This is a genomic window from Mesorhizobium argentiipisi (SeqCode), from assembly GCF_037179585.1.
GTDB lineage: Bacteria > Pseudomonadota > Alphaproteobacteria > Rhizobiales > Rhizobiaceae > Mesorhizobium > Mesorhizobium argentiipisi.
The window spans coordinates 1-57,148 of the sequence record NZ_JAPYKO010000036.1; the positions used below are offsets into that span (position 1 = coordinate 1).

Below are 57,148 nucleotides of genomic sequence, written 5' to 3' on the forward strand. Positions count from 1 at the left end.
CGCCTGGTGCTCCTTCAAAATGCCGATGATCTGTTCGTCGGAAAATCTCGATCGCTTCATTGCCCTGTCTCCTCATCCGGATGACAGGCTATCCTCAAAGCGAGGACATTTCAGGGGAGCACGTCAAACTCCCCAAATGATTTCGCGTCGACAGGCGCTGCGTGACCGTTACGATCTTCAAAGAACAGCATGCCAGTATCGCCATGCCCACTGAAATGTAGCACTTGCGGCTTCTCATTGAAAAGGCCGTCTTGAATCTGGTCCACGCGAACAGCCCACTCGTTAACGACTACAACATCGACCACTGCATTCTGAACCACCCTCAACTTGTCCTTGAGATCGCGAACTTCTTCGTCGAGCCGCAGGCGATCGGCGTCCTTCGGCGCTGCCAACAGCATGAGCGCTTTCACGGTCTGCCTCACCGGCTTGGTCTTCTTGAATGACTGCATGAAATCGTCCTCCTCGCCGAAGAGATCGGCCGTGCCCATGCGTAGGTCCTGCAGAAGCAATTTCTTGTAGAGGGGTTGGCCTTCTGCTCCAAGCCGAAGATGGTCGCGCAGTTCGGGGTTCGCATCAAATAGCTTGAGGGCTTCTTCCTCGTACATCACACATACGTTGGAGAACCGAGCGAAATGCTGGGCAAGCAGCTTGCGAACGTATTCGACAGACTCCTGCTTGGACCAGTCAAGCATGATGCCTTCAAGCCCCTCGTAGTAGACCGAGAGCAGGCCCTTCGCCATCCCTTCACGCGCGTCGGCGTTGGGTAGGTACGGTCCGTCAAGCATCAGAGCATGTCGCTTGTCATGATCGCTCTCGCGCATTGCGACAAGCTGCATGATCTTCGCCTGAACGTTTGATGGCAGTGCATCCACTAGGTGTGTGCTCACGCCCAAATCGTGCATCCCAAGCTTCTGATTCTCGATGATTGCCCAGACCGAGTACTGCACCACGATGTCGTCGGGGTAGGTTCCAAGCGCTTTGATAATCTGTCCGTTGCTGTGCTTCGGGTGGAAGAGGTTATCGACACCCCGGTTCAGCCCTACGGTTATCAGGGCCAGCTTCAAAATTTCCTTGTCTGCTTTGTCAATGTCGATGCGCACCTTGGAAAGATCGAGGAACTTTGGATCGGTGTTTTGGAGTGCCGCGAGTGTACGCAAGCACGGATCGCAGTTCTGAAATAGATCAATCTCCTCTATCCGACCGCCATGCATGCTCGACAAAGCAGCAATACCAGCCGCAGTAATTTCTGGATCACCATCATAGTGCTTCAGAGCGAGCCTAACTGGGTTGTCGGACTTCGTCCTTCGACCCAATTGACCCAATGCGTTGAGGCTCCAGCGCACGACCTTCCGGTCTTGGTTGCTTTGAAGCAAAAGACCGTCAATGGTGGTCTCAACGGCCTCCAAGCTCTCGGCGTTGAAGCGCGCTCCACCACGGTACATGCGGGAAACGTCTTGCAGCGCCTTCTTCTTGCGACGTGTGTCGCCGTGGTCCAGTTCGAACCTGAGAAACGCCGTCTGTTGAGTGGTGATGACCGGTGAGAGCGCCATTCATTACTGCTGTTAACGGATACAGTCCAACGCAGCGCGAGACCAAGGTTCGAAGTCGTCGATATTGTTCGCCCGCGATGACATATCGAACCAACATACATCATTCAGTGATAGACGCCGAGTGGTAGGCTCGAACCATTCAGGGCACTTCCACTGCATTATCAGCAGTATTGTCGGTTTATCGCCCGAGTAATCCAGCTTCACGATGTCTGTTGACGCGGGAAGGTCGACCTGTCCCTCGCTCGTGAAGGAGCGCAAAGAGAGATCAAGGTCGGTCAGCAATGCCTCAAGCGCACCTTCGGCCGCACCGTAGTCGCCCTCCGAGAACAACGTATTGTCGGTAAAGCCAACGATCCCAGGAAACCCGATCGTGCGACGGTTGGCAAACTGGTCGCGGTCATCCCGATATCGTCCTACGCGATAGGAGAGGACGCACTGGGCGCGCCGCACGAGCGAGAACGACCAGATCATGATGAAGTCGGATGAGGTGTGTTTCGGATCGACATACTTGACTGCGTCGTGGCGTTCGGCGTCCGCGACGAGGTCATGCCACCTATGAAATTTCGAGAACCGGTCCGACATGACGTATTTCGTCGCCAACGCGAGACTCGGCTCGTTCAATAGGTCGCGAGTTCTGCGCCGCGCCGGGAACGCGGTCTTGAATTTCTGCGGGATCGACGGATCGGACATCAACTCGGTGAGAAAGAATACGCCTGGCTCGGTTCGATAAAACAGCGTGTGACGACGGTTGTAGAGGATCTCCTCGCTGAGTCTTGCCTGCAAAGTCTTGAATTGCGTCTTGCCGTACAAATGATCGGGCACGATCCCAGCCCGATACGCCGCGCTTATAATGGCGCGCGCGCTCATCGGCCTCTTTGAAGCTCTTAGCACCCGTTCTGCGATGTCGAGATAGGAGTCCATCTGCCACCAATTTTACTGGCTCTTTCTACGATAGCAGAGCGACGGCAAAGACGCGATTCCGGAGTGACGATCGGACGCCCAATTGACCTATTGTGCCTCATGGTCTCCGAAGTGCGGCGCCGGCCCATTCCCTGATGTCGCCGTTAAACAAATCCTGGCCCGAGATGATTTGGCCTCTTGCGTTGCGCCATTCTTGGTAGGGCTTTACCTGTGGCGGCAACAGCGCCGGCTTCTCGCCATTGCTCTCCCGGAGCATCTCTAGGAGGCGATCACCATCCACCAAATCCAGATGAAGCTTATGTTTTGCGCCAGCGGCTTTTGCAGGCATCGCTTGCGCTACTCGTGTGAAATGGGACGCCGTTGTCACGAAGACACCATGGTCTACCCGTTCGAGGACCATGGCACCTACGAAGTTCCTGACCTCCTTGACAGATTCGGCTTGTGGCGTGATACGGCGCTTCACTTGGACGGCTCGTCGGATCGCTCCGCCCTCCGCCACAAGATAGAGGTCGATCCCACCGTCTGCACTGTTGGCGTTCGCCGAGACCCTGATGACCTGGCAGCCGTGGTGTTCCTGCAGGAGGGAAGCGACCAAGTCTTCCGCCTGCCGTGCCGACAACAGGGTCCTGTCCTCCCAGCGCTTCACCAGATGTCGCTGAAGCGTTTCAATGGGAAGCGTCGTCTCCCCGAGATCGATCTCCGATTGGAGAGCGTGGGTCAGTTCCCACCACGTGGCTCGGGACACCTTGCCCGGATAGTCGGGGAGTGACACTTCGCTATCTTGGCGAAAGTGCCACCATCCACACGATGGGCAAATCTCTACCGTGAGCCATCGAAATTGTATGTGTCCGGGTTCGAGTGGCTGGGTGGGCAGTTCGTGCTCGAACGCGAGTAGGCCAATCGAGCAGCAGGGGCAGATCCGCTCCCGTAGCGCGTTTGAGAAAAACATCGCTCCAGCGTCGAGATCCACGTGGTCATAGTTGAGGATGCCGGTGTGGACGTTTCGCTTGTACTTAGTCACCACGCACCTTCCACTATTGCTAACACAAACACCCGACCATAATCACGTTTTCACACCTGGAAAAGAGCAATGATCCGTATTTGATGGGGATCTCTATATAGATTTTTCATGAAGCGCTCTCCGATTTTGAAGCGCTATAAAGATATATATTACCAGCGCAACTACGAAACTCTTCATCACCGAGAGTGAGTGTTCTTCCGGTATCGCTGGCTTAGCTCTGGATCGATATACCGGACCCGCCCAGATTGCACTCCAACCCTCGCGCCTGGAGTTGGGGGTGGACTGACGCACTCATTTGCTGAGCCCGACAAAAAGGGCAGCTTGCGGGATTTCGCTATCCACCCGTGAATGGCCGTAATGGGGGCGTTGGCCGAATGTCAGCCTTCTCAGTGAGCCAGCCAGAACTGGACAGTCAGCAGACGGCCCCTTCCGGTCATTCACAAGCCGAAGTGAGCCAGTGCTGTTGACGTCGAAAACACATAGGCCGCCACCACATGTTCGCCTTTTGTGCTTCGAAAGTCGCATACAGGGCAGACTGGAGTTCATGCGCGAACGAACGCTAGCCGCGTGGAAAGGCGATCCGGAGAAAAGCCAAGAGGTCCTATCTTCGACGATCTCTGGAACGCTTCGTGCAACGATCAATAAGCGCAGCGGACAAAAGGCCGGGTCACGCCGTTTTGCCACTGGGACAATTGCGCAGTCACGATAAGTATTGCACTCGAACAGTCCGAAGTTTGCTTTAAACCGCTCGGTCAATGGATATGTCTCGGCCCTAGAGACAGGGCGGCTGTCCGTGGTTTGACAGGGCCGAACAACTAAAGAAGGTCGAGGCGCAGCCTGTCGCGCGCTATCTGCCAGGCGGATTCAACATGCCGCCGCGCCGCCGCTTCGGCTTCGTCGGGCTTGCGCGATCTGACGGCATCCATGATTTCGGTCATCTCGGCAATCGCCGGTCCACGGCGGTTGGCCGACAGAATGGTCATGGAACGCAGCTGGTTGATGCGCACATTGAGCCCGATCACGATCTCCCAGGCGACGCGCTTGTCGGCGGCCTCGAAAAGCACTTCGTAGAACTTTGTCGTGGCCCGCATCACCTCGGCCGGCTTGCCGGATGCCCAAGCTTCGACAAGGTTGGCCAGCGCGCTGTCGAGCAGGGCCAGTTGCGCATTCGTTGCGGACATGGCGCAGGCGCGCGCGGCTATGCCTTCGAGCAGCGCCCTGAGTTCGTAAATCTCGTCGGTGCGGCCAAGGTCCGGCTTGGCCACGGCCGGACCGTGCCCCGGTATCATCTGCACCAGGCCTTCGGCCTCCAGCTGGCGCAAGACCTCGCGCACGACCGAACGGCTGACGCCGAGCTGGTCGCAAAGCGGCCGCTCGACCAGCCTTTCGCCGGGCTGGAAATGGAAATCCATGATCGCCTCGCGCATGCGCTCCAGCGCCAGTGTTCTCAAGGTCTTGGCACTGCGGTCGATGCGAAGCGTGTCGTCTGACATGGGCGGTCTCCTGCCTCGCCACGAAAACAGATTCCATGGCCGGTTGACAAGTTTCTTGGCGCTCCATAGCATGGTATACCATAAGATGATATGGCACCGACGACCGAGGACTTCATGCAGCCCGTCATTCGCAAGATCGTCACCTACACCGAGAACACGCTGATTGAGGGCGGCAAGGCAGCGCCTCGGCCGCTGCGCCTGATCGGCGTCGCGGCGGTGCTTACCAATCCGTGGGCCGGACGCGGCTTCACCGACGATCTGTCACCCGAAATCCGCGCCTGTGCGCCAGTGCTGGGAGAGACGCTGACCCGGGAAATCATCGCCATCGCCGGTTCGGGCGACGCCATTGAGGGCTACGGCAAGGCCGCGATCTGCGGCACGTCGGGCGAGATCGAACACGCTTCGGCACTGATCCACACGCTGCATTTCGGCAATTACTACCGCCGTGCCGTGGGCGCCAAGACCTATCTCGCCTTCACCAATCTGCGCGGCGGCCCGAACACACCGATCATGATCCCGCTGATGGACAAGAACGACGAGGGTCGGCGCTCACACTACCTGACGGTGCATTTCCAGATCGGCGACGCGCCGGCGCCGGACGAGTTGGTGGTGGCGCTCGGCGCCTCGATCGGCGGCCGGCCGCACCATCGTATCGGCGACCGCTACCAGGACCTCAAGGAAGTGGGCGACCTGCATGGCTGACGCACCCGCATCGGCATGGGCTCGACAGGGTACGGCGCCTGATGGCACCGGCTTCATCCGAGCCGGCTCGGGCGCGCCGGTGCTGTTCATCCACGGCGTTGGCATGAATGCCGCGATCTGGCAGCCGCAGATCGAACGAATGGCCGGCAATTGGGATGTGATCGCCATCGATATGCTCGGCCATGGCCGGTCGCCGCTGCCGCCGCCGAGCCCGGAACTGGCCGACTATGCCGATCAGGCCATTCGCTTGCTCGATCATCTCGGCCTCGACAAGGTGTCGGTCGTCGGCCACTCGATGGGCGCGCTCGTCGCCCAGGAGCTTGCATTGCGGGCACCCCAGCGCGTTCGCGGCATCGTATCGCTGAATGCCGTCTTCCGGCGCCCACCCGAATTGGCCGAGGCCGTCCGCCAGCGCGCGGCCGCCCTCACCGGCCAGGGCGACGCGGCTGGCACGGCACAGACCATTGCCCGCTGGTTCGGGGATCCGGTGCCGGCCGAACTCGAGGCGGCGGCGGGCAAGACGGCGGCGGCGCTCAGCGCGGTCGACCCGGAAGGCTACGCCCGCACCTATCGGCTGTTCGCCCGTGCCGACGGCGACCACGCTGAGCGCCTGCAGACGCTTGCCGTGCCGGCCCTGTTCATGACCGGGTCCGAGGACAGGAACTCCTCGCCGGCAATGTCGGCCGCTCTGGCACGGTTGGCGCCGCACGGCCGCTGCATTGTGCTTGCCGGCGAACGGCACATGATGGCGGTGGCCGCACCGGACCTCACCACACGCCGCATCGTCGGCTTCCTCGAAGCGGCGGAGCAAGGGGACGGGACGGTGACTTCCGGTTTCGACAGCGGCGACTTCCGCCGTGCGCTCGGCTCCTTCCTTACCGGCGTCACCATCGTCACCACGATCGGGCCCGAAGGCGAGCCGCGCGGCTTCACAGCCAACTCCTTCACCTCGGTGTCGCTCGATCCGCCGCTGGTACTCGTCTGCATTGCCCATAAGGCCTTGGGCCATCCCGTCTTCGCCACCTCGAAGAGCTTCGCCATCAACATCCTCAACGAGGATCAGAAAGCGGCGTCCGGCATCTTCGCCTCGAAAGCGGCCGACAAATTCGCCTCCGTGGCCTGGCGTCCAGGACAGACCGGCAGCCCGTTGCTGGACGGCTCGGTCGCGTCCTTCGACTGCGACATGGAGCGGCTGGTCGACGCGGGCGACCATTCGATCCTTATCGGACGCGTGCGCGATTTCGAGCACAACTCCTCGCAGCCTCTCGGCTACTGCCGCGGCGCCTATGTCGCACCCGGCCTCAGCCAGGAGGCACTTGCCGCCGCCCAGCCCGGCACCGATGTCGGCGCCATCCTCGAAAATGGCGGCAGGGTCCTGTTCCTGGAAACAGCGGACGGCTTCGAACTGCCGCGCGGCCGGGGACTGGGCTCGGCCAGCGATGGCAAAAGCCTCCGTGGGCTGCTTACCGCGAAGGCTGTCGAGGCCCAGCTCGGCTTCCTCTTCGCCGTCTGGGACGACGCTGGCAATTCGGCGCGCACGCATGTTTATTATCGCGGCACGTTCGACGTGCCCGCCTCCAGCGATCGTGGCATCCGGCTGGTCGACATCGACGTGATCGGCGACTTGAAGATCGTCGATCCGGCGGTCCGCTCGATGCTTGCCCGCTATGTCAGGGAATGCACGCAGGACGCCTTTGGCGTCTATGTCGGCAATGAAATGGAAGGCGAAGTCAGGCCGCTAGGCAAAGCGCCCGTGTCCGCTGCCTCCTATACAGGTGACCACAGATGAAGTTCTCGCTCTTCGTGCATATGGAACGCTCGGATCTCGCCAAGCCGCATTCGGAGCTTGTCAGCGAGCTTGAGGAGCTTGTCCTGCAGGCTGAACAGGCCGGCTTCGAGACCGCCTGGATAGGCGAGCATCACGGCATGGAATTCACCATCTCGCCGAACCCGTTCATCAACATCGCTTATCTGGCGGCCAAAACGAGCCGGATCCGTCTTGGCACGGGCACGATCGTTGCGCCCTTCTGGCACCCGATCAAGCTTGCCGGCGAAGCGGCGATGGCTGACGTCATCAGCGGCGGCCGGCTCGACATCGGCATCGCGCGCGGCGCCTACAGCTACGAGTATCAGCGTCTCTTCCCCGGTCTCGACGCCTGGGGCGCCGGCCAGCGCATGCGCGAAATGGTGCCGGCGATCCGCGGTCTGTGGGACGGCGATTTCGAACTTTCCGGCGAGTTCTGGACATTCCCGCCGACCACCTCCTCCCCCAAGCCCCTGCAGAAACCCTATCCGCCGATCTGGGTGGCGGCCCGCGACCCGAACTCGCATGACTTTGCCGTCGCCAACCACTGCAAGGTCCAGGTAACGCCGCTGGCTTCAGGCGACGGCGAGGTGGCGAGCCTGATGCAGCGCTTCAACGCCGCTTGCGCCGCGCATCCCGAGATTGAGCGCCCGGAAATCATGCTCTTGATGCACACATTCGTCGCCGAGGACGCGGCCGATGCCGACCGACTCACCCGGGACCTGTCGACTTTCTATTGCCAGTTCGGCGCCTGGTTCCAGAACAAGAAGCCGGTGCATCAGGGTGTGCTGGGGTCGCTGACCCCAGACGAGATCGCGGCGATGCCGCAATACGCGCCGGACAAGATCAGGCAGAACCTGGTGATCGGCGAAGCCGACGAAGTCATTGCCCGGCTGAAGGCCTATGAGGCGCTCGGCTACGACCAGTACTCGATCTGGATCGACAGCGGGCTCTCGCACGAACGCAAGAAGAAATCGCTGCAACTGTTCATCGACCGGGTGATGCCGGCCTTCCTCTGATAGCGAGCCCATGACCGACGCTCTTTTCAGGAACTTCATCGACGGCCGCTTCGACGAGCCGTCCGCGACCTTCGACAGCATCGATCCGTCGACCGGCGCGCCATGGGCCAGGATGCCGGCGGCCAGCGAAGCCGATGTCGACCGGGCCGTCGAGGCGGCGCACCGGGCGCTGCGTTCGGGTCCGTGGACGGCGATGACCGCCACCGCGCGCGGCAAACTGCTGGTCAAGCTTGGCGACCTCGTCGCCGCCAATGCCGGGCGTCTTGCCAAACTCGAGACGCGCGACACCGGCAAGATCATCCGCGAGACCCGCGCCCAGATCGCCTATGTCGGCGACTACTACCGCTACTATGGCGGCCTCGCCGACAAGCATGAAGGCGCGCATGTGCCGATCGACAAGGCGGATCTCGACGTCACCATCCGCCGCGAGCCGATCGGCGTCGTTGCGGCCGTGGTGCCGTGGAATTCGCAGCTCTTCCTCTCCGCCGTCAAGCTCGGCCCGGCACTTGCCGCCGGCTGCACGGTCGTGCTCAAGGCCTCAGAAGATGGCCCGGCGCCGCTGCTCGCCTTCGCCGAACTCGTCCAGCAGGCCGGCTTTCCCGAAGGCACCGTCAACATTCTTACCGGCTTCGGCCAGGATTGCGGCCGCCGCCTGACCAGTCATCCTCTGGTCTCGCGCGTTGCCTTCACCGGCGGCCCGTCCACGGCCCGTGCGATCGTCAGGAACACGGCCGAGAACCTTGCCTATACGACGCTGGAACTCGGCGGCAAAAGCCCCGTGGTCGTCTTCGCCGATGCCGATCTCGACAGTGCCGCCAACGCGGTCGTCGCCGGCATTTTCGCCGCGACTGGCCAGAGCTGCGTCGCCGGCTCGCGGCTGCTGGTCGAACGTTCGGTGAAGGACGAATTCCTCGCCCGGCTGAAGCGCAAGGCCGAGGCGATCAGGATTGGCGATCCGCTGGACCCCGCCACCGAAATGGGTCCGCTCGCCACGCAACGCCAGCGCGACTGGATCGAGAAGATCGTCGCGGAAAGCCTCGCCAAGGGCGGCAAGCTGATCACCGGCGGAACCCGGCCCGCTATCGGCGCTGGCTTCTACTACTCGCCGACCATCATCGATGCCGGCGACAGCAATCTGCCCTGCGTGCGCGAGGAATTGTTTGGACCGGTGCTCAGCGTGCTCGCTTTCGACACCGAGGCTCAAGCGCTGACGCTCGCCAACGACACGCCCTTCGGCCTGGCTTCCGGCGTGTTCACCAGCAATCTCGGCAAGGCGCATCGCATGGCGCGCGACATCCACGCCGGCGTCGTCTGGGTCAACACCTATCGCGCCGTGTCGCCGCTAGTGCCGTTCGGCGGTTACGGCCAGTCGGGACTCGGCCGCGAGGGCGGGCTCGACGCCATCAGAGACTACACGCGCTCGAAATCCGTCTGGATCAAGACCTCGGACGAGCCGATCCCCGATCCCTTCGTCATGCGCTGAGGCGCGCAGGACAAAGGTGCACTGAGAAAAACAAGAACAGACCAACAGAGGAGAATGACATGAAACTGATCCTGACCGGCCTGCTGGCCGGGCTCCTGGCGGCGACCGCCGCCAAGGCCGACGAAATGGCGTTCACCAGCTGGGGTGGCACAACGCAGGAAGCACAGACCAAATCCTGGGCAGCGCCCTTCGAAGCCAGCTCCGGCATCAAAGTCCTTCAGGACGGGCCGACCGACTATGGCAAGCTCAAGGCCATGGTCGATGCCGGCAACGTCACCTGGGACGTGGTCGACGTGGAAATGGACTTCGCCATCAAGGCCGCCAAGGATGGTCTGCTGGAGCCTATCGATTATGCGATCGTGCCCAAGGCCGACCTCGACCCGCGCTTCAGCAATGAGCATGCCGTCGGCAGCTTTTATTATTCCTTCGTGCTGGCCTGGAACAAGGGCGCCGTCTCCGGTGAACCGGCGAGCTGGGCCGACATGTTCGACACCAAGAAGTTTCCCGGCAAGCGGACCTTCTACAAATGGTCGGCGCCGGGCGTCATTGAGATCGCGCTGCTCGCCGACGGCGTGCCGGCGGACAAGCTCTATCCGCTCGACCTCGACCGCGCCTTCAAGAAGCTCGACACCATTAAGTCGGATATCGTCTGGTGGAGCGGCGGTGCCGAATCGCAGCAGCTGATCGCTTCCGGCGAAGCTGCTTTCGGCCAATTGTGGAACGGCCGCGTCTTCGCGCTCCAGCAGGACGGAACCGATGTCGGCGTCTCCTGGAACCAGAACCTCACCGCCGCCGACGTCCTTGTCGTGCCGAAAGGGGCGAAGAACAAGGACAGCGCCATGAAATTCCTGGCTGCGGCCACCAGCCCGGCCGGCCAGGCGAAATTCGCCGAGGCCAGCGGCTATGCGCCCATCAATACCAAGGCCAAGGCCGAAATGCCGGCCGATGCGGTCAAGGCCTTGCCCGATGCCCATGTCGACGGCCAGATCAACCTCGACATGAACTACTGGGCCGAGCATCGCGACGAGATCGCCACGCGCTGGTACGCCTGGCAGACCAAGTAGCGCCATGAAAACCGGCGGGGCGCGGACCGCGCCCCGTTCGGATAACAGGAATCGGCCGATGCACGGAAACTCTCTCAGAAGCGGCTCGATTGCCGGCCTGCCGGCCGACAGCGGCGGCGCCTTGCCGGCCCTGGTCCTGGTCGGCCTGTTCTTCGTCGTGCCGGTCGTCGCTCTTTTGCTGCGCAGCGTCACCGATCCCGAGCCTGGCCTGCAGAATTATGCCGCGCTGTTCGGCAGCGGCACCTATGTGCGGGTGTTTCTGAACACCTTCCTGGTCGCCGCCGTCGTCACCGCCGTCACCATCGTGGTGGCGTTTCCGGTCGCCTGGATGCTGGCGATCATGCCGCCGGCCCTCGGCTCCATCGTCTTCGGCATCATCATCCTGTCGATGTGGACCAACCTTCTCACCCGCACCTATGCCTGGATGGTGTTGCTGCAGCGTACGGGGGTAATCAACAGGACGCTGATGGGACTGGGCATCATCCAGGAGCCCCTGCCGCTGATCAACAATCTCACCGGCGTCACCATCGGCATGGTCTACATCATGCTGCCCTTCATGATCCTGCCGCTGGTCGGCACGCTGCGCGCCATTGATCCGATGACGCTGCGCGCCGCCGCCCTTTGCGGGGCAACCCCGTTCCAGGCCTTCCGCCGCATCCTGTTGCCGCTGTCGCTTCCCGGCATCGCCGCCGGCGGGCTGATGGTCTTCGTCATGTCGCTTGGCTACTTCGTCACGCCTGCCCTGCTCGGCGGCACGTCCAACATGATGCTGGCCGAGATGATCGCCCAGACGGTGCAGTCGCTGCTCAACTGGGGACTCGGCAGTGCCGCCGCCTTCGTCCTGCTCATCGTCACCATGGCGCTCTACGCGCTCCAGCTTCGTCTGATCAGCGCCAAGCGCCCCGCCGGAGGGCTCTGATATGCTGCTCGACTATGACAGGCTCGGATGGCTGCGTGTGGCGCTGGCCGGCTTTACCGCGATGGTCGCGGCTTTCCTGCTGCTGCCGGTGGTCTTCATCGTGCTACTGTCGTTCGGCTCTTCACGCTGGCTGGCCTTTCCGCCGCCCGGCTGGACGCTCAAGTGGTACGAACAGCTGTTGGCCGACCAGACCTGGATCGATGCCGCGCTGACCAGCGCGAAAATCGCCGCCATGGCCGCCATCCTCGCCGTCGTCATCGGCCTGTTCGCGTCCTTCGCTTTGGTCCGGGGTGAATTTCGCGGACGGCAGATCCTGCGCGGGCTGCTGCTGACGCCCATGGTGCTGCCGGTGGTCGTGTTCGCCATCGCCGTCTACGCTTTCTTCCTGCGCATCGGCCTGGCCGGCACCACGATCGGCTTTGTCATCGCGCACACCGTCCTGGCATTGCCCTTCGCCATCATTCCGATCACCGCTGCGCTCGAGGGTTTCGACAAATCCATCGAGGATGCGGCCATCGTCTGCGGCGCCAGCCCGCTGCAGGCGCGGCTGCGGATCACATTACCGTCGATCAAGATCGGCATCTTCTCGGCCGCGATCTTTGCCTTCCTTGCCTCATGGGACGAGATCGTGGTGGCAATCTTCATGGCGAGCCCGACCTTGCAGACCTTGCCGGTGAAGATCTGGGGCAGCTTGCGCGCCGACCTCAGCCCGGTTGTCGCTGCCGCCTCCAGCCTGCTCGTCGGCCTGACCTTGTGCCTGATGATCGTGACCGCACTCCTTCGCAGAAAATTATCGAGATGACCCGGTCCTTCCTGTCCATCCGCGCGGTGAGAAAGACGTTCGGCGCCTTCGTCGCCGTCCATGACGTCACCATCGATGTGCCCAAGGGCGAGTTCCTGACGTTCCTCGGCCCGTCGGGCTCCGGCAAGTCGACGACGCTCTACGCCATCGCCGGCTTCCAGGATCCGAGTTCCGGTGACGTGTTGCTGGAGGAAAAATCGCTGCTGTCGGTGCCATCGCACAAGCGCAACATCGGCATGGTGTTCCAGCGCTACACGCTGTTTCCGCATCTGAGTGTCGCCGAGAATGTCGCCTTTCCGCTGCGCGTGCGCCGCCGGCCCGACGGCGAGGTCAGGCGCAAGGTCGCCGACATGCTGGCGCTGGTGCGCCTCGAGAACTTCGCCGACCGCTATCCGGGCGCCCTGTCTGGTGGCCAGCAGCAACGCGTGGCGCTTGCCCGCGCACTCGCCTACGACCCGCCGATCCTGTTGATGGACGAGCCGCTGTCGGCGCTCGACAAAAAGCTGCGCCAGGAAATCCAGGCCGAGATCCGCCGCATCCATCGCGAGACCGGCGTCACCATTCTCTATGTCACCCACGATCAGGAAGAGGCGCTGCATCTCTCGGACCGCATAGCCCTGTTCAAGGAAGGACGCATCGAACAGATCGGCACCGGCGAGGACCTTTACCTAAGACCAGCCAGCGAGTTCGTCGCCGGCTTCATCGGCAATTCGAATTTCCTGCCCGCCGAGCATCTGGAAAGCGCGGCCGGCACGGCGACGGTGCGGCTTGCCGATGGTTCGGTCGTGGCCGGCGTGAAGACGACGCAGGCCTTCGATCGCGGCCAGAAGGCGCGGCTGATGGTGCGCCCCGAGGCCTTCCGGCTCACGCCCGGACCCGCATGGGCGGCACTTGCCGTCGAGATCGTCGATACCGCTTTCTTCGGCGACCGCAAGCGCGTCGTGGCGCGAACCGCCGCCGGCGATGAGATCGATGTCAGGCCGACTTCGGACGCGGCGGAGCCGGATAGCGCAGATGTAGCGTTACGCGGGCGAGTTTTCTTCGATCCCGCTTCGGCATTCTTGTTCCCGGCTTGAAGCAAGATTGATAAGATAAGTCCGTTTCTCTGCGAAAAATTTGGGCGCTCAACGCGGAGCCGTCATCCCCGGCGAGAAATAAAATTCGATGGTTATCGATTACAGCTGAAGCGGCGGGGTTCCCGTGTCAAAGCGATTTAGAGACGCGACATCGCCACCAAGTTAGAAATGCGACAGTGACGCTCTTCCCTGGCTCCAGCATGAGCGCCCAATCGGGCGTCAGCTGGTCGGGGTTGCGCAGCCCGATCGGGGGTGAACCTGCCGGCATCGCCAAAGTTGCGAACGGATTCAATGGATCGGAGTGGCGCGGTGTCAGAGCCGTTTCGGCATCCAGGCTATGCATTGTTCCAGGCGTTCCAACGTCGCTCTTTGAAACTGACGTCGAGTTTTGGCTCGATCACAGGCGCGACGACCGTCTTCGCGAGGTTGTGGGCACCCGGTCCTTTCCGACCGTATCAAGCGTCAACGAGTTCGAGCGAATTGGCCAGCAGATGCCGGGTGTAGTCGGCCCTTGGGGCGAGCATCACCTGATCGGAGTTGCCAAGTTCCACTAATCGACCAGCGTTCATGACCGCCACATCATCCGCGATGCTCCTGACTACGCCAAGGTCATGCGTGACGAAAATGAGGCTGAGACCGTCCCTCATCAGCCCGCGCAAAAGCTCGATTATGGTTGCCTGCACCGAAACGTCGAGGGCCGACGTGATTTCGTCGCAGACCACTATTTGTGGACTGCAAATGAGCGCTCGCGCAATGGCGCAGCGTTGCTTTTCACCACCCGAAAGCTCGTTGGGGAAACGATCGAAATAGCTGCTCGGTATCCCAACCCGTCCCAACGTTTCCTTAACCCGCCGTTGGGCGTTGTTGCCGTGCACTCCGAAGAAGTGACTATAGACACTCACAATGCTGTCGCCGATGGTACGTCGCGGATTGAGAGATCCGTAGGGGTTTTGGAAAACATATTGGATGCTCTGCTGACTTCCCCGATCACGCCTGCGGCAATTAGGCTCCAGTCGCCGGCCCTGAAGTTCTATTTTTCCGTCCCACTGGCTGTGCAGTCCAACGATGGATCGAGACAGCGTCGACTTTCCGCTCCCGGATTCACCAACTACGGCAAAACACCGGCCAGGGTGAAGATCGAGATTCACATCGTGAAGCACCGCATGCCGCCCATATGAGGCATTAAGCCCGACGATCTGAAGCAGGGGTTGGGCAGCCGCTGCATCCTCGCGCTCTATCACCGAAAGCAGGCGCTCGAGCGGACCTTGAATGGGCCAATGACAGCGGACCAAATGGTCAGCTGGCCCAGATTCAGACAAGTCCGGCTCGATTTCACATTTGGCTCTTGCGAATAGACATCTGGCTCGGAAAACGCATCCTCCGGTCATTCGGTTCGCTTCCACCGTCCCCGGAATGGACCTCAATTCGCGCCGCTCTCGGATCGAGGGGATCGCCTGAAGCAACGCGCGAGTGTAAGGATGCGAGGGTCTCGCAAAGAGATCCCTGCATTCCGCATATTCGACGACGCGTCCGGTATAGAGTACCAACACATGGTGCGCGACGTGAGAGACCACTGCCAAGTCGTGCGAGACGTAGATGGCCGATATTTGGTATTGGGTACACAGGCGGCTAACCATCCGCAGCACATCATTCTGCACCGAAACATCAAGCCCGGTTGTCGGCTCATCAAGTACGATAAGCCGCGGGTGTGCAGCGATAGCCATCGCAATCGCGATGCGCTGCAACTGACCACCGGAAACTTGCGTCGGATAGCGCTCCAGAAACTCCCGCGTAGATGGAAGTCCCACTTCTGCCAACAAGGATGAGACCCGCTCGAGAGCTTCTGCCCGATTCATCTTGTTTCGGCCAGTGACGAGTCCTTCAACTAGCTGCTCGCGCAGCGTCAGAGCGGGATTGAGTGAGGCATTCGGATCCTGGGGAACATAGGAGACCAGCTTGCCGCGCATACTGCGGATTTCGGTCGCCGTCTGCGACAGAATGTCCTTGCCATCGATCTCGACCCGACTTCCTTTGGAAATGCAGGTGCCATTGCGAGCGTAACCCAACATCGCCAAGGCAACCGTCGTTTTGCCGGATCCGGATTCTCCGACAATCCCAAGCACCTTGCCTGGCTTGATTTCGAACGAAACACCTTTGACGATAGGCTTTCCAGAGCCGGCGAGCTCGATTCCGAGATTGTCAACGAACACACTCATTGGGCTTCTTCCTTGTCGGTCCGGCCCACGACCCGCGCTATGCCTTCGGCGAAGATGTTTCCACCGATCGTGAAGATCGCGATAGCCGCGACCGGCGCCAAAACTGCCCACGGCTGAATGGAAAGGGCGTTGCGATTTTCATTGATCATCAAGCCCCAGTCTGCTTCGGGCGATTGGATGCCGTAGCCAAGGAAATTAAGACCAGCTAGCGCCGAAATCGCCCACATCAGGCGGAGTCCGACTTCGACTAAGAGGGGTGAGGTAATGTTCGGGAGCACGTCGCGCAGGAGGATGCGATAGCTCGGGACCCCAATCGCTTGCGCATGTTGTACAAACTCCCGTCCGACCACGGATAGGGCTGCACCGCGTACGACCCGCGCGCCTGTGGGCGCCAGTGAGATGCCGACCAGCAACACCAGCAGCAACTTGCCCGAACCGAACATAGTTACGAACAGGAGGGCCACGACAATGCTGGGAAAGGCCAGTTTCAGGTCGATCAAGCGCATAATCGCGTCATCCACGCGTCCCTTGAAATAAGCTGCGCTCATTCCGAGCGTGGTTGCCAACGTCAACGCAATCGCTGTTGCGGCGAGAGACATCCAGACCAAGCTGCGACCTCCCCAAAGAAAACGCGACAGAACGTCCCTGCCAAGGGTATCTGTGCCGAGCAGGAAATCTCGTTGGGGTATGTCGAAAGGGACCCCGACGAGCTCGGTCGGCCCATATGGCGCGAAGAACGGGCCGGCGATCGCAAGGGCGACTACCGCTAGCATAAGCATGAAGCCAATGCGCACGCGCGTAGAGCCAACGAGGCGCAGCACGAGCGAGCTGGCATGCTTTTCGGGCAACATCGTCATCGTAAGCTGCCTCTCTGTCATTGACCTTCTCCACGTCCGGGCGGGGTCAGCAACGCGGTCACCATATCGGCAACGATGTTGGATACGATAAATGTGGTTGCGATCAGCAGCACGATAAACTGGACGACAGCGAGGTCTCGGTTGCCAACTGCGTCGGTGAGCGCCGTTCCTATCCCGGGGAATGCAAATACATACTCAATTACGACAACGCCGCCGACGCAGACCGCAAACACGGTAGCCGCGGCCTGCAGGGCCGGAACCGCCGCGTTCGGGAGAGCATGACGGAACAGGATGCGGCGCAACGACAAGCCTTTTAGCTCAGCAAACTGAATGTATTCGGTGGAAAGGACGTCAATGACGGCAGATCTAATCAGTCTATACAGATATGTGATTTGCAACAGGAATAGAGTTAAGCAGGGAAGAACGAGAGAAGGCAATTGCGAGGTTATTGCTAATCCCGGAGACAATATCGAAAGAGCCGGAAGAATATGTAAAACATTAGTGCTGAACAGTATAACCAACAGAACAGCCAAAACAAATTCGGGCAACGCGTTCACGCTCAGTGAAAATGCTAAAACGAAACGATCAAACCATCTGTCTTTATATAAGGCGGTTATTAGTCCGAGAAGCATTGAGAATGGCAATGCAAAAAGCATACTTATGGTCACGACAACGAATGTGTTTTTGACGCGAGTTCCAATGAAGGACGCCACCGGCAATCCGGCGATATGTGAATATCCAAAGTTGCCGACGAAAATGCCGCCAAGCCAGGAGAAATATTGAGCGATTATCGGATCATTCAAATGCATTTGGGTGCGTAGCGCCGCGACCTGATCCGGTGTGGCGTCGGTGCCAAGGATCATGGCCGCGACGTCACCCGGTAAGGCCTGCGTTGCCGCGAAGATAAGGGCGGAGACGAGCACGAGCAGAACAGCGCTAATTGCCATCCGTCGTGCGAGCCATGCCATCTTGCCATTTTTCACGTCGAGTTCCTTTTTGACAACGGCATCAGCGGGTCGGAGTGTCCGACCCACTGCCCTAACCCCTGGGCTGATCACATTGGGTAATCAGGCAAGCCAAATGTTGCGCACATAGTACAAGGGCGAGTCGACGCTGTACGGGACCAACCCCTTCACGTTGTCGCGGTAGCCGTTGAGAACATTTGCGAAGCCCCAAATGAGGTTGCCACCGCGTTCGTTCTCAATCGCTCGCATCTTGGCGATTGTATCGCAGCGCTCTCCTTCATCGGTCGAAGCCATCGCCTTCTCTTGAAGGGCGTTGAACTCCTTGTCATCCCAATGGGCCGTATTGAACGGCGAGCCTGGAAGGAGGCTGCGTGTCGCGACTGGCAGATAGAGATCCGACAGGAAATCCACGCCGAATGTCCATTGCGGGTAGTTGGCAATGAATGGCGCCATCTCCAGGATTTTGACATTGATTGTAACACCAGCCTTTTTGGCTTGTTCAGCCAGGATCTGACAGCATTCAACCATCCCTGCTGTTCCGCGATAGGCGATCATGTCGACCTTCAGGCCGGATTTCCCCGCCTCGGCGAGGAGGCGCTTTGCCTCTTCGATATCCTGCTTACGCTGAGGCACGGCGGAAGTCGCGCAAGGCGTAACTGTCCGTCCGTTCATGTCATTTCCGACAAGACCGTAGCCGGACAATGCCACTTTTACCATCTGCTCGCGATCGGCAATGAGCATCATCGCCTTACGCACACGCACGTCGTTGAACGGCTCGATGTCCGTGCGCATGTAGATCGGGATAGACATCGTGGATGGGTTGTTCAGGATGTGTAACCCGGGGTCGGCCTCGATAACCTTCGCTTGCGTGTAGGGAATTGTGTAGGAGATATCCACCTGACCGCCGCGGAGCGCATTGATTGACGCGACCTCCTCGCCGACATTAATCAGAACTACCTTGTCCAGGGGAGGGCGTCCTCGGAAGTATTGTTCGTTCGCTTCGAATACTGACTCCTGGCCAACTGCGAACGAAACGAATTTAAATGGGCCAGTTGCGATCGGTTTTGCCGGATCAAAGTTGCGGGGAACCATTCGAAGGTAACGGTTTGCCCACACATTGGGGAAAAGCCCGTACGGCTTTTTCAGCTTGAAGACCAAAGTATGGTCATCCACTTTCTCAATCGCCTTGGGATCGACAAATCCGATCAGCGAGCTCCCTTTGGTGGGATTCTTGGGATCGAGGATGCGCTCGACCGTGTAGATCACATCGTCGGCGACAAATTCGTTACCGTCATGGGTTTTTACACCCTTGTGCAGCTTCACCGTCCATTCGGTGGCATCCGAGTTCGCCGTGAAGGACTCCGCCAGGACAAGCCCGACGGTCGAGTCGGGCAGATATTCGGTGAGGCCGTCGGTAAGGCTGGTGAAACGCACAATGTCGGCGACGAAGCCTTGCGTGCGGTGAGGGTCCAGCGACCCGGTCGCCGAACCCGGCACGGCCACGCGCAGCGTGCCACCTTGCTTGGGCGTTTCGGACTGCGCAAAGGCAATGCTCGGTCCTCCTGATACCGCTGCGAAAACCCCGAGAGCAACACCGGCTTGCAGAACTTGCCGGCGCGAAAGCTGTGATAGAAAAGTGTTTTCTTTGGTCATTGTTCATTCCCCTTGTTTGCTTTTGAGTAGAGGTCTCTAGACCTGAGCCGTTTTCCGGTCTTCTTCAGGCCGCGTTCTCGAACCGTGCTCCCCCGTGAAGGGGTCTCGCTGCCCTTATGATCAAAGCTGCCAATTCGGTTCGGTTCGTACAGCCCAGCCGGGCGAGTGCGTGATTGAGGTGAGTCCGCACGGTCGAGAAGGTGATGCCCAATGCCTCGGCGATCTCACGGTCGCGCATACCTCTCGCAACGAGAGTCGCGACATCGAGTTCTCGGGAGCTCAACCGTCCGGGGCTGCGGGCACAGCGCGTGAGTGCCGCGCAGAGATATGGGACGACTGCGGCGATCATAGTGATCATGCTGCTGGAGAATGCCCGACCTCGGTGGTGCCACAACCGGAGCGTCCCTAGCGTCGTTCCGCCGTTGTCGAGTGACAGACAAACGCACTGGCGCAGGCGCCTGACGCGGCTCGGCGACCCGTCACTCAGATGCCAGATTTCAAGATCGTCGCCGCCGGTGCGTGACTTTTCGGAAACCTCAGCGTGCAGTTCCAGCCGTTCTCTCTGGTCCAGAACCGAACTCAGCGACACACGAATGGCTCCTGCCAATCTGGAAATGTCGGCTGCCGCCACTTCGTAGATTTCCTGTCGAGTTCGGGCATTTTCCAGCTTTGCGATGATGGTCCCGAACAGCCGGAGATCCTCCAATGGAACGTCTATGTTCGCCATGGCTTCTTTTCGGTCGGGACCTGTGGGCGCACAATCTCAGGAACTGTATCGGGGAACCGCTCCTGAGACTTGGTCCGCGCGGACAGCAAGTTGATCATGGGGGCCAACATCACGCCGCGAGGCCACCCGCGAACCATTTGGGCGTATAGGCTCCCAGTTTCTCGAAAGCAGCCGAGGCCTGCAGGAGCAAAGCGTCCTCCAAATGCCTGGCGCTCAGCATCATGCCGACCGGCATTCCGCCGACAAAGCCGCAAGGGATGCTGATGCTCGGGTGACCGGTCAAATTGGTCGTGACGCAATTATGCGTCATGTTCAACGCCTGCCCGACATACTCTCCTACCGGGGTATCTGGCGCACGTGCAGAGGTCGCCGTGAACGGGATCGTCGGCATGGCCAGCAGGTCGTACTGGTCAAAAGCAGCGTTCAAAGCGTTCAACACGAGGTGGCGCTGGTTTTGTGCCTTCCAGTAGTAGCGCATGCCTTGTGAGTCCTTCAGATACTCCGTGGCTAACACCGAAGTGATCGCTGCATAGGGGAGGTCATTTGGGCGCGCACGCAGTCCGCGCTCGAAAGCGATGCCGAGGCTGGAATTGTAGTAGCCGAAACTGTTTGAACCGTTGCCGGCGCCGTCCACCATAAATTCGGCGCTGCCAAGTGTAGCGATGACGTTCCAGATGTGGCAGGCAAGCAGGTGCATGGGGATCGAGACATCGTGGACGGTCGCGCCAAGCGATTCGAACTTACGCACTGCGGCGAGCACCGCCTCGTCCACCGCGGGGTCTGACGCGGGGACGCCAATATCCTTGCCATCACGGGCGAAGCCCTCACGAACGATGCCGATCTTCTTTCCCGCGACACCCCCGTTCAAGCCAGCCACGTAGCTGGGACTGAACCCGCCAGGCAGGATTCCGCGCTGCCGTGGGTCGAAGGGGTCGGGGCCAGCAATCGCCTGCAACAGACGTGCGAGGTCCTCGGTCGTGTTTGCCATCGGCCCGACATGGTCCAGCGTCTTCTCGATCGGAGCAATACCCGTATAGGGAACAAGCCCGTAGGTAGGTTTCAGCCCATAGACCCCCGACCAGGCTGCCGGCAGCCGGATCGAGCCGCCCTGATCACCTCCGATGGCTATGTCGGCTCCGCCCGTTGCCAGAACCGCAGCGCTGCCTGACGACGACGCTCCTGGGTTGCGCGAGGAATCGTATGGATTGCCCACCGCGCCCAAGGCCGAAGTGTAGCCGGCGCCGGAAAAACTCAGGTCCTCGGTGTTGGTCTTGCCGACGATCTTGCCGCCGGCGTCCAGGATCCGCGTGACAATGGTCGCATCCACATCGGGAGTGAACCCCTCCAGCAATTTTGAGCCGTTGCGCATCGGCACCCCGGCGACACAAACGGCATCCTTGATGCCAATCGTCTTGCCTCTCAGCACGCCCTCGCTGGCGCCTTCTATTTGACAGCGCCAGGCCCAGCCATTGAGAGGATTGTCTTCAGCCGCAGGACGCCAACCGACGGTCCGCGGATATTTTGTGGGCAAGGTTTGTTCGGGAATGCCGTCGATGACGCGGCAAGCCGCCAGTGTGCCGCCAATCAGGTCGCTGTACTGACGGAGCTCGTCGTCACTCAGGTCCAGGTGTTTGCGCTCCGCCAGTTCACGCATCTTCGACTGGGTAGGCTGCAACGGACCGATGGGCATGGACGACCTCCTGAGCAGAATTGCAGGCGCGCCCGGGGCTAGTACGGATTACCTGCCGGATCGGCCAGCCAACGTCCCAATCATGGCGATCTTGTCCTTCAAGAGCTTGCTTGTGCGGGTCAACCTTTTGTCCCTCGCGGACAGTAGGCCGGCACGGCGCGGGCCAGAGGGTCGGCTTCCCCTGCTGCGAACTTGTGCGTACATTTATGCGATGCTGGCCGCTTTGAATGGTGGCTGGTAATTTGGAGTTTGGCTCCGATTGGGTATCCCAACCTGAGCTGCCCCAGGAAAAGGCTTGTCAGATGGCAGCTTGTTCCTGTTATATTAGCCAGTTGCGTTTTGCTAGGTCGGACACCGAGCGCCATGGGTTTTTCATACTCGACGACCGAGCTCGCCAGGGCCCACAAGGTCCAATATTGGCAGGATGCCGTCTGCGCCCACATGATTCCGGCGGACGCGATCGCACGGGACCCGTGGGGGTTCGAAGCTTGGCTATCGGGTCACCATGTCGGTGACCTGACAATCTGTGAAATGAAGGCCCCCACGCATACCTTTTCGCGTTCCGAGCAAATGCTCCGCCGCAGGCCGGACGAAGACTTCGTCCTTGTCTATGTCGAAGCGGGCGAGAACGGATTTGAGCAGAGCGGCCGGTCGTCGCTAGGAGGCGCAGGCACCATCACCCTGCTCGACGCCGCTCGACCTTTTCTCCACGATTTTCGGGCCTCCAGAATCTATACCGTCAAGATTCCCCGTCAAAGGCTCCTTGCGCGATTTCCCGGCGCGGAGCGTCTAACTGGCTTCAATCTCAACCTGAGAGCACCGACAACACTTTTGCCGGCACTGATCAGTGAAGCGAGCGCCTTTGCCGACGATCAGGGGCGAGACAGCGCCCAACAGCGGTTTAGCTCTATCTTTGTTGAAGCAGTCGCTTTGTCACTGGAGATGTTTGCCGGCGACTGCCCACTGTCTGCGAGTTCGCACCGAGAAGACTTGTTCAGAAAGGCCACGGATTTCATCGAGGAAAATCTCGGCGACTCCGATTTGGATGTGCAAGCCGTTGCGGACGCAGTCTACGTCTCGCCCAGGACGCTTTCGCGGCTATTTGCGGCGAGAAGCGTAACCGTCATGCAATATGTTTGGACGCGGCGTTTGGAAAAGAGCCATCGAATACTCTCCGATGGGCTCGCGCGCAACGTCACTCATGCCGCGTTCGAAACCGGATTTTCGGACCTTTCGCACTTCACTAAGGTCTTCAAGAAGAAATATGGCGTCTCACCACGCGTAGTGACCCAGGCTCGCGGCTGCCGGCAATCCTGAGCTGCTATTTTGCCAATAGCAGTCGCGTGCAGCACACACTGTTCCGGTTAAGATGCCACGCACGTGTGTAGGGTTACGCCTTTACCTGTACCCAGTGCGCGTTGTCCTTGTTCAATCGCTGCTGAATGCCGAGCCAGATAACTGGCCCGGCTTTCGCGGGCATATTCAGGCTCCCGATTTAGGGCGCTTGCCGTTCGCGACACTTCGCGCTGCCACTTCAGCTGAATGCACTATTAGGGGGACAAGCACAGCGGGGCCGCGCGGATCGATCGTGGGGTCGAACGCGGACCAGGCTATGGCCAGGATTTCGAATCGTTCGCCGATCAATTCCAGCGCTTTTGCCAATTGTTCGCTCGTCAGTCCACCGGGAGCGGTATGGGTGCTGGGCTTGAGCACGGTCGGGTCCAGAACGTCGACGTCGACGTGGATAAAGACCTTCTTGCACCTTGTCAGGAGATCGTCGAGAGCAAGGATAATGGCTTGCTCAAAACCGTGCTTCTCGAAATCCAATTTGTGAACTGTGCGCCCCAGCGCATCGCCTGAACCCTGCCGGCCCGTGGGCGAGAACTGTTCTTGCAGGCCAATCGTAATGATCCGGTCCTCCGGGACCTCGCGAAAACCAGGGATTTTCCTGCGCAATCGCGGCCAGCATTTCCCGGCGATCGTTGTCACCGGCATGCCTTCGAACCAGCCGTTCTCGGACGTATCTGGCGTCTTGGCATCGCCATGACAGTCGAACCATATCATGCCGATGTCGCCCTCGGCATTGCCGACACCACCAGCCATACCCAGCGCGGCCGAGCAGCAGCCGATGGAGGTAATTGGTACGCGCCCCTTTGCTCGTGCCTCAGCAACTAGCGTGGCGAGCCGGATGTTCTGCACGAGAATGCGGGCCATCTCAGCGCCGACGGGGAGCAGGCGGTGGTCGCCACCGGTCTCTCTCGGGCCGGGCTCGTCGACATCGTCGATCATGGTCACTTCGACGTCGTCGAAAGCTTCACGCATAGCGGCAGGGACATTGGCGTCATCAAGAAGAACGGTCGGGCCTAGGGCAAAACTATAGCCCGCATTCGGCTGCCGTATTCCGTTCATGTAGGGCAAACCGATCAGAGAGATGGGCATGCTCCGGACTAAGTTCGATGACATGGTTGAGCCTTTCAGTTCGGGTAAGCGATTACCAGAGGGTGCTGCGACCAACTGGCCAGCGTGCCGGCATCTCATCAGTCCATAGCAGTTGGACGCGCCGGGCACTTGGTTGTGGCGGTCAAGCGAGTGGCCGAAACGGTCAGACAGGGTCCTCCGTGGAACTGACCTCGACAATTCTATCGATTGCAAGGTCCGGGAATCTGGCCCCTACTGGATGTCAAATCGTTGGATAGGAACACGCATGGCCGAAGATACACGCATTCCTCAACCGCTGTCGCTCATCGCGCATCCATACGTCATGGGAACGCGGTCGCCCCACCCCTTCAACTTTCGCTTCGGTGACGGAACGCGGGCTCTTTTTGCGGAGGATCAGGCCCCAAAGGCCGTCCGTTCCGTTTTCAACGATGTGGAAGTCAAATTCATCGAGGACGCCGACGAACCGCGCGAGCAGCGCATGGGCACTGGAAACGATACGTACTTTCTCTACGCCGGCGACCAGATGGCGCGCACCCTGCTGCAAAACATACGACTGGCTGAGGTGGTGGCGGAGGCACGAGGGCGTGGCCGCATCCCGATCGCATCGATTGGAATATGCTCGTCGGCACTAGGAATGGTCGGTGGCATCGGCGACGCCCAAGGCAGCATCGGTATGGTCTGGTTCGATTGCCATACCGACGCGCACACGCCAGAGACATCACCCAACGGGTTTTTCGACGGAATGCCCGTTTCGATAATAGCTGGACAGTGCTGGGAAAATTACCGGCGAAAAATACCGGGCTTCAGGGAAATTCCGGAAGATCGGATCGTCAGCGTCGGCCTCCAGTCATTGTTCGACTCCCATGGCCCGACACAGCAACGTACGGTCGGCACGCTCGTACATAAGCCCACGATTGAGGCCTTGGGTTTTCAAGGTGCCATGATCAATGCACTCGATGACCTGCGCAAGCGATGCGACCAAGTCTATGTCCATATCGACGCCGACGTGCTGGATACGTCGGTCCTATCTGCCAGTGCCCTTGTGTCTTCTGGCGGACTTGCCCCAGGTGAGGTGGCGCATTCCTTGGATTGGATCGCAGAACGGTTCGAAATTCTGGCCGTGGCTTTTTCCGCCTTTGATCCCCATGCCGACCCGCGTGGTTGCGGTGTTCTGGTCCCTTTGGTCAGACATGCGGCATTGGCTGCTGCGAAGAGCAGGGCCTCGAGAACGTCAGCGTGGGGCAGCGACCGCGGCTAGGCTTGCGGGGCGATGACTCTCAGGCGTTGGACTGCCCATCGCTCCTCACCCTCTCGTAGGCGTCCACCACATGGCGGCGCATAAGCTCGGCCGCGCCGTCGGCGTCCGTTCGGATCATAGCTTCGAGAATTCGATCATGTTCCTGCCAGACGCTGATGGACATCCCCGGATAGCGAAGAACCTGCCCCATCGCCCGACGTAGATGATACCAGTGCAGGCGCATGGTCTCCCCGATGATCGGGTTTCCCGACAGGCCATAAATGAACGAATGAAAATCCATATCGGCCTGTATGCCGGCGCGATTGTCACCAGCGACAACCAGATTCCGTCCATGCTCGACCAGGGATCGCCCGCGCACGATTGCCTGCTTGGTCATTCGAGGAGTGGCAAGCTTGACGGCAAGAGGCTCGACCGCGGAGCGGAACTGATAGATCGCTTCGAAGAAAGACGGTTCGACCTCGGTGACTGTCAGGCCACGGCGTCCGGACTGCGCAACAAATCCCTGCGCCTTCAGAACAGCCAGCGCATGGGTGACCGGCTGCCTGGATACCTCGAGCCGCGCGGCAATGTCCTCTTGAGTCAGGCGTTCGCCTGGTTTGAACGTTCCATCGCATAGAGCATCCAAAATTACATCATATGCTTGATCGACCAAGCTTTTGCTAGGCACCAGAGATTCCAACGTCCGCCTCCGAATCTGATCAGATTTGTCACCATTATGGCCGGGCCTTGACAATCCGACAAGATTTCCGCACCCTGTGTTCCGAGTTCTGAATTCAGAATTCCAAACGTCAGGAGGAATTGAAGGTGACCCAGCCTATTCGCGTGCTTCTCGCCAAAGTTGGCCTTGATGGTCACGACCGTGGGGTGAAAGTGGTCGCCAGAACGCTGCGCGACGCCGGAATGGACGTCATTTATTCCGGTTTGCACCGTACACCCGAGGAGGTGGTCACGGCGGCCGTGCAAGAGGACGTCGACGTCCTCGGCGTCAGCTTGCTTTCGGGCGTGCAGCTCACTGTCTTTCCCAAGATTTTCCAGCTTCTGGCCCAGAAAGGCGCCGATGACATGATCGTCATTGCCGGCGGGGTCATGCCCGACGAAGACGTCATCGAGATCAAGAAGATGGGTGTGCGCGAGGTTCTACTTCAGGACACTCCACCCGAGGCGATTGTCCAGACGCTCACGCGCCTGGTCTCAGAGCGTGGCGTTCGCTGAAAAAGCCGGGAGCTGACCATGGAATCCTGGACTTTTCCGCCTTCCTATGAAGCGTCTTATTTTCCAACTGCGGGCAGCCGCTACTGGTTCCCGCTGCGTGAGACGATGCCATCGGGAGATCGCGACAGTGCTATCCTCGAGAGGCTGCGTCAGGTCTGTAACTATGCCTACGCGAATGCTCCGTTCTACCGCCGCAAATGGGATGAAGCCGGCTTTCATCCCGATCAATTGCGCTCCTTCGAGGACTTCGAAGACAGAGTTCCGGTCGTAACGAAGAAGGAACTTCGAGAATCGCAGGCTTCGGCCCCACCTTTCGGCGATTATCTCTGTGTGCCGGACCGCGAGATCTTTCACATCCACGGAACCAGCGGCACGACCGGGCGTCCAACGGCCTTCGCAATTGGCCGTAGCGACTGGAATGCCATCGCCAATGCGCATGCCCGCATCATGTGGGGCATGGGCATGCGTCCCGGCGACATGATCTGCATCGCGGCGGTTTTGAGCCTCTACATGGGAAGCTGGGGGGCTTTGGCCGGGGCGGAAAGACTTGGTGCCAAGGCCTTTCCATTCGGTGCCGGCGCTCCTGGAATGACGGCTCGATGCGCACAATGGCTGCACACGATGAAGCCAGCTGGCTTTTATGGCACGCCGACCTACGCGCTGCATCTCGCGCAAACCGCCCAGGACGACGGGCTCGATCCGCGCGAGTTCGGCCTGAAATACATGTTCTTTTCCGGTGAGCCCGGTGCCTCGATCGATGGCGTTCGCGATCGTATCGCCGACTTCTATGGCGCCAAGGTCTTCGATTCCGGCTCCATGGCTGAGATGTCGCCCTGGATGAACGTCGCGGGCTCCGCCGAAACCGAAGGCATGCTGTGCTGGCAGGACGTCGTCTACACCGAAGTCTGTGATCCCAAGACCATGCGCCGCGTTCCATACGGCCAGCGCGGAACACCCGTCTATACGCATCTGGAGCGGACATCCCAGCCGATGATCCGCCTTGCATCCGGTGATCTCACGCTTTGGGTCGATGAGCCCAATCCTTGTGGACGGACCTATCCGCGACTGCCGCAAGGAATTTTCGGGCGCATCGATGACATGTTCACGATCCGCGGAGAGAACGTCTATCCAAGCGAAATCGACGCCGCCCTCAACCAGGTACCCGGCTATGGCGGCGAGCATCAGATTGTCATCACGCGCGAGGCGGCGATGGACGAACTTCTGCTCAAGATCGAGGCTGAGCAGCAGCTGGCGGCGAACGGCGGGTTGGATAGCTTCCGTAATGACGTCGCCCATCGCATCCAAAAGCTGCTGGGGCTGCGGACAAAGGTCGAGATTGTTGCCGGCGGCAGTCTGCCTCGTACCGACTTCAAGGCGCGCCGCGTCGTCGATGATCGCGCCGTCTTCAAGGAAATGAACGCGCGGGTCGAGGCAGGGAGGAATTGATGGGCCACTATGTCCCATCGCTCGAATTAGTCGAAAGGGCCATGAAGGGCGAGGTTCAGGCGATCGGCCGGCTGATCTCGCGTGCAGAGGCGGCCTTGCCTGAGGCGAGACAAGCCTTGGCGACGACATATCGCCGAACTGGCAAGGCGCACGTCATCGGACTGACGGGCGTGCCTGGCAGCGGAAAGTCGACCCTTGTCGCGGCGCTCACAGCGCGCATTCGACACCAAGGCAAAACGGTGGGGATAGTCGCCGTCGATCCGTCGAGCCCCTATAGCGGCGGATCGATCCTCGGCGATCGCATTCGCATGTCGGACCTTGCCAACGATTCAGGCGTCTACATCCGCAGCATGGCAACCCGTGGCGCGATGGGCGGACTGGCCCGTGCCACGCTCGACGCTGTCGATGTTCTCGACCTCGGCGGCTTTGACACCATCATCATCGAGACTGTTGGCGTCGGCCAGGACGAAGTGGAGATCGCCAAGGCGTCCCACACAACCGTTGTCGTTTCGGCCCCCGGTCTCGGCGACGACATTCAGGCGATCAAGGCAGGCATGCTCGAGATCGCCGACATCCATGTCGTCTCCAAATGCGATCGAAGCGATGCCAATCGCACGATCGTCGATCTGAAGCAGATGCTTGCCCTTGGGGCGGCCGGTGTAGCCAAGCCGGATTGGCAGGCACCGGTCGTCGGCGTCAGCTCCTACACGGGAGAAGGCTTCGAGCCGCTTCTTGAGGCGATTGGCAAACATCACGATGTCGCCTTCGACTCGGAACGGGGGCGCCGAAGGCAACTTTCTATCGCGCAATTCAGATTGCAGAAAACCGCGGAAAATCTGCTCGTCGAGAAGTTTCTCCAGGTTTCCGAAGCACACGTCCCATCACTGGCCGAACGGCTGCGGCAGCGTGAGGGAGACCCCTACGAACTGGCAAGAGAACTGCTGACAAAGTCTTTCGAACAAGGATCCGTATCATGACCGATCGCGCGGCGCTGGCCACCATGACACAGAAGACCATTGATGATGTTCGCGCCGAAGAACAGGCCTGGGAAGCTACCGAAGTGGCGCAGTTTCTGCGCAAGCAGGCCGAACGCAGGGAACAGTTCTTCACACTTGGCGATATTCCAGTCAAGCGCACCTATACCGCAGCGGACCTAGCGGCCACGCCCGTCGAGGACATCGGTCTGCCAGGCCGCTATCCGTTCACGCGTGGTCCCTATCCGACTATGTATCGCTCGCGGACATGGACCATGCGCCAGATCGCGGGATTTGGAACTGGCGAGGATACCAACAAGCGCTTCAAGTACCTGATTGCCCAGGGCCAGACCGGCATCTCGACCGATTTCGATATGCCAACACTGATGGGTTACGATTCAGACCATCCCATGAGCGAGGGCGAAGTCGGGCGCGAAGGCGTCGCCATCGACACGTTGGCCGATATGGAGGCGTTGTTCGACGAAATCGATCTGGAGAAAATTTCGGTCTCCATGACAATCAACCCGTCGGCATGGATTCTACTCGCCATGTACATCGTGCTCGCGGAAAAGCGGGGCTATGATCTCAACAAGCTTTCCGGAACAGTTCAAGCCGATATTATCAAGGAATACATGGCACAAAAGGAATACATATTCCCGATTGAGCCGTCTGTCCGAATCGTTCGCGATTGCATTACTTACTGCGCCAAGAACATGAAGCGATATAACCCGATCAACATATCGGGTTATCACATCTCTGAAGCGGGCTCCTCGCCTCTGCACGAAGCGGCTTTCACCCTTGCCAGCATGATCGTCTACATCGAGGAAGTGCTGAAGACCGGCATGGATATCGATGAGTTCGCACCGCGGCTTGCCTTCTTTTTCGTATGCCAGGCGGACTTCTTCGAGGAAGTGGCAAAGTTCCGGGCCCTGCGGCGCTGTTACGCCAAGATCATGAAGGAGCGATTTGGCGCGAAGAACCCGGAGTCCATGCGTCTGCGCTTTCACTGCCAGACGGCTGCAGCTTCGCTGACGAAACCGCAATACATGGTCAATGTGATGCGGACGACCGTCCAGGCTTTGGCCGCGGTTCTTGGTGGCACGCAGTCGCTTCATACCAATGGCTACGATGAGGCTTTCGCGATTCCAACTGAGGACGCGATGCGCATGGCGCTACGCACCCAGCAGGTCATCGCGGAAGAAACCAATGTAACCCAGGTCGTGGATCCGCTGGGCGGTTCTTACTATGTCGAGTCGCTCACGACCGACTACGAGAAGCGAATTTTCGCGATCCTGGAGGAGGTCGAGGAGCGCGGCGGCACCATCAAGCTGATCCAAGAGGGATGGTTCCAACGTCACATAGCCGACTTCGCCTATGAAACTGCCCTGCGAAAGCAGTCCGGCGAAAAGCCTGTAATTGGTGTCAACTGCTTTGTCGATGACACGCCTGACCCGGCCATTCACACACATCCTTATGACATCACGACCGCGCAGCGGCAGGTCGCACGAACCCAGCGTGTCCGTCGCGAGCGCGACAGCGTTAAATTCGATCTGTTGCTGCAGCAATTGGTCGAGATCGCCAAGGATTCCTCGCAAAACATTATGCCGATCACCATCGAACTGGTGCGTGCGGGGGCGACGATGGGCGACATAGTCGAGACCTTGAAGAAGGTGTGGGGCACGTATCGCGAAACGCCGGTGTTCTGAGTGCCAGATGCAGCTATCGCGCCTTGAAGTTAAAGCATTGAAGCTCGCGCTCAAGAGCGGTGACGGCCAGGCTGCGCGCTCACTCCTTGCGCATAGCGTAGCGCTTGGCCATGAGCGCCTTGCCATCCGTCGCTACTACGAGGCGCGTTTCTTCGGCGCGAAAGATTTGGCGCTATTGAAGGCCTATTGCGTCGGCGCCGCGAGCAACGTCGCACCGATCGACCTGCTCAAGACCGCTCGCGATGTGGCGCGAGATCCGGACAAGCATACGGATCTGCATCTGGTGGCGAGTGAACTCGTGGAGCCGTCCAAACCGTTTGTTCTTCCCTACGACGGCGTTTGGCCGGCTCTGGCGGGTGAACCAGTTGTATGCGCCAGGTTGGTGAGCCTCTTAGGCCGGATTAAAGCGGGAGCCAGATCCTGGTTTGGGCGGGGGGCGGTCATTAGGGCCGATGGCCATTTCGTGCAGATTGGGAACGACTTCCGGCTGGGTGAGATGAGCACTGTCCATATCGCTCATGACATCCTTCCCGCAATCGTTGGCGAGCGAGTGAGCGTAGGCCGCAACGCCGTCGTCCACGCCTGCACGATCGGCGACGACTGCGTCATTGAGAACGACGTGGTGATCCTTGATGGAACTGTGGTTGAGGACGGGGTCGTTGTCGAAGCCGGTTCGACGGTCTTTCCAAGATCGATCTTGAAGGCTGGCTTCGTTTGCTCAGGAAGTCCAGCCAAACCTGTCCGGGAACTGGCGACGGACGAGCGGGAGGCGCGGGCGATGTCTGTCCACGAAAGCATTGCTTCGTCGCTGTTCGCTCTTTCAGCGGGCGCGCTTTCTGCCGCCAAGGACCTAGGCGAGGATGTTCTCACCGCGTGCACCGCACGGCTCGTGGGCCGCGTCGAAGCGGCGCGTCATTCAAGCATCTTCTTCGGCTGCAGGTTGAACGCGGGCGCCAACGCCATCGTCATCGGTGAGAGCAGCAATGTTCAGGACAACACGAACATCGACGCCTCCGAAGGATCAGTAACGATCGGCGAGAACACCACGATCGGCCACAACGTGCGTCTTCAATCCAGCAGCGTCGGCTCGCATTCGCTAATCGGGATCGGCAGCAATGTCAGTTGCGGAACCGTGGTCGATGACGATGTCCTGCTCGCGGCCGGTTCGGTGACCGCATCTGGTCAGCATCTCGAGCGTGGTTGGCTTTGGGGAGGCCGGCCCGCTCGGCCAATCGCCAGGCTCGACGATGGCAAGCGCGCAATGATGGCGGCGACTATCCAGCAATATCGTGCCTACGCCGCAGCGTATCAGGTGGCGCAGATTCCTCTGGAAAAGAAGGGAAGGACAGATGGGACATCGGTTGTCACGGATAGTTACCCGGACTGGTGATCAAGGTCAGACAAGCCTGGGCTCCGGGTTGCGTGTAGACAAAGACAGCCCCGCGATTGAAACGTTGGGCGCGGTTGATGAGTTGAACAGCTGGATTGGCGTGCTGGTTGCCTCGGCCCGTTCACCCATGGTCCGAGAGACGCTTACGTTGGTCCAGCATGACCTTTTCGATCTCGGTGCCCAGATCAGCGTGCCGGGCACTCCGCTCCTGTCGCGGCACCATCTGAACAGGGTCGAGCTATGGTTTGAATCCATGAATGCCGAACTGGGGATGCTGAAGGAGTTCATCTTGCCCGGAGGCACCCAAAGCTCGGCCTTCGCCCATGTCGCCCGCACAGTGTGCAGGCGCGCGGAACGGCGCCTTTTTAGCCTTGCCCAAGTCGAACGCCAGGCTGAGGGCGTTCATCTAACCTCAGGTGGTGAAAACTACGGCCTTTCATACCTCAACAGACTTTCGGACCTGCTTTTCGTGGCTTCCCGGCTGGAAAACCGGGTCGCAGGGCGGCCCGACGTGCTTTGGGAGCGTGGCAAAAGCCTGAGCGCTGGAGAGGTTGCATGAACAGTAGCCCGTCTATTCCTGCCCTTGCTGGGCTGGATGTCCGCTGCGTCGGCGTGATCGGAGCCGGCCAGATGGGTATCGGCATTGCCCAGGTCTGCGCCGCTGCAGGGTTCGAAGTTTGGTTGAACGATCTGACGGGAGAGCGGATCGATGCCGGGCTGGCAAAAATTTCCGAGAGCCTGTCCCGGCTCATGGCCAAGCAGGTGATCGAGGAGGAGGTTGGGCGAATGGCGCTGACGCGGCTGAAGCCGGCGTACGGCATTCAGGCGTTGGAACCATGCGATCTCGTCATCGAAGCAGCCACCGAAAACGAGAAGGTAAAGCGCAGCATCTTCGAAACCATCTGTCCGGTCCTTCGGCCAGAGGCCATGCTGGCCACAAACACGTCCTCCATTTCCATCACCCGGCTGGCCGCCTCGACCGATCGCGCGGAGCGGTTCATCGGTCTTCATTTCATGAACCCGGTTCCGCTTATGCGACTCGTCGAGATCATCCGCGGTATCGCAACCGAGGACGCTGTCTTCCAGTCCGCGAGCGCTTTCGTCGACAAGCTCGGAAAAGCGGCAGTTGTATCCGAGGACTATCCTGCCTTCATCGTGAACCGTGTGCTGCTGCCGATGATCAACGAAGCGATATACACTCTCTACGAGGGAGTTGGGACGGTCACGTCGATCGACGACGCAATGCGGCTCGGCGCCAACCATCCCATGGGGCCGCTGCAGTTGGCTGATTTCATCGGTCTCGATACCTGCCTCTCCATCATGCAGGTGCTGCACGAAGGCCTGGCGGATTCGAAATACCGACCATGTCCGCTCCTGGTGAAATACGTAGAGGCAGGCTGGCTCGGCCGCAAGACGAAGCGTGGCTTTTACGACTATCGCGGTGACGCACCGGTCGCGACCCGCTGAGGGTCTTATCCTTCTCCCTCGGCAGATGCATGGCGTAGCGTTTCTATGAAAGAGGCGACGGCAGGGTTGGTGCAGTCCTGCCGCCAGATAGCTACATGCTTCATGATCGGCGCGTCCTCCAGATCCCGAAAGACAACATTGGAAGGGGCCAATCGCGCCAGGGACTTCGGCACGATACCCAATCCCAGGCCTTCTGCGACCATGCCGATGACGGTCTGTTGAAGTTGCACTTCGAGCCAATCGCGGGCACATGTCTGCCATTTGCGAAATATTCGGCAATCGCCGCGCGAAGGGCAGGGGTGGTTTGGGCAAGCGTGGCGACGAACTGTTCGCCATGTAGATCTTGTGCGTTCAGGTTTGCCTTCAGCGACAATGGATGCGCCGCGTTCAATGCCACGCATAACACCTCCTCGAAAATCGCAGATGTCACCAGGCCGTCCACGGTCACTGGCGCAAACACGACGCCAATGTCGAAACGTCCTTGTGCGACGTCATGCTCGAGCACGGTGGGCAGGACTTCTCTCAACGTCAATTCCACGTTTGGGAAGGCTGCCCGATACCGTCGGGTCGCACGCGGGATTAGTGTATGGGCAGCATGCATCATGAAGCCCACAGAGAGTTCGCCCAACTCCCCGGAATGAGCCCGCCGGGCATTCGTGCAAGCGCGGTCGAATAAATCCAGAGCAAGGCGTGCGTCTTCCAGGAGGCGGCGCCCTGCAAAGGTCAGCGCCGCGCGACGGGAATGACGCTCCAGCAAGGTGACGCCAAGCTCTTGCTCCAAGCTTGCAATCTGACGGCTCAACGGAGGTTGAGAAAGGTGAAGTTGCTGAGCTGCCCTGCCGAAATGGAGAGTTTCGGCGACAGCTACGAAGTATCTCAACTGCTTGATGTCCACCACAATACCAATCCTGCATCGATCCCGCTGAAATCGGAATTAGAATGCATCGATTGAAATTGCTATGGCAACCTCAAATTGAGGTCGCCATGCTCTCCACCTTGCTCATAATTCTCCCAATCTTTGCCTTGATCTTCGTCGGATGGTTCGGCGGACGTAGAGGCCTGTTTGGGCCACAAGCTACCGGCGAGATCAACCGGCTCGTCGTCTATTTCGCGTTGCCTGCGCTCCTGTTCGACATCATGGCGCACGCGCGATGGGAGGACGTCTGGCAACCGCGCTTCATCGCCGTGTTCGGGCTAGGACAGCGATCGTTTTCGCGTTAACAGTGGTGCTGCGCCTCCGACGGCCGCTTCACCTAGCCGACGCCACGATTGATGGCCTTAACGCGGGCTATGCCAATGCGGGTTTCATCGGCTTTCCTCTCGTCGCTCTCGTGTCTGGGCCTGATGGCCTTCCGCTCGCTCTGGTCGCAACGCTGATTACGGTATGCGTACTGTTCGGATTTGCCATCGTGCTGGTCGAGGCCGGATTGCAGCAAGAGCGCAATCGGGTTCGCCTGATTGGCAGCGTCGTTTCGTCCCTAATGCGCAACCCTCTCATTATCGCTCCGGTCGCTGGAGCGATAACGGCATGGATAGGGTTCCAAATTCCACCATCGATCGAGACGTTCCTCAAGCTTCTCGGCGGCGCCGCCGCGCCCTGTGCACTCATCGCGCTCGGCCTCTTTCTTGCCCAGGCGCCGAGCTCGAATGAAGGCGAAGCAAAATTAACTTTGGTTCTGGTCGGTTTCAAGTTGCTGCTGCAGCCGCTCGTCACCTGGATGCTGGCGTCCGTGATCTTCGACGTGCCAACGCCTCTTCTTCACACTGCCGTGCTGCTGGCGGCTTTACCGACCGGAACCGGCCCTTTCATGCTTGCCGAATTCTACAATCGAGAGGGAAGCGTGACGTCCAGGGTCGTTCTGGTATCGACGGTCCTATCAGTCTTCACGATATCGGGCTACCTGGGCCTGACGGCCTGACAAAAGCTTCAGGATCCTGATAGAGCCATCAGAAACTGATCACGCCCCGCAGAAGCGAGGCCAATTCCTCCGCCCGCTTTTCCGTGAGCCGGGAAACGAGAGCGCGCTGCTGGGTTCTGAGCACACCCTTGAGCTTGTCGTGAAGGACTGTCCCCCTGTTCGAAAGGAAGATGAGGACCTTGCGTCGATCGTCGGGGTCGGGCGCCCTATAGACCAGACCGTCCGCGACCATCCGGTCGATTATCTTCGTGAGCGTTGCAGGATCCACCAGGACCAGCTCAGCAAGATCACGCATCGAGCGACCGTCATTCGACGCCAGGGTGGTGAGAATGCGAAACTGCTCAACGGATATGCCCTCGGGACGAAGCGACTCTGTCAATTCTTCTTCCAGCTGACGGTTAACGCTCGCGATCAAATAGGCGAGCTGTTCTTCCATTTTAGGTGAGCGTGCCATGTGCTTCCATTTTCAATAAAGGGAATTTCAATGGCATATTCTGCAATTGCTGACTTTTCAAGGATTAATGTTGCGCACATCGCACCCCAGTCGCGCTAAAGATCTATGATTTTCAAGGTTCTAAGGTCCGCAGGCCACTTGGCATGTCCGCGACAAAATTGAACGTCTGCAGTCCGATCTGCTAGTTTTCCATTGCATTCTGAATTCAGAATGTGATATGTATTTAGCCGCTGAAGGAAGACTAGCTCCTTATTGAAAGGAGGCTGGAGGGGATCGCAGCCAATGGCCCCGCCATGTAGGTGATCGCTCCCAGAAGAACTGGAACGGACGCACTAAGTGCGTTCGCTATCGTCAATCATCGCCTCCATATGGGATCGGCGCCCCGAAGGTATTTGGGGGCCTGACGGGGGGATTGTGTCATAGCTTGAGAGCCCGGTCCTGACTGCTGACGCTTGAACGCAACAGAGCACAACCTCTGTGGCGCAGGGTTTGGCTGGCAGTGTTCCGGCATGCCTGTGCCGAGAAACAAGTGCCCGTCGGGAACCGGGCACATGCAACATTGGGAGATGAGCATGACGAACATCGAAGATGAAATTGGTGCATCCGCGTCCATGGTTGGGCAATTGAAGGAGCGGTTGCCGATTGTCGGGCGCCTTACCCCTGTCTTCACGACATTGGCGATATTCGCCGTCGCGGTCGTTTCATGGTGGCTGATAGGTGATCCGAAGTGGAGCATTGCTGGCGCGCGAGCAACTGGACCTGACGACGAGGCTGCCAAGTTGGCGGTTGTCAGCTGCGTGCTCTTCTGGGCAATCCTGGGCTTGATCTTCACCGGCTTCACGTTCGGCAACTGGCCGTTCAGTAAGCTGCGCCAGCCCATCGCAGGATTTGCCCAGGTGGCCGTAAATGTTGTCATCGGCATTCTGGGCACACTGCTGTTCACCCATGGCGTCGGCCAATGGGACCCGACATTCTCGGCGAACACGGCGGGCGGTGCCGGTTACACGGCGGCAGCCTTCATCGTGCTGATCGGTTTCTATGCCTATGCATTTCCCGTGACAAGCCTGGGGGGCTATCCGTTCGAAGCGGTGACGTCGCCAACGTCTGGAACTGCGCAATGGTTGCTCGGCGCCTTTTTGACCGTCATCGGCGTTGTCGCGCTGATATATCCCAATTTCAATGCGCAGCTTTCGTCGTCCGCCCCCGTTTCACTCCCCAAGGTAACGGGGTGGATCTACTCCAGCATCGTGATTGTGATTGCAGGCGGCATGCTATGGGGCAATTGGCCCTGGGCAGGGATTGCCAATCGCCATCTTCGCGCGCTCGCGGCGCTAATCGCTACGCTCGGTGGCGGCTACCTCCTGATGCTCGTCTTCGAGGCGGTCCTTCGGCAAATCCTTCCTACGCAAATTCTTGAAAGACAAGGCTTCCCCCTCGCGCTCGAGACAGCGCAGCTGGGGGTTTTCTTCGCCATAAGCTCGCTGATCTCCGGGCTGATCTTCGGCCCATCCAAGATTGAGTCCGTCGTCGCCGCACGGATCTTTCGCACCTTGATCGTAACGGTGGCCGCGATCCTCAGCTATGTCTTGTTCATGCGTTTCTTCGCCACCACAGTTCTGCATTTCCCCGCGGTTGAAGGCAGCTATGGCGGCAATCCGCTCCTCTGGGTCGACTGGATGATCCTGATCGTCCTCTGGCATGCCGTTGCATTCGGCGGGCACTTTTCCACCCGGCGAGCGCGTGTGCGGTAGGGAACTGAGGAAGTCCCTCTGGCCTCTGAGCTACAAATCAAGGATCGGATGGTGTCGGGCCTCGCGTCCAAAACAGGGATGCACAAGGCTTGCGCCTTTGCTAATCTGCCGACAAATCGCGAGAGTCCATGGCACGTAAGGCGTTGAAACTCGGACTTCTGATCCCGCAAGAGGGGCCGGCCGGAATTTGGTCCCCTTCGTGCGAAGCAAGCGCTTTGCTGGCCGTGGCGGAGCTCAACACGGGCGGCGGCATGCTGGGGCGCGAGGTCGACCTCGTCGTCGCAAACACGGGCTGCACCAGTTGGAGCGCGGCAGAAGCGGTCTCCTCGATGATAGACCTCGATCGAGTCGAGGGGGTGGTCGCATTGGTGACGAGTGCCGCTCGTCAGGCAGTCATTGACGCCGTGGATGGCCGCGTACCCCTGATATACACGCCTCAGTTCGAAGGAGACGAACACAACCCTGGTGTTGTCGCCATCGGCGAGACAGCGATCGAATTGCTCAAACCCAGCACTTCCTGGCTTATGGAAGAAAAGCGTGCCTCGCGCTTCTTCCTTGTCGGCAACGACTATCTGTGGCCACAGCGATCCATGCCGCGCGCGCGACGCCTGATTGCGAATGCCGGCGGCAGCGTCGTTGGCGAAGCGATGGTGCCCTTCGGCGTGATAGATCATGAGCGGCTTCTGAAGCAGATAGCAAGGGCACGGCCCGACGTGGTCGCAATGTGGCTACTGGGCCACGAGGCCGTGATCTTCAACCGAGCCTTCGTTGACCACGGTCTCGACCGCAAGATCCTGCGCTTCAGCACGGCGATCGAGGAAACGATCCTTCTGGGCATCGGGGCCCACTGCACAGAGAATCTATACGTCGCTTCGGGGTATTTTTCGAACATCCGATCGAGAAACAATGATGCGTTCCTGGATCGATACCATCACTATTTCGGTATCTCACCTCCGCCGGCCAATTCCTTCGGCGAGTCGATCTATGAGGGCTTCCATTGCCTGAGTGGTCTTTCGGAGGCAGCCGGTAGCCTGCATTCGAAGGATCTGCGAGACAAGGTCGGGCGCGCGGCCCAAAGCCACACGGCTAGGGGTGTTGAAAGACAATTCCTGGCCGGAACGCAGCATCCCGTTCATATCGCCGCCGCCGACGGGCATGAATTCCGACTGATAGCCATGCGTTAAGCTCATCAACTCCCTAAGGAGCGGACTTCCAGCGCCTGCCGTCGCTGGTCATTTCGGTGAGACTCAAGGGGCGGATGTTGAGACGCGGAAACGACACCAGCGGAGCCCCGAGCACCGAGAGCATCGCAGCACGAATGACGGCTGGAAAACCACAATCGCTGCCGTTCGGGCCAAGCTCACGCGGCTGTCGAGCCAAAATCCAACCTTCCCGACAAGAGCCTCGATGGATTCTCCGCCCGGCGCAGCCGAGGTCCCTTCCAGCCAGTCGCGAAATGCTTGCTCCTCCAAAGCCAGGACCTCTTCGATCGGACGGCCCGCCCAGCGGCCGTGGCCGATATCGCCAAGTGCGTTGTCGATTTCGGGCAAGAGTCCGAGCTGTTCGGCCGTCTGGCGCGCGGCTTGCTGCGGACCGCACGGGGATCGCTTGATTTCGCCGAGCCGGCTGGCGAGCGCTTCGATACCCGCCAATGACGATCCATCCAGCGGATCATCCCCAGGAAAAATGCCTTTCCCGAGCGCCGGCGTTGAGCCCTCGCATACCACCTTCAGCCAACCAGGCAACCTACCTGTGCTGCCAAAGGCGGGCTCCGGCGCTGTCGGAACCGGAGCTGAACTTGACCCATAGTCCGAATGCTATCCCAAGCGTACACCACAATATGGCGTGCATCGCCAATGACGTCATTCGGAACTGCCATAGAAGCTCTGCCGAGAACCCTTGAGGAACTTCATTGACGGCCGGCAGGACGAGGAAGGCGGCTGCCGCGATTGCCGCATAAGCCGAAATGCCCGCAGCCCAGGCCGCACCAGGGCCCGCCGACTGGCGTATGAGCCGTGCGACTTGGATGCCGACGGCGGCCGCGACGATTGAGATCGCGATCATGCCGAAAAACAGAATCGTCCGTTGGGCGATTGTCCCCCCATCGCCGACCGCCGGGGGATTGCCGGGATATTTCAGACCTGGCACAAACGTAAGCGCCACAAACCCGGCCGACGCGATCGCGATGGCCAGCATCTGAGGATTTGACGGTCCCAGGCGCCCATGAAGCAAGGCAAAGACCAGCGCGAACAGACCGCCCAAGGCAGCACCGTACGCGATTAGCCCGCTAAACAGGCCGAGTCCGGCCTGTGTCTGCCTGCTGACGACCTCTTCTACCGCGTGATCGTGAGCCGCGTCGGTTGCGTGGGTCATCTGATCTTCGAACGCAATCGCCTGCTCAATTCGCGGCTCGCCGTAAACCCGGGCGAAAGCGAAGGCGAAGATTCCCGCAAGAACCCCCACCAGCATTCCCCGCATCAGAAGCGTGCCGACCATATCTCACCTTTAGTGGCAGGGAAATCCGAGCAGATGGCGAGCATCATGCACGTACTCATGCACGTTATTTCCCGCGATCAGCGAGGTGGCGCCTTCTTCGGCGCCGACGAAGTAGATCGCCAACAGGAGCAAGAGTCCGGCAAAGACGGCCCATGGCACCACGTCACGGACCGGAATAGGAAGCGGTTGTACGCCTGATGCGATTATCGTGTTGTTCATCGGTTGCTCCTCAGGTGGATATGTTCAGTTCAGGGCTGCGGGACTGACAGTGACCGGCGAGCGCGCGACGGTATGGTCATGGTGATGGGTCGGCGGGCAGGCCGCATTGGCAAGCGCGACCGGATGTCCGTGAGGCGTGTTGATATATGCTTGCCGCCATTCGTCGGCCCGTGCGGAGATTTGGTCCTTCCCTGTCAGGCCCTCCGCCGCGATGATCTTTTCCAGCGCCGCCATCCATTGGCGGTAATAGGCGTCGTTGACGCTTTCATCCGGCAATTGCGGCGCCGCCTTGATTTCCTCGCTGAAAACCTTAACCCACTCGGCCCAGGTAAAGAGCCCTGTCTTGTGCAGTTGAAGGGTGAGCGAAAACGCATGAGCCTGCCACGGCTGTTCGAAGACCGGACCTGCGTCATCACGCGGCAGTCTGATGGCATCAAAACCGGATTGTTCGACCATCATGCGCGCTCCAGATAATCATCCCAAAGATCGATGTGCACTTTGTCTTTCGAAGCCGAGTTGGGCCCCCAAAGCTCAACGGCATCAAAGCTGACGTTGTAGACGTGCTGAGGGTTCGGCCCCTTGCCGTGGGCCGAGGTGTCAGGCGTCACGAACACGCCGTGATCCACCACCACCGTGCCGATCTTGCCGCGAACGTAACGTGGCAGCCTGGTGTGGGACGCAGGGTTCATGTTCTTGGCGCGTATCCGATCGCCCGGCTTGAATCGGGGCTTCACGTCCTCGGCGATCCTGGTCGACCCGCCCGTCTTGACGACTTCAGGGACCATCTCCTTGGTCAGAGCAGGCATCAGTGCACCCCCTTGAGTTCGTTGATCTTGGCCTGGAGCTCCTCTTTGGTAATGACGCTCTTTTCTAGCAGCATGGTCTCGATCGAATGGAACCAGTGCTCGTAGTAGGTAGTTCGCAGGTAGTCGGCCGGCTCCATTCTTTCTATCGCGTAGCGGAACTCGTCGACGTTGAAATGACCACCGGCGAAAACAGCGATGAACATGCCGAACATCCTGCGTTCCCATTCCTGATGGAAATTCGGTTCGTTGCTCTCTTGCACGACGGGACCCATTCCGTGCATGCCGCCCAAATCATGTATGCCGTTCATTGTGGTCCCTTTCCGCTATTTGCCGTTTGGGCTTCTGGGAAGACCGGTTCCGATCATCGAATCGCGAGTGACCAGCTCGGCAAGCTGCTCCTCGGTCCAGCCATCCGTTCCTGCCGGGCGCTCGGGCAGGACGAGGTAACGCACCTCGGCCGAGCTATCCCAAACACGCACCTCCTTTTCCTTGGAAATGATCAGGCCGAACTCGCTGAGCACCCCGCGCGGATCAATGACGATGCGGGATCGGTAGGGAGCGGACTTGAACCAGGTGGGCGGCAGGCCTAGCGTGGGCCAAGGATAGCAAGAGCAGAGCGTGCACACGATGGCGTTGTGAACTGCCGGGGTGTTCTCAACCACCACCATGTCCTCGCCTTGGACGCCTGAAAAATTCAGCTCGGCGATCGCTTCCGTGCCATGGGTCAAAAGGCGCTGCTTGAAGGCTGGATCCGTCCACGCCTTTGCCACGACGCGAGCGCCGTTGCGAGGGCCAATCCTGTTTTCGTAAGTGTCGATAAGTTCGTCGAGCGCAGCAGTCTCGATGATCCCTTTTTCGGTGAGAAGGGACTCAAGCGCCTTGACCCGCAACTCGATATCGGAAGGTGGTTCTGTGTGCTCGTGATCGTGCGCCATTCAAGCTTCTCCTTGCCGGTAGTGTTCCCAATTTTGATTGCCTAGGCGATAATTGAATATTCTATTATATTCACGCGGTGCTCGATTTCCAATGACTTTTTATCGATGGCCGCATCGACCGATGCGCTTACAAGGTGCATGTCAAGACGGCCGGGCGGCTGTCGTCGAGGATAATGCCCGATGACAGCCGCCTGACGTGGGAGGCTGGATTACTCGCGCTTCAGATCGTCTCCTGTACAACAAACAGCCACAGGAGGTGTTTTGTCAAGATATATCATATTCGATAGTCGAAAATTCAAATAATTCTACACACATACCCGGCCGCAGCTCCCGGTGCAGCACGGCCTCGAAGTTGACATCGCCCACGAGCCCTCCTTCCTCCTGAGGGCCTACAGGGCGCCGCCCACCGGAAGGTTCCGCCGATCTATCCTGCCTTGGGCCGAGATCGGGAGGGCGGCCAGCGTGCTTATCGCTCAACTCCGATCAGCGACGATCCGTGCGAGAACACCGCGACTCCGGGAGCGGCACTGTTGGCGAGGAATACCGCCCGCCGGGCGAGCACTTCCGCAAGACGTCCCCGGTAGGTCGCGTCCGCGAACAGGTCCACCGCTAGGCCATCGAGCGGCATGTGCACCTCTCGAAGCGCGTCGCCGACGAACGTCGCAAGCGCTGCCTCCGCCTCGAGCCAGCGGAATGCCCCGTCGGCGCGGACGGCCGCGACGGCCAGGCGGGGGCGGCCGTCCGCCGCGAGCGCCACGAACACCCCGGCCATGGGGTAGCGCGCGGCCGGATTGAGAAACTTGACGTAGGCCGCCTTCGTGGGCACGGGGAACGTCACAGCGGTGACGATCTCCCCCGGTTCGAGCGCCGTCCGGCCGGGGCCGGTGAAGAACTCGGCGGCGGCTAGGTCCCGCCCCGTCATGTGCACCGTCGCGCCGAGCGCGAGACAGGCGGAGGGATAGTCGCCCGCGACCTCGTGCGCGACGACGGCACCGCCCAGCGTGGCCCGGTGGCGCACCGCTGGGTCACCGATGTGTCCTGCCAGGCCCGCCAGCGCCGGCAGCCGGTTCCGAACGACCTCCGAGACGGCGACCTCGGCGTGAGTCGCGCCGGCTCCGATCGTGATCCCGCCTTCGCGTAAGTCGATCTCCCGGGGAAGCACCCCGGAGATCTTCACGAGGCTCGCGGGGGCGCGCCGGCGATGTTTCAGATCCCGCAGGAGCGTCTGGCCTCCGGCGAGCAAGGCCGCTCCCTCCGCGGCGCCGAGCCGACGAGCCTCGTCGAGTGAGGTGGCCCGATGGTAATCGAATTCGTTCATGGCAAGGGTCCTCACTCGCGCCCGGCGGCCATCGCCTTGGTGCCTGCCGCGATCGCTTTGACGATGTTGTGATAGCCCGTGCAGCGGCAAATATTGCCCTTGAGCTCCTCGCGGATCGTCGCCTCGTCCACCGCGCCCCGGCGCCGGGCAATATCGATCGCCATCATCACCATGCCCGACGTGCAGTAGCCGCACTGAAGAGCATGGTGCTCGCGAAAGGCCGCCTGCATGGGGTGGAGCGGGGCGCCGCGCGGGGCCAACCCCTCGATAGTCGTGACCGCCGAACCCTCGCACTCGAGCGCAAGCATGGTGCACGACTTCACCGCGAGGCCGTCCACGTGGACGACGCAAGCTCCGCACTGCGTCGTGTCGCACCCGACGTGCGTGCCCGTCAGTTGAAGGTGCTCCCGTAGATACTCGACGAGGAGCGTGCGTCCCTCTACCGCACCGCGGACCGCGCGGCCGTTCACCGTCATCGCGAGTTCAGGCATCGTCCCCTCCCTTGGCTGCTTGGCCGAGCAGAATGAACGCGCCGGCCTGCGAACCGCCAGGCGATGACGGTTCCGCTCCGGTCTCGCGGACCAGACTGCCCCGCCCCTCCTGCGCCCGTTCGATTGCCCGCCACACGTGCATCGGGGTCATCGGCATCGCCACCTCGGTCACGCCGACCGGCGCCAGCGCATCAAGGACAGCGTTGACGACTGCCGGGGTCGCACCGATCGTGGCGCCCTCGCCGACGCCCTTGGCGCCGAGCGGATTCAGCTTGGTCGGGACCTCGGTATGGCCCGTCTCGAAAGAGGGTAGGTCCGCGGCGCGCGGCATCGCGTACTCGGAGAAACCAGCAACCATCGGCTCACCGCCCATCCCGTAGACCATCGACTCCATGAGCGCCTGGCCCACGCCTTGCGCAGCACCGCCGTGCACCTGCCCTTCGACGAGCAGGGGATTGATGATCCGGCCGCAGTCGTCCACCACGACGTGACGCAATAACGCGACCTGCCCGGTCTCGAGATCGACCTCGACGACGGCAATGTGAGTGCCGTAGGCGAAGGGCATGTCCACTGGATCGAAGAATTCGGTCTCGTCGAGGCCAGGCGCCGTGCCCATCGGCAAATCGAGGCCGAGATGGGCGTCGCGCGCCACGTCGGCGAGAGTGAGAGTCTCGGCTTCCCGGTCCGAGGGGGGGAGCTCCATGCCCAATCGCCGCCGGAAGACGGCGTGGACTATCCGGTCTTCGACCTTCTTGCCGGTGTGTGCGGCCGCCGCGATGACCCCCAATCCATCCGAGGCTCGGAAAACGCCGTGCTCGAAGGTGAGGTCCGCGGGGCGCCTCTGGAGCTGGTGGGCGGCGATCTTCCGGGCCTTCTCCAGGAGCCTGCCAGCCGCCATGTGGACGGCCGTACCGCCGATCGCCATGGAACGCGAGTTAAAGGTGCCGGTCCCGAACGGCACGGCTTGAGTGTCGCCCTGCACGACCTCGACCTCGTTGGGCGCCAGTCCTAGTACGTCGGCCGCGATCTGGGCGAGACTCGTCGCGTGGCCTTGCCCGGTGCTCATCGCGCCGGAGAAGACGGTCGCGGAACCGTCGGCGTTGACGACCACGCGGGCGCTTTCGTGGCCGGCTCGCCAGAAGCCGACCGCGCCCATCCCGATCGAGGGCCCAACGGCCGAACTCTCGGAGAAGGTCGCAAGCCCGATGCCAAGGAAGCGACCCTCCGCCCGCAAGTTCGCCTGACGCTCTCGCAACTTTCGGTAGCCCGCCAGGTCGAGCGCCGCGTCCAGGTTGGCGGCGTAATCGCCCGAGTCGAGCGTCCATCCGGTCGGCATCCGGTGCGGCATGGCAGACGGGGGCACGAAATTCACCCTCCGGACTTCGGCGGGATCCATCGCGAGTTCGCGGGCCAGCTCGTCCATCATCCGCTCGAGGAGGAAGGTGGCCTCGGGGTGTCCCGCGCCGCGGTAGGGCCCGGTGGGCGTGCGATTGGTGAAGACCCCCACCACCTCAGTGGCGACGTTCGGGATGTCGTAAGGGCCGGAGACGCCGTATCCTGTGTTGATCGCGGGCACGCCAGGCCCCATGCCGATAGCATAGGCACCGAGGTCGGCGACGACCCGAGAGCGGAAGCCGGTGATCCGGCCGTCGCGCCGGGCCGCGATCTCGGCGTACTGGACCTGATCGCGCCCGTGCGTGGTGGCGAGAAAGCTTTCACCGCGCGCCTCCGCCCACGCGCAGGCGCGGCCCGTGCGCATCGATAGTACGGCGCAGATCACGTCCTCGGCGTAAAAACAGAGCTTGGCTCCGAACCCTCCGCCGATGTCTGGGGCGACCAGCCGCAGCTTATGCAGCGGCAGGCCAAGGCATGCGCCGAGGGAACGCGCGTGGACGTGAGGGAGCTGGCTCGACGTGTGGTGGACCAGCCGGCCCGACGCGAGGGCGAACTCGGACAGAACGACGCGGCCCTCGAGCGGCGCAGGGGCGACCCGGTTGTTGGTCAGACGCCGTCGCACGACGACTTCGGCGTCGGCGAGAGCGCGGTCGACATGGCCGCCCTCACGGCGGAACTGGTAGCCGATGTTGTTGGGCAAGGCATCGTGAAGTTGGGCAGCACCCGGCTCGATGGCCGCCTCCTGTTCGGCGACCGCGGGGAGCACCTCGTAGGAGACCTCGATTGCAGCCAGCGCGTTTTCCGCCGCGTTGGCGCTCTCGGCCGCGACTGCCGCGATCGGCTCGCCGACGTACCGAGCACGGTCGCGGGCCAGGACCGGATGCAGCGGGACCCCGATCATGCCGGGGGCTTCCCAATCGCAGGGCAGGTCGCCGATGCCCGCCAGGTCGTCGGCCATGAGGACAGCCACGACACCCGGCATCGCGCGGGCGGCGGTGGCGTCGACCGCGAGGATCCGGGCGTGGGCGTGAGGCGAGCGCAGTATCTTGACGCGCAGGGCGTCGGACGTTGCGATCAGGTCCGAGACGTAGCGGCTCCCGCCTCGCAGCAAGCGTTCGTCTTCGAGACGACGGACGGGGCGGCCCACGCTGGGACCCTCGGCCACCGGAGAATGCAAGTCCGGCTTCCGGGCCTGGTTGTCCATCACAGGCACCGCGCCAGGAGGTCCTGCAGCTTTCCCTCGAGCTTTGCGCCGATCTCGGCCGCCTCGGGAACACCGAAGGAGCCGAAGAGCGACGCGGGGCTGTCGTAGCTCACGATCGTCTTGCGGGTCTCCAGCGACTCGTACGCGGCCAGCCGAAATGGCGTGTACAGGCAGACCGCCGGGGCTTTATCGGACACGTCTTTCGCGATGAGTGGATTGCCGATGGCGTACTGGACGCTGGCGTGGGTTCGGCCGAAGTGGGAGAACAGTTGATTGTGTATGGCCTTCATGAACAGGACGAAGCCGCTCGACCCGATGAGCCCCTCGACCCGCGCCCTGAGTTGGTCCTGTGGAAGGTTCAAGTCGGCGAGTTCCCCGAGTACCTCCGGCGAGACCAGAGGCGCGTGCTTCTCGAGTTCACTGATGAACGCCTCGAACGGCTTGTCCGTGGTCAGGGTGTGTCGCGTGACGCTGAACGTGTGTTCGGTTGCCATCGTCTTCATACTCCTCGTCCCTCACTTCAGCTGCCGATCGGGCGGATTGCCGACGGTGGCGCCCGTGCTCGCGGCGGACTCTCCGTCAGCGGCAAGAGATGATCAAGATCATCTTTTGCGCACCTCTGGACCTCTCGCCAAGGAGGACGGAGCGCGCTTCACGCGGTGCTTACTTTCGCTGAGGATTGGGCCCGGCCACCTCGCCAACCCGTCGTCTTAAGCGCATGCTTGTGGGCCGTATCGAGAAAGTCCTTGGCCAAATCCTCATCGTCGAGCGCTCTGGCCAGTACCATGCCTCCAACGCAGAGAGCGACCAGCACCATCGCCTGATCGCGCGCTCCACGCCCCTTCAAATTCGTTTTGAAGACATCGACCATGGCTTGTGCGACCTCGCGATAGGCGGACTTGACGCCGCGGCTGCTGCGCGCAACGTCGGACGATAGCCCGACCAAGGGACAGGAGCCGTCGATGTCCTGGAGGTGATCGCGCGACAGGTAGGCATCGACCACGAAGCTGGCGAACCGCTGGTCGGGCAGGGATGCGTCCGCGCGCCCTTTTTGCCAGCGCTCCGGCACTTCCTTCTTCAGGAAATGCCTCACGGCCTCGGCGTAGAGCTCTTCCTTGCTGCTGAAGTGCCGATAGAAGCCGCCATGCGTGACCCCAGCGGCTGTCATGATCTCGCCGATTGTGACCTCGGCAAAGCCTCCCCTGTTGAATAGCCGGGCTGCGGCTTCGACAATCCTCTCCCGGGTCTGCTGCTTGTGCTTTGGCGCGTACGGCATTGGTGCTCCTCTCGACCATTCAATGGAATGAGCTATAAGATGATGTGGGACATCCGTTGTCGATCGAAAGAGTTAACGCGGTCAACACGCCTGCTGGTGGCGATGTGGGCAACATGCCGGAGCGCCAGTGCTCCTGCCATCACGGGCGGGCCCTGCTCGGGCCTCGACCTTCCGGTCTTTGGCTTCAAGGCGCCCATTCGCGCTGGCTCTCGCATGGGCAGGCCGGATTGGACAGACCGCCTCGGCAGTTGGTTCCCCTGGTCAGCTCGGTGTTCGCGAGCAAAGCCTCGCTCTCAGACCGGCAGCCCGAGCTGCTTTCGCAGGCTCTTGTCGAATGCGGATGCGGGAACGAAACGGCGCAGGAGACTGACCTGGCGCGCCATCTTTCCCGCCGCATAGCGCCTCTTCGGAGTGGGGTCGGTGGCCGCTTTCAACACCGTGGCCGCAACCACTTCGGGCGCATCGCCTTTTTCCATCGATTTCCGCACGGCCTTAGTCATGCCGGCGCGCGCAGAGTCATAGATATCAAGCACCTGATCGGGGGCGGCGAGATTCTCCGCGAATGACGTACGGGTATAGGCGGGCTCCACCAGCGCAACGCGAATGCCGAACGGGCGCAGTTCATGGTCGAGCGATTCGGAATAGCCCTCGATGGCATGTTTGGTCGACGCATAAAGCGCGAAATAGGGAGCCGGGATGAACCCTTGGACCGAACTCAAATTGACGATCCTGCCCTTTCCCTGGCGCCGCATTGCCGGCAACACCGCGTTGGTCACGCGCAACACGCCGAAGACGTTCACGTCGAACAGCGCCTGGGCCTGGGCGGTCGAGGACTCTTCCGCGCCGCCAAACAGACCCATCCCGGCATTGTTGACGAGCAGGTCGATGCGTCCGGCCTTGGCCAGAACGTCCTCCACCAGTTTCGCCACGGACGCGTCATCGGTCACGTCGCAGGTCAGCATTGTGACGCCGTCGGTCCTCTCACCCGCCGCGCGGCGGCTGGTTCCGAACACGCGAAAGCCAGCCTTGAGCAGGGCTTTGGCCGTTGCGTGCCCGATGCCGGAGGATGCCCCGGTCACCAGGGCGACGGCGGGATTGGTCTTGTTCATGGGAGTTCTTTCTTTGGCCAGGGTTGCGTTTCGAAAATGTGTCCCGCTGGTCGTCCACGGTCAGCGGCTCGTCACCGGCCGCTCCGGCCCCCGTACCGGCTGGCTAGTCGGTCCAGCGCCGGAACAACGCACTGGCGTTAACCCCGCCAAAGCCGAAGCCATTGGAGATCGCGTAGTCCATCTCCATTGGCCGGGCGTGGTTTGCGACGAAGTCGATCCCGTCGCCGGCCGGATCGGGGGCGCTCAGATTGAGGGTCGGCGGTGCGACCTGGTCCCTGAGCGCCAGCACCGTGAAGATGGCTCCAAGCCCGCCGGCGGCTCCGAGCAGATGTCCGGTCGCCGACTTCGTTGCGCTGACCGCTATGCCGAAATCCGTGCCGAAGACCCTTTTGATCGCCTCGATCTCTCCCGCATCGCCGACCGGCGTGGAGGTCGCGTGCGCGTTGAGATGGCGGACTTCCCGTGCCGAAATGCCGGCTTGGGCGATCGCGATCTCCATGGCTCGGCGCGCACCGTCGCCATCCTCGGGTCCGGACGTGATGTGATAAGCGTCCGCCGTCGTGCCGTAGCCGACGAGCTCGGCCAGCGGCTTGGCGCCGCGCGCAAGCGCATGGCTCAAGGACTCGATGACCAGGATTCCGGCTCCTTCGCCCATGACGAAGCCGTCACGCAGCATGTCGAACGGACGGGACGCCTGATCGGGACGGTGATTGAAGGAGGTCGAAAGCGAGCGTGCCGCGGCAAAGCCGCCGAGGCTGACCGCATTCATGCAGGCTTCCGTTCCGCCGCAGACCGCGATGTCGGCCTCATTGGCACGGATGAGACGCGCCGCATCGCCGATCGCCTGGATGCCGGCCGCGCAGGCCGTCACCGGAGCGCCGAGCGGACCCTTGAACCCGTGTCGGATCGAAATTTGTCCCGCTGCCATGTTCACCAGGAAAGATGGCACGGTGAACGGCGAGAGACGCCGAACACCGCGCTGGTCGACGGTTCGCACGGCTTCGGTTATCGCGGGAAATCCTCCGACTCCCGAAGCGATGATCGTCGCGGTGCGCGCCTTGTCATCGTCCGAGACCGGCTTCCACCCCGCCTGGGCCAGCGCCTCTTCCGCCGCCGCCAGTGCAAAGACAATGAAGCGGTCCGCCCTGCGCTGTTCCTTCGGAGCCAGGACGGTGTCTGGATCGAAGCCGGCTTCGGGGTCTTCCTGCAACGAGGGAACCGTTCCGCCGACCTTGGCCGGCAGGTCTCCCACCATTTCGGCCGGCAGGCTCCTTATACCCGAGCGGCCAGCCAGGAGCCGGGACCAGGACGTCGCCACGCTGGCCCCAAGAGGGCTGACTGCTCCCATGCCTGTAATTACGATCCGACGCATCTCTACTCCAGCTGTCATTCTGCTTGATCCGTTCACGTGATGGCGCGGCGCGGGCGCCTGGTCGCGATAACCGCCTCTATTCCTGCGCGGCCGCAATTCGCCTGACTTCGCCGGCGGCGGCATCGAGAAAACGCTGCGACATCTCTTCATCCCCAAGGATACGGGAGATCGTCACGGCACCCACCATCAGCGACAGCATCGCCATGGCCTTGCGATGGGTTTTTGGACCTTTTGCCGCCGGCATCAGTTCGTCGAGAACCTCGAGGTGGGCTGCGATGCCATCCTGGAATCGCGCCCTGACCTCCTCGCCTTGGCGCGCCGCGTCCGAACCAAGCGCCACGATCGGACAACCGTCGCTCTTCTCTTCGCGATGTCCTGTTGAAAGGTAGAGCCCGATAAGGGCTTCAAGGGGGTCGGGGCTTCCGGCGGCAACACTCGACCATCTGCGGGTCGCGTGTTCCATCGCTCGCCGCGATGCCTGCGCTGTCAGATCCTCCTTGGAGTCGAACTGCTTGTAAAAGGCGCCTTGGGTCAGCCCGGCACCCTTCATCAGATCCTTCAGGCCGATACCGTCAAAGCCGTGCTCTCGAAATAGGCGGCTTGCCACATCGATCACGGTTTGCCGGTTCTGCTCAGCCTGACTGCGACTAACGCGCATGGTCGATCTCCTTTTTAGATTGCGTTCGTAATCAATAGCAGATATAGAGTGCGAATGCAATCTATTTCAACAGGAGGCAAGGGGCATGAAAAAGAGACTCATTATTGGGTTGGGGAGCATCGTGGTCGTAGGGCTCGGGGTGGCCGCATTCATCACGCTTCGCACGCAGACGGCCGCTGCCGCGGCTGATCCGAGGCAAGAACCTCCGATGGTCCGACTGGTGACGGGAGCGGAGGTGCCCGGATCCGATCGCGGCTTCACGGGCACGATTGCCGCGCGGGTGCAGAGCAATCTCGGCTTTCGCGTCCCCGGCAAGATCATCGAGCGCCTTGTGAATGTCGGTGAACGAGTCAAGGCGGGCCAACCGCTGCTGCGGATCGACGACACCGATCTGGCCCTTGCACTCACCGCGAAACGCAACGCTGTCGCTGCCGCCCGCGCTGTCCTGGTTCAGACAAGCGCGGACGAAAAGCGCTATGCCGTTCTGGTCAAGAAGGAACTGGCCGCAACCCCGCAGCGCTACGAGCAGGCCAAGGCGGCACTTGATACCGCGACGGCACAGCTCGCCGCCGCCGAAGCCGAAGCCAAGGTCGCGGAGAACGAGGCGGCCTATTCCGTCCTGGATGCGAACGCCGATGGAACGGTTGTCGAAACGCTTGGCGAGCCGGGACAGGTTGTCGCCGCGGGACAGACAGTGGTTCGCATCGCGGACGCCGGCCCCCGCGAAGCGGTGGTCGCACTCCCCGAAACGATCCGGCCGGCGATCGGCTCGGTGGCCGAAGCAGGCATGTATGGGTCCGTTGGGCGGCATTATACGGCGCATCTGCGACAGTTGTCGGACGCCGCCGATCCCCAGACCCGCACCTATGAGGCCCGTTACGTGCTCGACGGTGAGGCCGCGGCCGCACCGCTTGGCGCGACGGTTACCATTCGGCTTGCAAGCCAGGCGAGTGAGCCGGAAGTGCAGGTGCCGCTAGGCGCCGTGCTGGATGATGGCCAGAAAACCGGCGTTTGGATCTTGGACGGGGCAACCTCGACCGTACACTTTCGCCCAGTCAAGCTTGTTCGTTTGACCAGCGAAACCGCCGTGATCTCTGGGCTGAGCTCGGGTGATTCGATTGTTTCGCTCGGCGCCCATCTCCTGAAGGAGGGCGCTCGCGTCAGGACTGCGTCCGAAAACGGGAGCAACTGACGATGAACCTCAACCTTTCGGCGATCGCCGTTCGCGAGCGAGCCGTCACCCTTTTCTTCATCATTCTGCTGGTTGCCGCCGGCGCCTACGCCTTTCTCATGCTTGGACGGGCGGAGGATCCCAACTTCACCATCAAGACCTTGACGGTCACGACGGTATGGCCGGGCGCGACGGCGCGCGAGATGCAGGATCTCGTCGCCGAACCGTTGGAGAAGCGACTTCAGGAGCTGACCTGGTACGATCGTGTCGAGACGACAACACGGCCGGGCTATGCGTATCTGACGGTCACGCTGAAGGACAGCACACCGCCATCCAGCGTGCAGGAGGAGTTCTACCAGGCCCGTAAGAAGCTCGGGGATGAAGCCCGCAACCTGCCCCCCGGCGTGTTCGGTCCCTTCGTCAACGACGAATATTCCGATGTCAGCTTCGCCCTTTATGCCCTCAAGGCGAAAGGCATGCCGATGCGGGAGCTCGCGAGGCAAGCCGAGACCATTCGCCAGGACCTTCTGCATGTGCCTGGCGTCATGAAGATCAACATCCTCGGCGAACGTCCCGAGCAGATATTCGTCGAGTTTTCCTATGCCAAGCTGGCAACTCTCGGCGTGTCGGCGCAGGATATCGTTGCTGCCTTGCAGCGGCAGAACACCGTTACACCGGCGGGCTCGATCGACACCAAGGGGCCGCAGGTCTTCATCCGGGTCAACGGCGCCTATGACAGTGTCCAGACGATCGCCGACACGCCGATCGTCGCCGCGGGACGGACGCTGAAGCTCTCCGACATCGCCGAGGTCCGGCGCGGCTACGAGGATCCTGCCACCTACATCATCCGTCACCAGGGTGAGCCGACCATCATGCTCGCGGCGGTGATGCAGGAGGGCTGGAATGGTCTTGAACTCGGCAAAGCGCTGGAGGAGAAATCCGCTTCTATCGCACAGACGTTGCCGCTCGGAATGACGCTGGCCAAGGTCAGCGACCAGGCTGTGAACATCGGCTCGTCGGTGAACGAGTTCATGCTCAAATTCGCGATGGCGCTCGGCGTGGTGCTGCTGATCGCCCTGATCAGCATGGGTTGGCGCGTCGGCATCGTCGTGGCGGCCGCCGTTCCTCTGACGCTTGCGGTCGTGTTCCTCATCATGCTGGAAACCGGCCGGTTCTTCGACCGCATCACGCTCGGCGCCCTTATCCTGGCGCTTGGCCTTCTCGTGGACGACGCCATCATCGCCATCGAGGTGATGGTGGTGAAAATGGAAGAGGGCATGGACCGCATCAAGGCGGCGGCCTATGCGTGGAGCCATACTGCGGCGCCGATGCTCTCAGGCACGCTCGTGACGATCGCCGGGTTCCTTCCGGTGGGCTTCGCGCGCTCGACGGCCGGAGAATACGCCGGCAACATCTTCTGGGTCGTGGGGTTCGCCCTCATCGTCTCCTGGATCGTCGCTGTTTTCTTCACCCCGTATATGGGCGTCAAGATGCTGCCCGCGATCAAACCGGTCGAAGGCGGCGTTCACGCCATATACGACACACCGAACTATCGGCGCCTTCGCCGGCTCATCACCTTTGCCGTGCGCCACAAGTTTGTGACCTGCGCTGCCGTCGGCATCGTCTTCGCACTTTCGGTTGTCGGCATGAGCGGTCTCAAGCAGCAGTTCTTCCCGACATCCGATCGCCCTGAAGTGCTGGTCGAGGTTCGCCTGCCGGAAGGCACCAGCATCGAGACGACGACCACCACGGTCGAGAAGCTGGAACACTGGCTTGGCGGCCAGCCGGAGGCCAAGATCGTGACCAGCTATGTCGGCCAGGGCGCTCCCCGCTTTTTCTTCGCCATGGCGCCAGAACTGCCGGATCCAGCCTTCGCCAAAATCGTCGTGCTGACGCCGGACGCGGAGGCGCGCGAGGCCTTGAAGCACCGGCTGCGTGAAGCGGTTGCGACAGGGCTTGCCCCCGAAGCGAACATCCGCGTTACGCAACTCGTGTTCGGACCTTACACCCCGTTCCCGGTCGAGTTCCGGGTCATGGGGCCTGATCCCGCGCAATTGTACGCCATCTCTGAAAAAGCCCTCGAGGTCATGCGCGGCGTGCCGGACGTGCGGCAGGCCAATCGCGACTGGGGCAATCGCACGCCGGTACTGCGCTTCATCCCGGATCAGGATCGACTGAACCTCATCGGCCTGTCGCCGGCGGAGGTGGCCCAGCAGCTCCAGTTCCTCCTCACCGGCATCCCGGTCACGCAGGTCCGCGAGGACATCCGCAATGTCCCGATCGTGGCACGCAGCGCCGGCGCAGAGCGACTGGATCCATCGCGTCTGGCGGATTTCTCCCTGATGAGCCGCGACGGCCGCCAGATCCCGCTAGACCAGATCGGCCACTCGGAAATCCGTCTGGAGGAGCCGATCCTGAAGCGGCGTGATCGCACACCGGCCATCACGATCCGCTCGGATATCAATGAGGCGACCCAGCCGCCGGAGGTTTCCAAGCAGATCATGACGGCCCTTCAGCCGCTGATAGCATCCCTTCCGGCCGGCTATCGCATCGAATTGGGTGGATCTATCGAGGAGGCGGCCAAGGCCAACACCGCGCTGGGTAAGGTCTTCCCAGTCATGATCGCCGCCATGCTGATCGTCATCATACTGCAGGTGCGATCCTTCTCGACGATGGCGATGGTCATGCTGACGGCACCGCTCGGCCTCGTCGGCGTCGTACCGATGTTGCTCATCTTCAACCAGCCCTTCGGATTCAACGCCATTCTGGGTCTGATCGGACTGGCGGGCATCCTGATGCGCAACACGCTGATCTTGACTGAACAGATCAAGGAGAACCGTGCCGCCGGCCTTGACGACTATCACGCCGTGATCGAGGCCACGGTTCACCGTACAAGGCCGGTGATCCTGACCGCACTTGCCGCCGTGCTGGCCTTCATCCCCCTCACGCACTCCGTCTTCTGGGGATCGATGGCCTACACGCTGATCGGTGGCACGGCGGCCGGCACGGTGCTGATCCTGCTGTTCCTCCCCGCGCTCTATGTCGCGTGGTTCCGGATCAAGCCGACCGCGGATGATATCCATGCGGATTCGGCGAAGGAAGCGGAATTGCAACCAGCGATGGCGGCCGAGTAGGGCTCTCTTGTCGCAGGAGACGGTTCAAGTTCTTGCCCGTTGGCTTTGCCTGGACACATGCAGGGCCATCGGCACGAACTTACCGTTTACAGACGATCCTCCACGCGAGTCCGGCAGGTTCGCTTCATCAATTCTGGAGACATGCATGAATCGTCCGGTTCGAACACGAACTGATCCCGACGAGATGCGGGCGCGCATTCTGGCCGTGGCGGGGGAGCAGTTTCGCCGCCTCGGTTATCATAAGACGTCGGTGGCCGACATTGCCGCCGAACTCGGCATGAGCACGGCAAACGTCTACCGTTTCTTCCCCTCCAAGGGCGCAATCATCGAGGCCATCTGCGGGCGCGTGATGGATGAGGTGGCAGAGTTCGCCTTTGTGATCGCGCGAACGGGCGCGCCAGCCTCGGAGAAACTCACCCGGCTTTTGACCGCGATTCACCATCACACCAAGACGACCCTGATCAAGGAAAAGCGTATGCACGACATGATCGTCGCCGCCATGCGGGAGAACCGGGCGATCATCAAGGCGCATATCGAACAGATGGTAGGGATATTTGAGGCGATCATCCGCGAAGGCATTGAAGCGGGAGAATTCAGGTTCGAAGATCCGGCGGAGGCGGCGCGCGCGGTCAAGACCGCGTTCACGCCGTACTTCCATCCGGTACTGCTCGAGCACTGCCTTCAACACGGCGAAGACATCGAAGCGGGCATGCGCGAGCAGGTTCGCTTTATCCTGAAAGCTCTGGGCAAGTTGGACTAAGCCGCGTGCGGGAACAAACGTCATGCAATATGCGGCAACTAGGCGGACCCGCTTTGTTGGGTCATTATTCCACCTCCCAGACCTGAGCGACTTCTCCAAGCCGCTCTGCCGCGGCCGGATCTTGCGTTTCCAATAGGTGGCGCTGGCATTGGCCGGTACGGCGAAGGCGAGGTCGTCATATTTGACCTCAGCCACGGGCGCTTGCCACTCTCAGGAAAAGCCTCGTTCCGGATCGCTTGGAGCAATCGCTCGCTCCCGCAGCTGTGAGCAAAGTTCAGTCCACGACGGATCAGAAACGAAACTGCTCAGACCTCCACAGGCATCAGTGAAAGGCAATCGCCGAAGCGGTCGATGACCTCGCTGGTTGTGCCTATGCTGCCCTTTCGGATGGACTCGAATGGATCCTCATCGCATTCAATGACGCGATGCCCCCAAGCTCCTGGCACATCATCGCTCGCGAGAGCGCGTCGAAGGTCCGCATCCATGTCTGCGGTCTCTAGAGCCCGACAAATGACGTAGCGCATCAGGGGATAGTAGACCGGCTGGTGGCTGCCTCCGAGCGCGCGCACGCCGGGCAGGATCGACAGGACCAGAAACATAAGGAGCAGGTTGGGAATAAGGCTGCGGTTCGCCAGCCGCTCAATGATATCGGGAGCCGCGAAGCGAGCTACCTTCGTTCCGGTCGCCAGATTGACGAGTTCTCCACCCACCATGCGCAGCGGCAGGCGCTTTCCGTTTTCATAGTACCAAAAGAAATCCGTACCGCGTGCGAACCAGCCACCCCAGGGGCCAGCCGCCAGTCTGTCGATCTCGTCAAGGATATTCA

The 57,148-nt window shown here is 60.8% G+C and carries 51 protein-coding genes and 2 pseudogenes (1 of these 53 cut by a window edge); 23 read left to right on the forward strand and 30 right to left on the reverse strand.

Annotation, left to right across the window (positions count from 1 at the left end; genetic code table 11):
• Nucleotides 1-110 precede the first annotated feature (110 nt).
• From O7A05_RS30245 to O7A05_RS30260, 4 genes are all read right to left on the reverse strand, one after another.
• Nucleotides 111-1,550 (reverse strand): hypothetical protein, encoded by a 1,440-nt coding sequence (locus tag O7A05_RS30245; protein ID WP_337096878.1) that lies wholly within the window; start codon nt 1,548-1,550, stop codon nt 111-113.
• Between the two features lie 12 nt (nt 1,551-1,562).
• Complete coding sequence (locus O7A05_RS30250; protein ID WP_415927077.1) at nt 1,563-2,417, reverse strand: hypothetical protein; 855 nt, start codon at nt 2,415-2,417, stop codon at nt 1,563-1,565.
• Nucleotides 2,418-2,568: 151 nt separating this feature from the next.
• Nucleotides 2,569-3,492, reverse strand: coding sequence for a restriction endonuclease (locus O7A05_RS30255; RefSeq protein ID WP_337096881.1), 924 nt, complete (start codon nt 3,490-3,492; stop codon nt 2,569-2,571).
• Nucleotides 3,493-4,307: 815 nt separating this feature from the next.
• A complete protein-coding gene (locus O7A05_RS30260; protein ID WP_337096882.1) occupies nt 4,308-4,985 on the reverse strand; it encodes a GntR family transcriptional regulator in 678 nt (225 codons plus the stop codon).
• A gap of 114 nt (nt 4,986-5,099) precedes the next feature.
• Between O7A05_RS30260 and O7A05_RS30265 the strand changes: the two genes are divergently transcribed.
• From O7A05_RS30265 to O7A05_RS30300, 8 genes are read left to right on the forward strand one after another with little or no spacing between them, the layout of a single operon-like run.
• Entirely contained in the window at nt 5,100-5,687 is a 588-nt protein-coding gene (locus O7A05_RS30265) for an amino acid synthesis family protein (protein ID WP_337096958.1), read from the forward strand.
• Nucleotides 5,680-7,476 (forward strand): alpha/beta fold hydrolase, encoded by a 1,797-nt coding sequence (locus O7A05_RS30270; protein ID WP_337096884.1) that lies wholly within the window; start codon nt 5,680-5,682, stop codon nt 7,474-7,476. Before O7A05_RS30265 ends, O7A05_RS30270 begins: the two co-directional genes overlap by 8 nt.
• Nucleotides 7,473-8,510 carry an LLM class flavin-dependent oxidoreductase gene (locus O7A05_RS30275; RefSeq protein ID WP_337096886.1) on the forward strand — a complete coding sequence of 346 codons (1,038 nt, stop codon included), beginning with the start codon at nt 7,473-7,475 and terminating at the stop codon, nt 8,508-8,510. Before O7A05_RS30270 ends, O7A05_RS30275 begins: the two co-directional genes overlap by 4 nt.
• 10 nt (nt 8,511-8,520) lie before the next feature.
• Nucleotides 8,521-9,993 carry an aldehyde dehydrogenase gene (locus tag O7A05_RS30280; RefSeq protein WP_337096887.1) on the forward strand — a complete coding sequence of 491 codons (1,473 nt, stop codon included), beginning with the start codon at nt 8,521-8,523 and terminating at the stop codon, nt 9,991-9,993.
• A 59-nt stretch (nt 9,994-10,052) separates the two neighbouring features.
• Nucleotides 10,053-11,057 carry an ABC transporter substrate-binding protein gene (locus O7A05_RS30285; protein WP_337096888.1) on the forward strand — a complete coding sequence of 335 codons (1,005 nt, stop codon included), beginning with the start codon at nt 10,053-10,055 and terminating at the stop codon, nt 11,055-11,057.
• A gap of 58 nt (nt 11,058-11,115) precedes the next feature.
• On the forward strand, nt 11,116-11,976 hold the full coding sequence (locus O7A05_RS30290; RefSeq protein ID WP_337096889.1) for an ABC transporter permease: 861 nt from the start codon (nt 11,116-11,118) through the stop codon (nt 11,974-11,976).
• 1 nt (nt 11,977) lies between these two features.
• A complete protein-coding gene (locus tag O7A05_RS30295) occupies nt 11,978-12,778 on the forward strand; it encodes an ABC transporter permease (protein WP_337096891.1) in 801 nt (266 codons plus the stop codon).
• Nucleotides 12,775-13,854: an ABC transporter ATP-binding protein gene (locus O7A05_RS30300; RefSeq protein ID WP_337096892.1), complete on the forward strand. Its 1,080-nt coding sequence runs from the start codon at nt 12,775-12,777 to the stop codon at nt 13,852-13,854. Before O7A05_RS30295 ends, O7A05_RS30300 begins: the two co-directional genes overlap by 4 nt.
• A 455-nt stretch (nt 13,855-14,309) precedes the next feature.
• Here O7A05_RS30300 and O7A05_RS30305 read toward each other — a convergent pair whose 3' ends face one another.
• From O7A05_RS30305 to O7A05_RS30330, 6 genes are all read right to left on the reverse strand, one after another.
• Nucleotides 14,310-16,070, reverse strand: coding sequence for an ABC transporter ATP-binding protein (locus tag O7A05_RS30305; RefSeq protein WP_337096893.1), 1,761 nt, complete (start codon nt 16,068-16,070; stop codon nt 14,310-14,312).
• The gene (locus tag O7A05_RS30310) at nt 16,067-16,948 is read right to left on the reverse strand and encodes an ABC transporter permease (protein WP_337096894.1); all 882 of its coding nucleotides are present in this window, start codon (nt 16,946-16,948) and stop codon (nt 16,067-16,069) included. Before O7A05_RS30310 ends, O7A05_RS30305 begins: the two co-directional genes overlap by 4 nt.
• Nucleotides 16,945-17,910: an ABC transporter permease gene (locus O7A05_RS30315; protein WP_337096896.1), complete on the reverse strand. Its 966-nt coding sequence runs from the start codon at nt 17,908-17,910 to the stop codon at nt 16,945-16,947. The genes O7A05_RS30310 and O7A05_RS30315 overlap by 4 nt, the downstream gene beginning before the upstream one ends.
• An 84-nt stretch (nt 17,911-17,994) precedes the next feature.
• Nucleotides 17,995-19,545 carry an ABC transporter substrate-binding protein gene (locus O7A05_RS30320; RefSeq protein WP_337096898.1) on the reverse strand — a complete coding sequence of 517 codons (1,551 nt, stop codon included), beginning with the start codon at nt 19,543-19,545 and terminating at the stop codon, nt 17,995-17,997.
• A gap of 64 nt (nt 19,546-19,609) precedes the next feature.
• Nucleotides 19,610-20,272, reverse strand: a complete 663-nt coding sequence (locus tag O7A05_RS30325; RefSeq protein ID WP_337096900.1) for a helix-turn-helix transcriptional regulator — start codon at nt 20,270-20,272, stop codon at nt 19,610-19,612.
• Nucleotides 20,273-20,381: 109 nt separating this feature from the next.
• The gene (locus O7A05_RS30330; protein WP_337096902.1) at nt 20,382-21,962 is read right to left on the reverse strand and encodes an amidase; all 1,581 of its coding nucleotides are present in this window, start codon (nt 21,960-21,962) and stop codon (nt 20,382-20,384) included.
• A 363-nt stretch (nt 21,963-22,325) separates the two neighbouring features.
• Here O7A05_RS30330 and O7A05_RS30335 point away from each other — a divergent pair, with 363 nt between their 5' ends.
• Complete coding sequence (locus O7A05_RS30335; RefSeq protein WP_337096904.1) at nt 22,326-23,279, forward strand: helix-turn-helix domain-containing protein; 954 nt, start codon at nt 22,326-22,328, stop codon at nt 23,277-23,279.
• Nucleotides 23,280-23,444: 165 nt separating this feature from the next.
• Here the strand turns inward: O7A05_RS30335 and O7A05_RS30340 are convergent, their stop codons facing one another.
• Entirely contained in the window at nt 23,445-24,401 is a 957-nt protein-coding gene (locus tag O7A05_RS30340) for an arginase family protein (RefSeq protein ID WP_337096906.1), read from the reverse strand.
• A 265-nt stretch (nt 24,402-24,666) separates the two neighbouring features.
• On the opposite strand from O7A05_RS30340, the gene O7A05_RS30345 reads away from it, so the two are divergent.
• Nucleotides 24,667-25,659 carry an arginase family protein gene (locus O7A05_RS30345; protein WP_337096908.1) on the forward strand — a complete coding sequence of 331 codons (993 nt, stop codon included), beginning with the start codon at nt 24,667-24,669 and terminating at the stop codon, nt 25,657-25,659.
• Nucleotides 25,660-25,678: 19 nt separating this feature from the next.
• Here O7A05_RS30345 and O7A05_RS30350 read toward each other — a convergent pair whose 3' ends face one another.
• The gene (locus O7A05_RS30350; protein ID WP_337096910.1) at nt 25,679-26,338 is read right to left on the reverse strand and encodes a GntR family transcriptional regulator; all 660 of its coding nucleotides are present in this window, start codon (nt 26,336-26,338) and stop codon (nt 25,679-25,681) included.
• Between the two features lie 125 nt (nt 26,339-26,463).
• Here O7A05_RS30350 and O7A05_RS30355 point away from each other — a divergent pair, with 125 nt between their 5' ends.
• Genes O7A05_RS30355 through O7A05_RS30385 form a run of 7 tightly spaced genes read left to right on the forward strand, consistent with a single transcriptional unit; the run spans nt 26,464 to nt 33,854 of the window.
• Nucleotides 26,464-26,871 (forward strand): cobalamin B12-binding domain-containing protein, encoded by a 408-nt coding sequence (locus tag O7A05_RS30355; protein ID WP_337096911.1) that lies wholly within the window; start codon nt 26,464-26,466, stop codon nt 26,869-26,871.
• An 18-nt stretch (nt 26,872-26,889) separates the two neighbouring features.
• Nucleotides 26,890-28,317 (forward strand): phenylacetate--CoA ligase family protein, encoded by a 1,428-nt coding sequence (locus O7A05_RS30360; protein WP_337096912.1) that lies wholly within the window; start codon nt 26,890-26,892, stop codon nt 28,315-28,317.
• The gene (gene meaB, locus O7A05_RS30365; protein WP_337096913.1) at nt 28,317-29,294 is read left to right on the forward strand and encodes a methylmalonyl Co-A mutase-associated GTPase MeaB; all 978 of its coding nucleotides are present in this window, start codon (nt 28,317-28,319) and stop codon (nt 29,292-29,294) included. Before O7A05_RS30360 ends, meaB begins: the two co-directional genes overlap by 1 nt.
• 23 nt (nt 29,295-29,317) lie before the next feature.
• A complete protein-coding gene (locus O7A05_RS30370; RefSeq protein WP_415927078.1) occupies nt 29,318-30,997 on the forward strand; it encodes a methylmalonyl-CoA mutase family protein in 1,680 nt (559 codons plus the stop codon).
• 7 nt (nt 30,998-31,004) lie between these two features.
• Nucleotides 31,005-32,387 (forward strand): gamma carbonic anhydrase family protein, encoded by a 1,383-nt coding sequence (locus O7A05_RS30375; RefSeq protein ID WP_337096916.1) that lies wholly within the window; start codon nt 31,005-31,007, stop codon nt 32,385-32,387.
• Complete coding sequence (locus tag O7A05_RS30380; protein ID WP_337096917.1) at nt 32,347-32,946, forward strand: cob(I)yrinic acid a,c-diamide adenosyltransferase; 600 nt, start codon at nt 32,347-32,349, stop codon at nt 32,944-32,946. Before O7A05_RS30375 ends, O7A05_RS30380 begins: the two co-directional genes overlap by 41 nt.
• Nucleotides 32,943-33,854, forward strand: coding sequence for a 3-hydroxybutyryl-CoA dehydrogenase (locus O7A05_RS30385; RefSeq protein ID WP_337096918.1), 912 nt, complete (start codon nt 32,943-32,945; stop codon nt 33,852-33,854). Before O7A05_RS30380 ends, O7A05_RS30385 begins: the two co-directional genes overlap by 4 nt.
• 5 nt (nt 33,855-33,859) lie before the next feature.
• On the opposite strand, the pseudogene O7A05_RS30395 reads toward O7A05_RS30385, so the two are convergent.
• Nucleotides 33,860-34,752, reverse strand: a pseudogene (locus O7A05_RS30395) (LysR family transcriptional regulator).
• Nucleotides 34,753-34,838: 86 nt separating this feature from the next.
• On the opposite strand from O7A05_RS30395, the pseudogene O7A05_RS30400 reads away from it, so the two are divergent.
• Nucleotides 34,839-35,773, forward strand: a pseudogene (locus O7A05_RS30400) (AEC family transporter).
• 28 nt (nt 35,774-35,801) lie between these two features.
• Here the strand turns inward: O7A05_RS30400 and O7A05_RS30405 are convergent.
• The gene (locus O7A05_RS30405; protein WP_337096921.1) at nt 35,802-36,209 is read right to left on the reverse strand and encodes a MarR family winged helix-turn-helix transcriptional regulator; all 408 of its coding nucleotides are present in this window, start codon (nt 36,207-36,209) and stop codon (nt 35,802-35,804) included.
• 590 nt (nt 36,210-36,799) lie between these two features.
• Between O7A05_RS30405 and O7A05_RS30410 the strand changes: the two genes are divergently transcribed.
• Nucleotides 36,800-37,978: a hypothetical protein gene (locus tag O7A05_RS30410; protein ID WP_337096922.1), complete on the forward strand. Its 1,179-nt coding sequence runs from the start codon at nt 36,800-36,802 to the stop codon at nt 37,976-37,978.
• A 128-nt stretch (nt 37,979-38,106) separates the two neighbouring features.
• Nucleotides 38,107-39,162 carry a substrate-binding domain-containing protein gene (locus O7A05_RS30415; protein ID WP_337096923.1) on the forward strand — a complete coding sequence of 352 codons (1,056 nt, stop codon included), beginning with the start codon at nt 38,107-38,109 and terminating at the stop codon, nt 39,160-39,162.
• 63 nt (nt 39,163-39,225) lie between these two features.
• Here O7A05_RS30415 and O7A05_RS30420 read toward each other — a convergent pair whose 3' ends face one another.
• The 15 genes from O7A05_RS30420 to O7A05_RS30490 form a co-directional block, all read right to left on the reverse strand.
• Entirely contained in the window at nt 39,226-39,705 is a 480-nt protein-coding gene (locus O7A05_RS30420) for a histidine phosphatase family protein (RefSeq protein ID WP_337096960.1), read from the reverse strand.
• A gap of 19 nt (nt 39,706-39,724) precedes the next feature.
• The gene (locus O7A05_RS30425) at nt 39,725-40,474 is read right to left on the reverse strand and encodes a CbtA family protein (RefSeq protein WP_337096924.1); all 750 of its coding nucleotides are present in this window, start codon (nt 40,472-40,474) and stop codon (nt 39,725-39,727) included.
• A gap of 9 nt (nt 40,475-40,483) precedes the next feature.
• Nucleotides 40,484-40,693, reverse strand: a complete 210-nt coding sequence (locus O7A05_RS30430; protein WP_337096926.1) for a CbtB domain-containing protein — start codon at nt 40,691-40,693, stop codon at nt 40,484-40,486.
• Between the two features lie 24 nt (nt 40,694-40,717).
• Entirely contained in the window at nt 40,718-41,152 is a 435-nt protein-coding gene (locus O7A05_RS30435; RefSeq protein WP_337096927.1) for a nitrile hydratase accessory protein, read from the reverse strand.
• The gene (locus O7A05_RS30440; RefSeq protein WP_337096928.1) at nt 41,149-41,499 is read right to left on the reverse strand and encodes an SH3-like domain-containing protein; all 351 of its coding nucleotides are present in this window, start codon (nt 41,497-41,499) and stop codon (nt 41,149-41,151) included. The genes O7A05_RS30435 and O7A05_RS30440 overlap by 4 nt, the downstream gene beginning before the upstream one ends.
• On the reverse strand, nt 41,499-41,807 hold the full coding sequence (locus O7A05_RS30445) for a hypothetical protein (RefSeq protein ID WP_337096930.1): 309 nt from the start codon (nt 41,805-41,807) through the stop codon (nt 41,499-41,501). Before O7A05_RS30445 ends, O7A05_RS30440 begins: the two co-directional genes overlap by 1 nt.
• Before the next feature lie 15 nt (nt 41,808-41,822).
• A complete protein-coding gene (gene nthA / locus O7A05_RS30450; RefSeq protein WP_337096931.1) occupies nt 41,823-42,434 on the reverse strand; it encodes a nitrile hydratase subunit alpha in 612 nt (203 codons plus the stop codon).
• Between the two features lie 466 nt (nt 42,435-42,900).
• Entirely contained in the window at nt 42,901-43,752 is an 852-nt protein-coding gene (locus O7A05_RS30455; RefSeq protein ID WP_337096932.1) for an FAD binding domain-containing protein, read from the reverse strand.
• Between the two features lie 11 nt (nt 43,753-43,763).
• Nucleotides 43,764-44,243: a (2Fe-2S)-binding protein gene (locus tag O7A05_RS30460; protein ID WP_337096933.1), complete on the reverse strand. Its 480-nt coding sequence runs from the start codon at nt 44,241-44,243 to the stop codon at nt 43,764-43,766.
• The gene (locus tag O7A05_RS30465) at nt 44,236-46,842 is read right to left on the reverse strand and encodes a xanthine dehydrogenase family protein molybdopterin-binding subunit (protein WP_337096934.1); all 2,607 of its coding nucleotides are present in this window, start codon (nt 46,840-46,842) and stop codon (nt 44,236-44,238) included. Before O7A05_RS30465 ends, O7A05_RS30460 begins: the two co-directional genes overlap by 8 nt.
• Nucleotides 46,842-47,345: a DUF302 domain-containing protein gene (locus O7A05_RS30470; protein ID WP_337096936.1), complete on the reverse strand. Its 504-nt coding sequence runs from the start codon at nt 47,343-47,345 to the stop codon at nt 46,842-46,844. Before O7A05_RS30470 ends, O7A05_RS30465 begins: the two co-directional genes overlap by 1 nt.
• A 149-nt stretch (nt 47,346-47,494) precedes the next feature.
• Nucleotides 47,495-48,118: a TetR/AcrR family transcriptional regulator gene (locus O7A05_RS30475; protein ID WP_337096938.1), complete on the reverse strand. Its 624-nt coding sequence runs from the start codon at nt 48,116-48,118 to the stop codon at nt 47,495-47,497.
• A 293-nt stretch (nt 48,119-48,411) separates the two neighbouring features.
• Nucleotides 48,412-49,227 carry an oxidoreductase gene (locus O7A05_RS30480; RefSeq protein ID WP_337096940.1) on the reverse strand — a complete coding sequence of 272 codons (816 nt, stop codon included), beginning with the start codon at nt 49,225-49,227 and terminating at the stop codon, nt 48,412-48,414.
• Nucleotides 49,228-49,330: 103 nt separating this feature from the next.
• Nucleotides 49,331-50,599 carry a beta-ketoacyl-ACP synthase II gene (gene fabF, locus O7A05_RS30485; protein WP_337096941.1) on the reverse strand — a complete coding sequence of 423 codons (1,269 nt, stop codon included), beginning with the start codon at nt 50,597-50,599 and terminating at the stop codon, nt 49,331-49,333.
• A 76-nt stretch (nt 50,600-50,675) separates the two neighbouring features.
• Nucleotides 50,676-51,257, reverse strand: a complete 582-nt coding sequence (locus tag O7A05_RS30490; protein ID WP_337096943.1) for a TetR/AcrR family transcriptional regulator — start codon at nt 51,255-51,257, stop codon at nt 50,676-50,678.
• An 85-nt stretch (nt 51,258-51,342) separates the two neighbouring features.
• Here O7A05_RS30490 and O7A05_RS30495 point away from each other — a divergent pair, with 85 nt between their 5' ends.
• The 3 genes from O7A05_RS30495 (at nt 51,343) to O7A05_RS30505 (ending at nt 56,322) form a co-directional block, all read left to right on the forward strand.
• Nucleotides 51,343-52,449, forward strand: a complete 1,107-nt coding sequence (locus O7A05_RS30495) for an efflux RND transporter periplasmic adaptor subunit (RefSeq protein WP_337096944.1) — start codon at nt 51,343-51,345, stop codon at nt 52,447-52,449.
• A gap of 2 nt (nt 52,450-52,451) precedes the next feature.
• Complete coding sequence (locus tag O7A05_RS30500; RefSeq protein ID WP_337096945.1) at nt 52,452-55,562, forward strand: efflux RND transporter permease subunit; 3,111 nt, start codon at nt 52,452-52,454, stop codon at nt 55,560-55,562.
• Between the two features lie 145 nt (nt 55,563-55,707).
• The gene (locus O7A05_RS30505) at nt 55,708-56,322 is read left to right on the forward strand and encodes a TetR/AcrR family transcriptional regulator (protein WP_337096947.1); all 615 of its coding nucleotides are present in this window, start codon (nt 55,708-55,710) and stop codon (nt 56,320-56,322) included.
• 305 nt (nt 56,323-56,627) lie between these two features.
• Here O7A05_RS30505 and O7A05_RS30510 read toward each other — a convergent pair whose 3' ends face one another.
• A protein-coding gene (locus O7A05_RS30510; RefSeq protein ID WP_337096949.1) for a hypothetical protein crosses the window boundary here: on the reverse strand, nt 56,628-57,148 show its final stretch. 568 nt of this gene lie beyond the right edge of the window; 521 of the gene's 1,089 nt are visible here — the last part of the coding sequence; the start codon falls outside the window, past its right edge; the stop codon is at nt 56,628-56,630.

Excerpts from the sequence above, each read along its gene's own strand:
- O7A05_RS30245 (WP_337096878.1), bottom strand. The coding sequence starts at position 1,550 with ATGGCGCTCTCACCGGTCATCACCACTCAACAGACGGCGTTTCTCAGG.
- O7A05_RS30250 (WP_415927077.1), bottom strand. The coding sequence starts at position 2,417 with ATGAGCGCGCGCGCCATTATAAGCGCGGCGTATCGGGCTGGGATCGTG.
- O7A05_RS30260 (WP_337096882.1), bottom strand. The coding sequence starts at position 4,985 with ATGTCAGACGACACGCTTCGCATCGACCGCAGTGCCAAGACCTTGAGA.
- O7A05_RS30265 (WP_337096958.1), top strand. The coding sequence starts at position 5,100 with ATGCAGCCCGTCATTCGCAAGATCGTCACCTACACCGAGAACACGCTG.
- O7A05_RS30270 (WP_337096884.1), top strand. The coding sequence starts at position 5,680 with ATGGCTGACGCACCCGCATCGGCATGGGCTCGACAGGGTACGGCGCCT.
- O7A05_RS30275 (WP_337096886.1), top strand. The coding sequence starts at position 7,473 with ATGAAGTTCTCGCTCTTCGTGCATATGGAACGCTCGGATCTCGCCAAG.
- O7A05_RS30280 (WP_337096887.1), top strand. The coding sequence starts at position 8,521 with ATGACCGACGCTCTTTTCAGGAACTTCATCGACGGCCGCTTCGACGAG.
- O7A05_RS30285 (WP_337096888.1), top strand. The coding sequence starts at position 10,053 with ATGAAACTGATCCTGACCGGCCTGCTGGCCGGGCTCCTGGCGGCGACC.
- O7A05_RS30290 (WP_337096889.1), top strand. The coding sequence starts at position 11,116 with ATGCACGGAAACTCTCTCAGAAGCGGCTCGATTGCCGGCCTGCCGGCC.
- O7A05_RS30295 (WP_337096891.1), top strand. The coding sequence starts at position 11,978 with ATGCTGCTCGACTATGACAGGCTCGGATGGCTGCGTGTGGCGCTGGCC.
- O7A05_RS30300 (WP_337096892.1), top strand. The coding sequence starts at position 12,775 with ATGACCCGGTCCTTCCTGTCCATCCGCGCGGTGAGAAAGACGTTCGGC.
- O7A05_RS30305 (WP_337096893.1), bottom strand. The coding sequence starts at position 16,070 with ATGAGTGTGTTCGTTGACAATCTCGGAATCGAGCTCGCCGGCTCTGGA.
- O7A05_RS30310 (WP_337096894.1), bottom strand. The coding sequence starts at position 16,948 with ATGACAGAGAGGCAGCTTACGATGACGATGTTGCCCGAAAAGCATGCC.
- O7A05_RS30320 (WP_337096898.1), bottom strand. The coding sequence starts at position 19,545 with ATGACCAAAGAAAACACTTTTCTATCACAGCTTTCGCGCCGGCAAGTT.
- O7A05_RS30325 (WP_337096900.1), bottom strand. The coding sequence starts at position 20,272 with ATGGCGAACATAGACGTTCCATTGGAGGATCTCCGGCTGTTCGGGACC.
- O7A05_RS30330 (WP_337096902.1), bottom strand. The coding sequence starts at position 21,962 with ATGCCCATCGGTCCGTTGCAGCCTACCCAGTCGAAGATGCGTGAACTG.
- O7A05_RS30335 (WP_337096904.1), top strand. The coding sequence starts at position 22,326 with ATGGGTTTTTCATACTCGACGACCGAGCTCGCCAGGGCCCACAAGGTC.
- O7A05_RS30340 (WP_337096906.1), bottom strand. The coding sequence starts at position 24,401 with ATGCCCATCTCTCTGATCGGTTTGCCCTACATGAACGGAATACGGCAG.
- O7A05_RS30345 (WP_337096908.1), top strand. The coding sequence starts at position 24,667 with ATGGCCGAAGATACACGCATTCCTCAACCGCTGTCGCTCATCGCGCAT.
- O7A05_RS30360 (WP_337096912.1), top strand. The coding sequence starts at position 26,890 with ATGGAATCCTGGACTTTTCCGCCTTCCTATGAAGCGTCTTATTTTCCA.
- meaB (WP_337096913.1), top strand. The coding sequence starts at position 28,317 with ATGGGCCACTATGTCCCATCGCTCGAATTAGTCGAAAGGGCCATGAAG.
- O7A05_RS30370 (WP_415927078.1), top strand. The coding sequence starts at position 29,318 with ATGACACAGAAGACCATTGATGATGTTCGCGCCGAAGAACAGGCCTGG.
- O7A05_RS30375 (WP_337096916.1), top strand. The coding sequence starts at position 31,005 with ATGCAGCTATCGCGCCTTGAAGTTAAAGCATTGAAGCTCGCGCTCAAG.
- O7A05_RS30380 (WP_337096917.1), top strand. The coding sequence starts at position 32,347 with ATGGGACATCGGTTGTCACGGATAGTTACCCGGACTGGTGATCAAGGT.
- O7A05_RS30385 (WP_337096918.1), top strand. The coding sequence starts at position 32,943 with ATGAACAGTAGCCCGTCTATTCCTGCCCTTGCTGGGCTGGATGTCCGC.
- O7A05_RS30405 (WP_337096921.1), bottom strand. The coding sequence starts at position 36,209 with ATGGAAGAACAGCTCGCCTATTTGATCGCGAGCGTTAACCGTCAGCTG.
- O7A05_RS30410 (WP_337096922.1), top strand. The coding sequence starts at position 36,800 with ATGACGAACATCGAAGATGAAATTGGTGCATCCGCGTCCATGGTTGGG.
- O7A05_RS30415 (WP_337096923.1), top strand. The coding sequence starts at position 38,107 with ATGGCACGTAAGGCGTTGAAACTCGGACTTCTGATCCCGCAAGAGGGG.
- O7A05_RS30425 (WP_337096924.1), bottom strand. The coding sequence starts at position 40,474 with ATGGTCGGCACGCTTCTGATGCGGGGAATGCTGGTGGGGGTTCTTGCG.
- O7A05_RS30430 (WP_337096926.1), bottom strand. The coding sequence starts at position 40,693 with ATGAACAACACGATAATCGCATCAGGCGTACAACCGCTTCCTATTCCG.
- O7A05_RS30435 (WP_337096927.1), bottom strand. The coding sequence starts at position 41,152 with ATGATGGTCGAACAATCCGGTTTTGATGCCATCAGACTGCCGCGTGAT.
- O7A05_RS30440 (WP_337096928.1), bottom strand. The coding sequence starts at position 41,499 with ATGCCTGCTCTGACCAAGGAGATGGTCCCTGAAGTCGTCAAGACGGGC.
- O7A05_RS30445 (WP_337096930.1), bottom strand. The coding sequence starts at position 41,807 with ATGAACGGCATACATGATTTGGGCGGCATGCACGGAATGGGTCCCGTC.
- nthA (WP_337096931.1), bottom strand. The coding sequence starts at position 42,434 with ATGGCGCACGATCACGAGCACACAGAACCACCTTCCGATATCGAGTTG.
- O7A05_RS30455 (WP_337096932.1), bottom strand. The coding sequence starts at position 43,752 with ATGAACGAATTCGATTACCATCGGGCCACCTCACTCGACGAGGCTCGT.
- O7A05_RS30460 (WP_337096933.1), bottom strand. The coding sequence starts at position 44,243 with ATGCCTGAACTCGCGATGACGGTGAACGGCCGCGCGGTCCGCGGTGCG.
- O7A05_RS30465 (WP_337096934.1), bottom strand. The coding sequence starts at position 46,842 with ATGGACAACCAGGCCCGGAAGCCGGACTTGCATTCTCCGGTGGCCGAG.
- O7A05_RS30470 (WP_337096936.1), bottom strand. The coding sequence starts at position 47,345 with ATGAAGACGATGGCAACCGAACACACGTTCAGCGTCACGCGACACACC.
- O7A05_RS30475 (WP_337096938.1), bottom strand. The coding sequence starts at position 48,118 with ATGCCGTACGCGCCAAAGCACAAGCAGCAGACCCGGGAGAGGATTGTC.
- O7A05_RS30480 (WP_337096940.1), bottom strand. The coding sequence starts at position 49,227 with ATGAACAAGACCAATCCCGCCGTCGCCCTGGTGACCGGGGCATCCTCC.
- fabF (WP_337096941.1), bottom strand. The coding sequence starts at position 50,599 with ATGCGTCGGATCGTAATTACAGGCATGGGAGCAGTCAGCCCTCTTGGG.
- O7A05_RS30490 (WP_337096943.1), bottom strand. The coding sequence starts at position 51,257 with ATGCGCGTTAGTCGCAGTCAGGCTGAGCAGAACCGGCAAACCGTGATC.
- O7A05_RS30495 (WP_337096944.1), top strand. The coding sequence starts at position 51,343 with ATGAAAAAGAGACTCATTATTGGGTTGGGGAGCATCGTGGTCGTAGGG.
- O7A05_RS30500 (WP_337096945.1), top strand. The coding sequence starts at position 52,452 with ATGAACCTCAACCTTTCGGCGATCGCCGTTCGCGAGCGAGCCGTCACC.
- O7A05_RS30505 (WP_337096947.1), top strand. The coding sequence starts at position 55,708 with ATGAATCGTCCGGTTCGAACACGAACTGATCCCGACGAGATGCGGGCG.